The sequence below is a fragment of the Micromonospora arida genome (assembly GCF_003857035.1).
GTDB classification, from domain to species: domain Bacteria; phylum Actinomycetota; class Actinomycetes; order Mycobacteriales; family Micromonosporaceae; genus Micromonospora; species Micromonospora arida.
The window spans coordinates 1-57,671 of sequence record NZ_QGSY01000177.1 but is presented as its reverse complement, the minus strand read 5'-3'; the positions used below and the strand labels follow the sequence as shown (position 1 = coordinate 57,671).

Genomic DNA, 57,671 nt, shown 5'->3' with positions numbered 1-57,671 from the left:
TGCGGAAACCGTGGCCGGACGCGGCCGGGTCCTCGGCGTTCAGGCCGCTGACGGCCATGGTCTGCGAGCGGGTCGTGGCGACGGCCTCCGCGCCGGACCCGGTCAGGTCGAACACGCCGACGTCGCCGGCCTGCAGGTACGTGGCGGCCATGACGTCCTCCGCCGTGGCCCAGTCGGCGGTCAGCCGGAACGCGTGGTTGTAGACCGAACGCGCGTACGTGTCGAACAGGTCGGCGAACGCGCCGGGGTCACCAGCTCGCACCCGAGCACGCAGAGTCGACTCCATGACCATCTTCTGTCCGTCGGACGGTGCTGGTTCCGACGGACCGGCCCGTTGATCAGTTACGGCCCGACGATAGTCACCGGCGGGTACGTCCCGCCAACGACGGGATGAACAGACGTCGTCACGCCTCGCGGTCGTCGATTGACGATAAATCGACGTACTGGTATCTGTTAATACAGTTTCCTGATGCTCGCGGTGCCCGCCGGGGCCGAACCGTCGCGCCGGGCCACCGACCGGCCGGCGGCACGCCGCCCCTTCCCCGAGGAACACCCATGGTTCACAAGAGAACAGCCGCCTACGTCGTGGGCACCCTGCTGGTGGGCGTCGCCGCCGTCGGCTACGGCCTGCCGTCGGCGAGCGCCGCGACCGCCGGTCCGATCACCGGCCTCGGTGGTAAGTGCATCGACGTGGCCGGCGCCAGCTCGGCCAACGGGACGCCCGTCCAGCTCTACGACTGCAACGGCAGCGCGGCCCAGACGTGGACCGTCGGCAACACCGACAACTCGATCCGGGCACTCGGCAAGTGCCTCGACGTCACCGCCGCGTCGACCGCCAACGGCGCCAAGGTGCAGCTGTACGACTGCAACGACACCGGCGCGCAGAAGTGGACCGCCAGCAACGGTGCGCTCGTCAACTCCGGCTCCGGCAAGTGCCTCGACGTCACCGATCGGAGCACTGCGAACGGCGCCCGGCTGCAGATCTGGACCTGCGGCGGCACCACGAACCAGCGGTGGACCCTGCCGGGTGGCGGCAGCACCCCCACGCCCACGCCCACCACCCCAAGCGGGACCAACCTCGACGACCCGGCGAAGAAGAACGTCGCCATGCAGCTCGTCTCGGCCGCTGAGAACTCCTCGCTCGACTGGCGCGCGCAGTTCTCCTACATCGAGGACATCGGCGACGGGCGCGGCTACACCGCCGGCATCATCGGCTTCTGCTCCGGGACCGGCGACATGCTCGAACTGGTCGAGGCGTACACCCGCACCAAGCCGGGCAACGTGCTCGCCGGCTACCTGCCGGCGCTGCGCAACGTCAACGGCACCCCGTCGCACGCCGGCCTCGACCCCAACTTCCCCCGCGACTGGCGGACCGCGGCCACCGACTCGGTGTTCCAGGCCGCCCAGGAGGCCGAACGCGACCGGGTCTACTTCAACCCATCGGTACGCGACGGCAAGAACGACCAGGTCCGGGCACTCGGCCAGTTCGCCTACTACGACGCGGCGGTCATGCACGGGTACGAGGGCATGCGCCAGATCCGCAACCGCGCCCTGAACCGGGCCAAGCCGCCAGCCCAGGGCGGTGACGAGCGGACCTGGCTCAACGCGTTCCTCGACGAGCGGGTCATCGAGATGAAGAAGGAAGAGGCCCACTCGGACACCTCCCGCGTCGACACCGCCCAGCGGGTGTTCCTCAACAACGGCAACTTCAACCTGAACACGCCACTGGTGTTCGCCGTGTACGGGGAGCAGTTCCGCATCGGCTAAGTCCAGTCCCGCGGGTACGTCACCTCCCGCAGCCACGTTCCTGCTGGTGAGAGCTTGAGCGGGACGGCGACATCAAGTGCCACCTGTCGCCGTCCCCTGCTCGGCTGCCTGCGCGGCTCTCGCGGCTTTCGCGGCGCTGCGAACGGCTTCGATCTGCGGCAACACCGCACACCACCGGGAAGCTTCATCCCGCAGGCTCACGCCCTTGTCGGCCCGCCCTGGCGCGTCCGGACTCTGGTGAGCCCGCCCCGGCGCGCCCTCAGGCGGCGCCTCGACTAGGCGAACTGCCACCTCCCGACACATCTGGACCAGTGCCGCCCGGGTGCCGTCCATCCAGCTCCGCGCGGCGGCCACCCTCCGCATGTCGCCGCCCGCGCCGGCCCGGAACCGGTCGTAATCCGCCAGCCTACCGGCGAGAGTTGATCGGTAACGCTCGAAGTAGACGTCCGGCGAACCATCCAGCGCTGCGGCGAGATGGCGGAACACCAACTCCGGGTCGCGCACCGGGTCCCCGGCGCGTTCGCCGAAGTAGTGAATGGCCGCGACACAGGCAATCATCCGCCGGTGGATGGTCTCGCCGACCCCGAGCGCTCGGACAGCGCCAGTGTCCAAGGACTCCACCAGCACCGACGCCCACTCCTCGGCATCCGCTCGACCAGACTCCGCGCCCAGGACCATAGCCGCTGATCTCTCGCGCGGTCATTGCCGGCGGACCGATGCGGCAGAATCCTCCGGGTGGATCGGCCCCTGCTCCTGCTCGACGTCGACGGTGTCCTCAACCCTTACGGAACCCCTCAACCGCCCTCCGGCTACAGCGAACACCACCTGTTCCCCGGTGAGGAACCCGTCCGTATCAACCCCGATCACGGTGCCTGGATCATCGAAGCGAGCACCATTCTGGACGTCACATGGGCCACGAGCTGGAACGACGAAGCCAACCAGCTCCTCGCGCCGCTTCTGCACATCGCTTCTCTGCCCGTGATCACCATGCCACCCACGCCGTTCCACCCCAGCGACAAGGTTCCGCTCGTCGCCGCCTACGCCCAGCGACGGCCTGCGGCGTGGGTAGACGACCTCCACACGCCTCAAGCCCGCACGTGGGCCGCAGGACGCAGCAGCCCCACACTGTTGATCACCACCAACCCGACGATCGGCCTCACCCGGGATTCCATCGATCACGTCATCGCCTGGGCCAAGGCCCTCCAACGCCCGTGGACAACCCAGAGCGACACCCCAAGCCCTCCGTAAAGCCGGTCTCACCAATCGATCATGTTGACTAGAAGTGTCGTACGCCTGTTCTAGTCTCGCGTCATGGTCGAGGAGTTGTCGCAGGCAGATGACGCGGTCGCCGCCTGCGCCGACGCCGCCGCCTGGGCCCTCCCGGAGCACGGCCTGATCGCCGCGCTCGACGCCGCGCACCGCCTTCAGCAACGCCTCGCCGCCGTCACCCTGGCACTGGTTCGCGAGATCGACGGCCGCGGCACGGCCCGCACGCAGGGCGCCTCCTGCACCGCAGTGTGGCTTCGCGAACGACTCCAGCTGACCGTTCCCGCCGCCCGGCGACTTGTCGACCTCGCCACCACCCTCGACACCGGCAACCCCGGCATCCGACAAGCGCTAGCTGACGGAGCCATCAGCCTGGACCAGGCCCGGGTCATCACCGACACCGTCGACACCGTGCAGGCCGCCGCCGGCCCCGAGGCCGCCGACAAGGCCGTCAGCCTGCTCACCGGCTGGGCCGCCCAGTTCGACCCCACCCACCTGCGCAAACTCGGCACCCGAATCCTCGACCACGTCGCCCCCGACATCGCCGACGCCGCCGCCCGCGCCGCCCTCGAAGCCGAAGCACGACGCGCCAGCCGCGACCGACACCTCACCCTCTCCGAGCAGACCGACGGCCGACTCCGACTCACCGGCACCCTCGACACCGAAACCGCCGGCCTCCTCCGCGCCGCCATCGACCCACTGACCGCACCAACCGGCCCCGACGACCAGCGCTCCCCCGGCCAACGCCGCCACGACGCCCTCGCCGACCTCTGCCGACTCAGCTTGCGCACCGGTGAGTTGCCCGACAGCGGTGGTGACGCCGCTCAGATCGTCGTCACCACCGGTTACGACGTATTGACCCGGCAGTTGGGCACCGGCACCCTCGACATCGGCCAGCAGCTCACCGCCGAGACCGTGCGCCGGCTCGCCTGCGACGCCACCATCCTGCCCGCCGTCCTCGGTGGAGCTGGCCAGGTCCTTGACGTCGGTCGACAACGCCGCCTCATCTCCGGGCCGCTGCGCCGCGCCCTCGTGCTCCGCGACCGCGGCTGTGCCTTCCCCGGCTGCGACCGCCCACCCCGCTGGTGCCACGCCCACCACATCCACCACTGGGCCGACGGCGGCACGACCAACCTGACCAACGCGGTCCTACTCTGCGGCCACCACCACCGACACCTGCACCACAGCGACTGGACCGTCCAACTCGGCCGCGACGGCCATCCCGAATTCGCTCCACCGGCCTGGCTCGACCCCGAACAACTCCCCCGCCGCAACCATTACCACCGACGAACGTAGGAACAGCCAGCAGAAATAGCACCCTTTCGGTCGGTGAGCCGATCCATCGGAGCCAACCCCGCTGCGCAGCGGGGCTATCGCGAATCCGGGAGATCGCGGTAAGACCGGCTGAAGATCTGGCGACGCTATTGCCTCAGGAAGGCGGCCACCGCCCGACGAAAGTCGTGCGGATTCTCGACCCACGGAAGGTGGCCGGACCCGACAAGGCTCACGCGCTGACTGTTGGCCAACGCGCGGTGCAGCGAGTCGACGGCCCAGCGGGGCCGGATGTCCTCGGTGCCGTCGATGATCAGCACGGGCAGGTCGAGCGCTCGGCACTGCACGGCCATGCCGGGGTTGCGGAGCTCTTGCTTGACCTCGGCGTTGACAGCCTGGCTGCAGTCGTAGTTGATGCCCAGCCACGGCGTGGCCATGCGATCGGCGTGGCGCAGTGCCACACCGCGGTCGGCGAAGTCGGCCGACCATTGCAGCACCGCCCATTCACGTTCCTCTGCGGGCGTGCGGTCGCGCGCGCTGAGGGCCTCCCATCGGTCCAGGTGAGGCCCGAGCCGCAGCCGCAGATTCCGCTTGTAGTGCGGATGCCAGCCGCGATCGGGATCAATGCCGGTCCCGGACACGTAGATCAGATGGCTGACCCGTTCGGGGTGTTCAATGGCGTACCGCAACGCCAGGTGTGCACCCCACGAATGGCCCAACAGGGCCGTCCGCGGACCGGCCATCTGGTCGCGTACCGCGTCGAGATCGGCCACGAAGCGGGCGATGCCATACGGTCCGCGCCGCTGCGAGCGCCCACAGCCGCGCTGATCCCACCGGATGGTGCGGGCATGCTCTTCGAGCAGCCGGGCTACCGGGGCAAGATAATCCCACAGACCCGGACCCCCGTGACAGAGCACCAGAGGCGGCCCGGCGCCGGCCTGTTCCGCCCACAGAGGGCAGCCGTCGTCGCCGCGCACGCCCGGGTCCATATCGCCAGTATCGCGTGGCGACTTGACCTCAAGCTCGGGTGAGGTCCTAGCCTCCTGTATCGGAGGTAATGCATGAGCATGGAATTTGCCGCGTGGACGTCGCTGCACCACGCGATGAACGCGCAGGACGAGCGACCGCTGTCCCGCGCGACATTGAAGCGGATCGCGCAGTTCGCACGGCCACACCGGGCCCTGATCGTCAGGTTCCTGTTGTTGAGTGTGGTGACGGCGGTCCTCACTGTGGCGGCGCCTGTTCTCGCCGGTCGGGTGGTCGACGCGATCGTGGACGGCGCCGACAGCAGCGTGGTGATCCGGTTGGCCGTACTGATCGCCGTGATCGCTCTCGCCGAGGCCGGGCTGGGTCTGGTGACGCGATTTCTCTCCGCCAGCATCGGTGAGGGGCTGATCGTCCAACTGCGGACGGCTGTCTTCGACCACGTTCAGCGCATGCCGGTGGCGTTCTTCACGCGAACCCGCACGGGTGCGCTGGTCAGCCGCCTGAACAACGACGTGATCGGCGCGCAGCGGGCCTTCAGCGACACCCTGTCGAGTGTGGTCGGCAACGCCGTCACGCTGATGCTGACGTTGGCCGTGATGCTCACCTTCTCCTGGCAGATCACGCTGCTGGCGCTCGTCCTGCTGCCCATTTTCGTTCTCCCGGCTCGCCGGATGGGTTCGAGGCTCGCTCAGTTGCAGCGTGAAGCGGCCGAGCACAACGCCGCCATGAGCACCAGGATGACGGAACGTTTCTCCGCACCCGGTGCCACGCTGGTCAAGCTGTACGGCCGGCCAGCCGAGGAGTCGGCCGAGTTCGCGGCGCGGGCACGTCGGGTCCGCGACATCGGCATCCGCGCCGCGATGCTCCAGTGGGTCTTCATCACCGCGCTCACCGTCGTCGGCTCGTTGGCACTGGCCCTGGTCTACGGGCTGGGTGGTCTCTACGCCCTACGGGGCAGCCTCGACGCCGGGACGGTGGTCGCCCTCGCGCTGCTCCTGTCGCGGCTCTACGCACCGTTGACCTCGCTGGCCAGTGCTCGGGTCGAGGTGATGAGCGCGCTGGTGAGCTTCGAGCGGGTGTTCGAGGTCCTCGACCTCAAGCCGCTGATCCTCGACAGGTCCGACGCCCGGCCCCTTCCCGAAGGGCCGGTCGCGGTCGAGTTCGACGGGGTCCGGTTCGGCTACCCCTCAGCGGACAAGGTGTCGCTCGCGTCCCTGGAGGACGTGGCGAAGCTCGACACCCGCGGAGGTGAGGAGGTGCTGCACGGGGTGTCGTTCCGCGCCGAGGCGGGGCAGATGGTGGCGCTCGTCGGCTCCTCCGGGGCGGGCAAGTCGACAATCGCGCAGCTCGTGCCGCGCCTGTACGACGTCGAGGACGGCGCGGTGAAGCTGGCCGACGTCGACGTACGCGAGCTGTCGGCTGAGTCGATCCGGACGGCGTTGGGCGTGGTGACCCAGGACGGGCACCTCTTCCACGAGAGCATCCGCGCCAATCTGGCGTTCGCCCAGCCGGACGCGACCGAGGACGAGATGTGGGAGGTGCTCCGGCGGGCCCGCCTCGACGACCTGATCCGCTCACTTCCCGATGGGCTGGACACCGTCGTCGGCGAGCGTGGATACCGTCTGTCGGGCGGCGAACGGCAACGACTCACCATCGCGCGACTGCTGCTGGCTCGTCCGCGCGTGGTCATCCTCGACGAAGCCACCGCGCATCTCGACTCCACCTCGGAGGCTGCGGTTCAGGACGCCCTCGCCGAGGCGCTGACCGGCAGGACGAGTGTGGTTATCGCGCACCGGCTCTCCACCATCAGGGCGGCCGACCAGATCCTCGTCGTGGAGGCGGGACGCATCGTCGAACGCGGGCGGCACAGTGACCTGCTCGCGGCTGGTGGCCGCTACCACGAGTTGTACCGCACCCAGTTCGCCCAGGACCAGCCGACGGTCCAGGAGCAACGCGTCGCCATATGACGCACGCGGTGGTCGGTCCGCCCACGAGGGACAGTCCGACCACCGCGTCACAGCGCGCCGCCGCTCACCCCCATGAAAGCTCCGGGGGTGAGCGGCGACCGCGGTCAGTCGTCGTCGTTGTTGTCGTCGTCGTCAGCGTCGTCGCTGTCGTCGTCGTCGTCGTTGTCGTCGTCGTCGTCGACCGGCTCCTGCTCGGACTTGACCACCGAGCCGTTGTCCCGGTCGACGTCCACCTCGTGCTCGGTGTCGCCAGCGACGATCTCGACGCTCCACACCGGTCGGCCGTTCTCCTGCTCGGCCTCGACCTCGACGATCTGACCACCACCGGCCTTGGCAAGCGCGATCTCACCGGCGCGCTTCTCGTCGACGGCGCTGCCCGCGGGCGCGCTGCCGGTCGACGGCGTACCGGACGGCGTCCCGCTCGACGGCGTACCCGATGGGGTGCCGGCCGACGGCGAACCCGTGACTACCGGCGCGTCGGTGGCCGTCGGCGCGACGGTTGCCGCGGCGAGTGCCGTGCCGCCGGTCCGCGAGTCGTTCGCGGCGCTGACGCCGAGCGCGACCCCGGCCACCGCCAGCACCGCCGACCCGCCGACCGACGCCAGAAGCAGATTGGTGCGCTTCATCGTGGTGTCCACCTTTCCTCGGTTGTTGACTCCGAGGATCGGCCAGATGTGGATAGCACCGCGCTGTCCGGACCCTAAGGGCGGGTTAACACTGCAACGGGGTTGTGGAGCTGGGGTCTTACGCGAGGCCGAGGCCGCGGCGGCCGGTTTCGTTGAGGTCTTCGGGCTGAAAGCGGTTGGGCCAGGCGCGTTCGTAGTCTTCGGCGGGGAAGTCCGACGGGCTCGAGCCGCTGAGGAACGCCTCGCGGACGCTGGCGGCGTATCGCTCGTTGCGGGGACACCAGGGCGCGGCGGGGATGTACATGACGTTGCCCCAGCCCTTCTGGGCCTCGACGGGGGCAACGCTGTGGATCATGTCGGCGTGCCACCAGACGGAGTCGCCGGCCTGAACGTCAGGGATGCCAACCAGTGCCTCCATCAGCGGGGTGTGCCACTTGTGGCCGGCCGGGAAGACCTGGTTGACGGTGACGCCGCACATGTCGTCGTCGGGGACGTCGGACAGCAGCGGGCGAAGCATGAGGTAGGCCATGGCCTCGGGGATCGGCACGGTGTGCAGGACCCCCTGGTCGTGGGCCATGTCGGAGAGTGCGGTCCAGCCCTGGAAGGTGCGGAACGCGGAGCACATGGTGGAGCCGGGGTACTGCGGGCCGTCGGTGCGGTGGGCGGCGTCCCACGGGTCGTACTGCTCGACGCTGCCGTCGAACAGGCGCCGGAACGCCTTCTGGTAGGCCTGGGTCATCCACAGGTCGAGGGTGCCGGGGTCGAGGTGGGTGCCCAGGCCGGCCGAGTCGGCGCCCTCGGGGCGGCGGCGAATCCGGTCGGGGTAGAGCGAGTCGCGGTTGGGGTCGAACCACTGCACGCCGTCGGACTCGTGCTTCCACTGGCTGTTGAGGAAGGCTTGGACGTTCGCCATCCGGTCGCTCTGGCGGGCCTGCATCTGTGCGGGTGACCAGTAGATCGGGTAGATCTCAGGCTTGGAGCCGACGCTGCCGAAGAAGTCGTCGGCGGGACCGCGGTAGTTCTCGAAGAAGTGGTTGCCCTCGACGTAGTCGACGATGTCCTGATCCCACCGCAGGGCCTGGTCACGGTCGAAGTGCCCGCGCACGATCAGGCAGCCGCGGCGGCGCAGCAAGTCCACCTGCTCGGCGGTGACGGTGCCGTTGGCGATGTCGGCGTAGTCGATGACCGGCCACACGCTCTCGCCACGACGGCGGGCGGCGTTGATGTCGTCGACCGCGGCTTGGACGCGCTGCTCGACGACGGCGAAAACCTCATCGACCGTACGCCCGGAGGCTTCGATCTGGGCGCGCAGCGCGGCTTTGATCTCGCGGGTGGCGCCTTTGAGATCAGTCGGGGTTTCTTCCCAGTGCGGCAGGGCAGTGGCGGTCGACACGGCAACTCCTTCTAGTCAGCTCTCGTTACTGGAAGAACCTACCGGGCTGAAACCTATCTAGGCAACAGCCCTGACTAGAATGTCGGCATGGATCCCGCCATGCCGTCTCAGGAGCTCATCCGGTCGCTCACCGACGAGCACGTGCTCCGCGCGTTGATGCAGCACCGCCGGCTGACCCGGGCCGAGCTGGCCACCGAGATCGGCATCTCCAAGCCGACCGCGGGTGAGAGCGTGCGCCGCCTCGCCGAGCGCGGCCTGGTCACCGACACCGGGGAACGCACCCCGGGTGGCCGCGGGCGCGGCAGGGTCGGCTCGTACTACGCGCTGGCTCCCGACGTCGGTGTGGCCCTGGCCGTCGTCATCGCCCCCGAGGGCGTCGTGGCGGAACGCCTGGACATTTACGGCAACACCGTGGCGCACGCGGTCCGGCCGATCGACCGTCCCACCCGCCCGAGCCAGGCCGCCGAGGCGTTGCAGGCCGCGGCCGGCGAAGTCCTGGCTGCCTGCGGACAGCCGGTCCGCTTGGCCGTGGTCAGCGCAGCCGACCCGGTGGATCGCGCCACCGGCCGGCTGGTGCAGCTGCCCGACTCGCCGTTCCTGGTGGGCGACCTCGACCCCGTCGCCATCCTCGCGCCGCACGTCGCCGGGACCGTCGTCGTGGACAACGACGTCAACTGGGCAGCGCGGGCGGAAAGCGGAACCGGCGACGACTTCTGCTACCTGTTCCTGGGTGAGGGGCTCGGCTGCGCGATCGTCAGCGACGGCGAAGTCCGCCGCGGGCACACCGGCCTGGTCGGCGAGATCGCCCACCTGCTCACCGCGGGACCGGGCGGCCGCGCCATACCGTTCATCGAGGTCTTCACTGAACTGAGTCTGCGCCGCCCCGACTCCACGGCGATCAACGTCGAGCGACTCCTCACCAGTGATGCCGGCACCCGGGCAGCTGTCGGCGAGGCGGTCGGCGGTGTGGTCGCCGCCGTGATCGCGCTCGCCGACCCGCAAGAGATCGTCGTCGGCGGCGCCTGGGGGCCGGCCCTGGTCGACGACATCCGGGCGCAGACGGCCCGCATGCCGCGTTCGGTTCCCGTACGGGCCGCCGACCTGACCGGCGAGCCGGTCCTGTCCGGTGTGCGCGCCGAGGCACTCAGCCGTCTACGGTCAGTCATCACCGCGAACAGCTGACGGTCGCCCTGGAATCCCTGCACTTCTACCAGGAGTCTGAACCTGCCACTGCCGACAACACGGCTACCCCGGACCAACTGCCGTTGCAGTAGTAAGGCGGTCGAGGGGCGGGTCAGCCGCGCCGGTTGAGTTCCGCTTCCAGCCGCTGGACGAGCGTCTTGCGGTCCTTGCTGGCGCGCTCGTTACGCAGCGCGGTCTTGAGCTGTCGGGTGTCGAGGCCACGGACCAGCTTGGCCGCCTCCGCGACCGACATCTCCGTCATCCGTCCGGCCGTGGTGGCGTCCCGACGCGCCCGTTTGGCCGGCCCGGTGTTGGCGACGTACTGCTTGCCGGATCGGGACGCTTCCCGCTTTTTCGTGTCGGTCGCGCGCTTCTGGTTCTCCGACATCTCCTCCCAGGCCTTCTTGGGCAGGTAGCGACTCGTCGTGGCGCCCTTGCGCGCACGGGTGTCGCCCTCCTTCGTCTGCCATTTCTCGTTGCCCCAGCGCTGGAGAGACTTCTGCCGCTCGTCCTTTTCGCCCAGGAATCCGCCGCCGCGCTTCTTGTACTCCTGAGTGACCAGTTGCGACTTGCGCGCCGACCACTGCCCCGGCCGGCCGCCCTTGTCCGAAGCCTTGACCTCTTCCTTGATCTGCTCTCTGAGCTCGGGTTTCGTATACCGCGCCATGACTGGCAGCTACCCGGCACCGCAGCGGCTATGCGTTCGGCGACCTCGGAGGCCCGAGCCGGAGCAGCACCTGCGCACCGCCTTGCGGGCCGGCCCGCAACTCCAGTCGACCGCCGGCGGCCTGCGCGGCGCGCCGGGCGATGTCCAGGCCAAGACCGGTGGACCCGGCCGCGCTGGCGCCCCGCCGGATCGCCCCGGCGGGCATGCCCGGGCCCTCGTCGGCGACCGTGAGGACCACCTCACCCGCCTCGCCCGCCGCACGGGCGAGCCGGACGGCGAACGGCGTCCCGTCGGGGGTGTGCGCGAAGACGTTGCCGAGCAGGGCGTCCACGGCCGCCGTCAGGTTGTCGGCGGCCACACCGACGGGAAGAGGGCCGGGCGTCAGGTCGAGGGTGACGGCCCGACCGGTGTCCTCGGCCAGCACCGACCAGAACGCGACCCGGTCGGCGACAATCGCCGCCGCGTCCGAGGCGGCCGGTTGCGCCGGTGCGTGCCGCCACCGGGCCTGCCGGATGAGCCCGGTGACCGCGCGTTCGAGCCCATCGGCGGCGGCGGTGATCCGGGCGGCGTCGTCCGGGTCACGCAACGACTCCGCCTCCAGCCGCAACGCGGTCAGCGGCGTCCGCAGCTGGTGGGACAGGTCGGCGACCTGTTCGCGCTCCTGAACCAGGAGCACCTGGATCCGGGTGGCGAGATGGTTGAGCGCGCCGGCCACCTCGCGCAGCTCGGGAGGGCCGGCCGGCGTGACCCGGGCGTCCAGCTCGGCGTTGGCCAGCCGGTGTGAGACGGCCGAGAGGTCGCTGATCGGCCGGACCAGGGTGCGCGCCAGCCGGTCGGCGACCAGCAGCCCGATCAGCACGAGGATCACGCCGAGCAGCGCCAGCACCAGCCAGGCCCGGGTGACCCCGGCGGTCAGCTCGTGCTGCGGCACCGCGATCCGGATCACCCCGGTGCCGTCCGCCCGGCCCTGCACGGCGATGACGACCTCCCGACCGGCCGCCGACTCCCCGGTGAGGCTCTGTCCGCGCGCGGCGAGGGCCACCGCGGGGGTACGCGGTGTCTGGGCGCCGAGCACCGTGCCGTCGGGCAGGAAGACGCTCACCGGTCGACCGGACTCCGCCGCGAGTTGCTCGACGGTGAGGCGGATGGTCGCCGCGTCGGCGGTGCCGACCACCGGCACCAGGCTCTGCGCGTCGGCGGTGGCCCGAACGGTGGCCCGGTCCTCGGCGACGGTGCGGACCAGCAGCGCCAACGGCACCAGGAACGCGATGAGGGTGAGGACGCTGACCGCGGCGACCAGCAGCGCGAGACGCGCCCTCACGGCTGCGCCGCCGGGGCTTCGAGACGCACCCCGACACCACGCACGGTGTGCAGGTAGCGAGGCTGTTGGGCGTTCTCCCCCAACTTGCGACGCAACCAGGACAGGTGCACGTCGACAGTCTTGTCGGCACCGCCGTACGGGATCTGCCACACCTCCGTGAGCAGCTCACGTTTGGTGACCACCTGGCCCGGTCGGCCGGCGAGGTGATGCAGCAGGTCGAACTCACGGGGCGTCAGCTCGACCGCGACACCGTCCAGGGTCACCTGCCGCGCCCGGGGGTCGACGCGGAGCCCACCGACAACCAGCGCCGGGACCTGCCCGTCGGCGCCGGAGGGGCCCCGCCGCAGCACCGCCCGGACGCGGGCGTCGAGCTGCGCCGCGGTGAAAGGTTTGACCACGTAGTCGTCGGCGCCCGCGTCGAGCACCTGGACGATCTCGGTCTCGTCGTCACGCGCGGTGGCCACGATGACGGGCACCGCGCTGACCGCGCGCAGCATCCGCAGCAGCTCGCGGCCGTCCAGGTCGGGCAGGCCCAGGTCGAGCACGACGAGGTCGGGTCGGTCCTCCAGCGCGTCGCGGAGCCCGGCCATCGCGGTCGAGGCCGCCGCCACCGCGTGGCCGCGTTCGCGCAGGGCCCGGATCAGCGGGGTACGGATCGTCAGGTCGTCCTCGATGAGCAACAGGCGGGCCACAGCAGGCAGGCTAGCGGCTGCGGCCGGCAGCGCACGTTAACCACGCCTTAGCGTTCGGATGTGCAAACGACAAGGACGGATCGGGGATAGTCAGGGGATGGGCCGTCGTTCGATCCTCGTCGCCACCGGTTGGGTGGTCACCGCCGCCATCGCCACAGTGATCGGCCTGGGCGCGATCCGGTTGGTGGGTGAGAGCCTCACCGGCACTCCGGGCGGGGTGCGCAGCGAGGCCGAGATCGAACGGGCGCTCGCCGCTCCGGAGCCGACGCCCACCACGAGCACCGCCTCGGCCGTGCCGGGCACCACAGGCACCGCCTCGGCCGCGCCGGGCTCTGCACCGAGCGCCAACTCCGGGGCTCGCCGGGGGTTCGCCACGGACGGCGGCACGGCCGTCGCCGAGTGCGGCGTCGGCGGCGTACGCCTGGTCTCCTGGGCGCCCGCGCAGGGTTACCGGGTGCGCGACGTGGACCGGGGCCCGGACGACGACGTCGAGGTCACGTTCCAGGGGGCGGCCCGGGAGTACGAGTTGAAGGTGCGCTGCATCGGCTCGGAGCCGGTGGCCGTCGCCGACGACTGACGACCGGGGAGCAATCGAGGCGGGTGTCGCGGTGGGCTCACCGGCGTTGCAGGGCGTCCACCAACCTGCGGAGGGTCGCGCGAGCAGCCTCAAGATCGCTGAGGCTCAGGCCGGCTCGGTCCACGGCCTCCCCGCGGTCAGCGTCCGAGCGTTCCAGTAGGCCGGTGAGCGTGTTTCGGCCCGCGTCCGTGAGTGTCACGAGTGGCGCGCGGCGGTGATCGGGGTTGTCGTGCAACTCCACCATTCCGGCACGGGCCAGGTCGTCGACCACTCGCTGCACGCTCTGTCGAGCCAGGCCAAGTCTGCGCGCCGCGCTCGCGACGGTGCGGGAGCCGTCGGAGAGCACGCTCATCACGTGCCACCGCGCGGCAGTTTGCCCCTGTTCGCGGGCGAGCTCCTCGCTTGAGCGCCGAGACTCGCCCGCCAGTTCGTACACGTCCGCCATCAACAGCCGGTACGCGTCGACCCGGTCCCGCTTCCGTTCCGTCATCGACAGCACCGTACCAAAAGTTGACAGCCTACTACTCCAATGACAGCATGCTGTCATGATTCTTCGACTGTGGAGCGGATGGACCGAGCCCGCTCACACCGACGCCTACGAGCGGTTGTTGACACAGGACATCGCGCCCTCGATCCTCGCCCGGGGCGTGGACGGGCTTCGGGAACTTCGGGTACTACGTCGCTCTTCGCAGGAGTTGGACCCCGCCGAGGGCAGCGAATTCCTCACCGCCATGACTTTTACGGACTTCGCGGCGGTGTCGGCGTTCACCGGCGGCGATCCGTCGACCTCCGTCGTCCCGCCTGCCGCCCGTGATCTGCTCGGGCGCTTCGATCGGCGGTCCCGGCACTATCTCAGTCGTGCGGTGTTCCGCGACGGTGACGGGAGGACCACTGTCGGGTGAGCGGTCGACCGCCTCACTGACCCATCGGCTGCTCGCGGTCGGCGTTTCGGCCGAGGGCGACCATGCGCAGGGCCTCCTCCCGACGTCGCACGAGCAACGCCCCGGCCAGGAAGGTCACCGGCGCGACCAGCACCAGCATCGCCCACTGCGCCGGCACCAGGGGGATGGCGTGTCCCATGTTCATCGTCGAGGTGACCCAACCGGCCAGGGCCCTGTCGACCACCAGGGCGAGGGTCGCCACGGGCAGGAGCAGGACGACGATCCGCCGGCGTACCTCCGGGGTGAGCGTGGCCACCGCGATCACCATGGCCGACGCGGCGGCCGCCAGGCCCGCGACGTAGAGCCAGAGAACCACCTCACTGCTCGCCTCGAGGCCGTAGAAGACCTGGTAGGACACCCCATCGACGAAACTGAACGTGGGGCTGCCCACCCGGTTCATCACCAACAGCGCGACCATCGCGGCCGGCGCGAGCACCAGTGCCAGCAGTCGGCGTACGCCCAGCAGCGCGATCGCCCGGCGACGCTGCGCCGGCACGGTGAGCGCGGCGGCACCCACCACGGCGAGGGCGAGCTGCGGCAGCATGTCCACCACGTACGTCGGGTTGCCACTGGTCTGCGGGGCGACGAGCGCACCCCAGCCGAGCACGCCGGCCCAGGCCAGACCGGCGGCTAGCCAACGCCACCCGACCAGCACCGCGGCACAGACGCCCGCCCAGCCTGCGACGCGCAACCAGTCGACGAGATCCGGACCTCTCGGCGCGAACCCGGGCGGCAGGCCCGGCGCACGGACGAGCTGATCGAGCAGCGTCTTGCTGGCGAACGCCAGCAAGACGACTCCGACCAGCAGGCCGGTCACCGTCGCCGCGTCGGCCCAGCTCGGCTCGGTGAACCCCCGTGCGCCCACCCGTAGCCGCGCCCGCAGCCCGGCACCGACCAGGTTCCGCACGTCGGCGGCGGCGGGTCGCCGCTGGCCCGGCCGTGCGCCGGCGAGGAGGACGGCCAGCATCTCGTCCTCGTACACCCGACGGTGTTCCCACGGATAGACGGCCAGCAGCCGTCGGTAGCGGCGCTCCAGATCGTCGCTGTTCACGCTGCACCCCCGTCGGCCAGGAGGCCGCTGCGGCGCAGCCGCGCCCGGGCGGCGTCCGCGTTGTGTCGAAGGCGGGAAGCCTCCTCGGCGAGCCGCCGCGCGCCCAGCGCGGTGAGGCGGTAGTAGCGGCGCAGTCGCGACTGCACCACCTCTTCGCGCTCGACCTCGATGAGACCGTCGGCGCGGAGCCGGTCGAGGACGGCGTAGAGGGTGCCGGCGCGCAGTCGCACCCTCCCGTCGGAGATGCGCAGCACGTCCTCGATGACGGCGTACCCGTGCATGGGCACCTCCGCCAGCGCGGTGAGCACCAGGAACGTCGGTTCCCGTAGTGGAGGTTCAACCATGCCAGGAAGCATATACCGATAGACGGTATATACAAGACCGCGAACGGACGTGGCCGGCACGGATCACCGCGCCGGCCACGTCATCGGTGGTGGTTCAGCTGGCGTACGCCTCCACCTCCCAGAGCGAGTGGCCATATCCGGTGCCCCGCGCCGTGCCATTGATCCGCAGGTAGCGGCCGTTGGCCCCGAGGGCGGTGTGCTCGTCCACGCCGCCGTCGGCCCCGGTCACCGTCTTCACTGTGGTCCAGGTGGTGCCGTCATTCGAGGTCTGGATCTGGTACGCGCTGCTGTACGCCGCCTCCCAGCTCAGCTTGACCCGACCGATCGCGGTGGGGCTGCCGAGGTCCACCCGGATCCACTGCGGATCGGAGAACGTGCTCGACCAGCGGGTGGTGAGGCTGCCGTCCACCGCCTGGGCGCCGGACACGTCGGCCCCCTCGTTGCTGGACGTCGACGTGGGCTTGTTCAGCAGCAGGTTGCCACCGGGCGGACCGGTTCCACCGCTGCCGCCGTACACCTCGAACTCGAACAGCGAGTAGCCCCAGGCGGTCCCCCGCATGGTGCCGAGCAGCCGGACGTACCGGCCGGACCCGCTGAGCCCGGTCAGGTCGTCCACCCCGCCGTCACCACCGGTCACCGTACGGATCGTGGTGAAGTTGACCCCGTCCGGCGAGGTCTGTATCTGGTATCCGCTGCCGTACGCCGCCTCCCAGGTGAGCTTGACCCGGTTGATGGCGTACGTGGCGCCGAGGTCCACGTCGATCCACTGTGGGTCGCCGAAGGCGCTGCCCCACCGGGTACCGGCCACGCCGTCGAACGCGTTGGCCGCGGTGAACGCGCCCTCGAAGCTGGACGCGCGCGCCGGCTTGCCCCGGGCCAGGTTGGCACCCGGCTCGGGATCCGGATCCGGGTCAGGTCCGGGACCGCCCGGGCTGGTGGAGAGGGTGAACTCGTCGATGTCGAAGTACGGGCCGGTGCCCTTGAAGACCAGGAACAGGGTCCGGGTGCCGGTCGGGGCGGTGACCCCACCGGTGACCGTGGCGAAGGTGGCGTACCCACCGGTGGGCACGACGGTGGCCGAACCGACCAGCGGCCCGGTGGGCGAGTCGACCCGCAACTCCAACGTGCCGCCACCGCCGGCCGGTGCACCGACCCGGGCGCTGAACGACTGGACGCCGGTCAGGTTGTACGGACGGAACGAGATCCAGTCGTTGTTGTCGACGTAGCCGACCGCCGCGCCGCCGTGCCCCGCCGCCCCGGCGACGATCTGGACGCCGGACGAGTCACCGAAGTGCTCGGCCTGGCGTACCCGAGGTTGCAGCACCGCCTGGGTGTGCGTGGTCAGCGCCGGCTGGCCGCCTCCACCCAGGTCGGTGTACTCGGCGTCGATGATGCCGAAGATGTTCGCCGCCGTGTCGTGCTCGCCGTCGGCCGAGGTCTGGATGACCCCGGTGCAGCCCTGCACGCTGCCGAGCTGGTGGCCGTGCGAGTCGTGGCCGAGGACGTAGTTCACCTTGACCCGGGCACAGTTGATCGCGCCGTCCTGGGCGTCGGTGACGGTGACGGAGAACGGCACCGCGTCCCCGAAACTGAAGGTCTGCCCGTTCAACGGGGTGTTGACGGTGACCACCGGGGCGCTGTTGCCGATCGTGACGACCACGCTCGCGGTGGCCGTCTTGCCAGTGGTGTCCCGGACCGTCAGCGTCGGGCTGCGGGTCCCGTTGGTGGTGTACGTGAAGCTCGGGTTCGCGGCGGTCGAGTCGGTGGTGCCGTTGTTGTCGAAGTCCCAGGCGTAGGTGAACGGGTCGCCGTCCGGGTCGAGGGTGCCGGCCGAGGAGAAGGCAACGGTCAGCGGCGCGGTGCCACTGGTTGGGGTGGCGGACACCTTGGCGACGGGCGCTCGGCCCTCGCGGGCGTACTCGATGCGGTAGAGCGCCGAGTTGGCGTCGCCGTTGAACCAGCCGGTGCCGTAGTCGAGTACGTAGAGCGCGCCGTCCGGGCCGAACTCCATGTCCATGACCTGGGTGCCGGTCCACGGAAACGGGTTGATCTTCAGCGGTTGGCCGGACCCGTCGAGTTTGATGTTCTTGATCCAGCGGCGACCGAACTCGCCGGCGAAGTAGGTCCCGTCGTAGTACTCGGGGAACGCCACGGGCGAGGTGTTGTTCGGGTCGTACCGGTAGACCGGCCCGCCCATCGGCGACAGGCCACCGCCGGTGAACTCCGGCGGCGAGCCGGAGCCGCCGTACGGCAACCAGGCCGAGACGGCCGGCGGCAGCTGGGTGATGCCGGTGTTGTTCGGCGAGTTGTTCACCGGCCCACCGGCGCAGTTGAACTTCGCGCCGGACGGCCCGGACGGGAAGGTGTAGTCGTTGTAGGCGTCGTTGCGGGCGGTGCAGTACGGCCAGCCGTAGAAGCCGGGCCTGTCGATCCGGGCGAACTCGACGTTGCCCGCCGGCCCCCGGTTCGGGTCGGCGGTGCCCGCGTCGGGACCGTAGTCACCGAGGTAGACGATGCCGGTGGCCTTGTCCACGCTCATCCGGAACGGGTTGCGGAAGCCCATCGCGTAGACCTCCGGGCGGGTCCGCGCGGTGCCCGGGGCGAACATGTTGCCGGCCGGGATGGTGTAGCCGCCGGCCGCGCTCGGCTTGATCCGCAGGACCTTGCCGCGCAGGTCGTTGCTGTTCGCCGAGGTGCGCTGCGCGTCGAAGGCCGGGTTACGCCCGGCCCGCTCGTCGATCGGGGTGAAGCCGGCGGAGTCGAACGGGTTGGTGTCGTCACCGGTGGACAGGTAGAGGTTGCCGGCCGCGTCGAAGTCCATGTCACCGCCGACGTGGCAGCACATGCCCCGGCTGGTCGGCACGTTCAGGATCAACGTCTCGCTGGCCAGGTTGATGGTGTTGTCCGCGTTGACGGTGAACCGGGCCAGCCGGTTGACGCCCTCCCAGACGGCGAAGTCGGCCGGGGTGCCGGTGGCCGGCGCACCGCCACCGGGGGTGCTCAGTGGTGGGGCGAAGTACGCGTACACCCAGCGGTTGGTGGCGAAGTTCGGGTCGGCCTTGATGCCCTGCAAACCCTCCTCGTCGCCGGTGTAGACCGGCAGGGTTGCGGCGATCTTGGTGTTGCCGGCGGCGTCGGTGTGCCGGATCACGCCGTTGCGGGAGGTGTGCAGCACGCCCCGGTCCGGCAGGACGGTGAGGCTCATCGGCTCACCGGTCTCGGCCGCGCCCTTGGCCAGCTCCACCTGCTGGAAGCTGCTGGTGACGGTGGGGCCACAGTCGGCGTCGACCGCGCCGGCGGCCGTCCGGATGCCGCCGAGCAGGTGCTGACGGAAGTTCGCCTCGGTGTACGACGCGTCGGTGTGCCCCAGGCCCGTGTACCAGGCTCGGCCGCCGGAGTAGTTCTGGCACCAGGAGATCGGGTGGTCGGCGCCCATGCTCCCGCCCGTGTAGGTGCTCTCGTCCAGGGTGGCCAGCACGTGCGCGTTGCCGCGAGGGTTGGTGCGGTAGTTGTACAACTCGTCGAACCGGTTCCACCGCTGCGGCAGCGTCGCGGTGGACGGGTGCACCTGGTCGGCGACCTTCACTGTGACGTTCTGCTCGGCCGGGTGCGAGGCGAAGTACGCCCCGACCAGTCCCCCGTACCAGGGCCAGTCGTACTCGGTGTCGGAGGCGGAGTGCACGCCCACGTACCCGCCGCCGCCGGTGATGTAGCGCTCGAAGGCGGCCTGCTGGGCGGCGTTGAGCACGTCGCCGGTGGTGGAGAGCCAGATCACCGCGGCGAACCGGTCCAGGTTGGCGTCGGTGAACTGGGCGGCGTCCTCGGTGGCCTCGACGGTGAAGCCGTTGGCCGCACCGAGTTGCTGGATCGCGGCGATGCCCGGGGTGATGGATCCGTGCCGGAATCCGGCGGTCTTGCTGAAGACCAGCACGGTGAACGGTGCGGCGCTGGCCGTGGGTGGCGAGGCGACGATGCCGCCCGCCACGAGGATCGTGCTCAGCGCGAGGCCGAGCCACGATCTCAGGGATCTGCGCACAGTGGGGTCCTTTCGCGGTGCGAGGGACGGCGTGCGCCGATCACGCCTGGCGGTGGTGGGACGAGACATGCGAATGCATCGTTGCGTCCGGATCGCGGGCGCGTCAAGCACTCTCCCACCATCCGTGAGAGCGTTATCTCCGCAGGTCAACGGCGACCGTGCGGAGTGAGATCGAATAACGGTTTTCGGGCCGCGATCCACACTCGGACGCTCAGCGCCCGCCCGCGGCCAGCTCGGCGATCATCCCCTCGCAACTGCGGACCACGACCTGAGCGCCGCGCCGCTGCGCCAGCGGGAGCAGAGGATCCTCCGCCCGGTCCCGCCACCGCCACTGCGCCTCGGCGGCGACCTCCCAGAGCTGCCGCACGTCGGCCTCATGCTCGACACCGAGCCGAGCCGCGAGGCCCACCCCGTCGCCGCCGACCAGCCGCTGCGCCTCGGCGGCCAACTCCGCGTCGAACCCCAGCCGGGTGTTCCGCAACGCCACCAGCAGGCGCAGCTCCCGGAACTCGTGCGCACCGGCGAGGATCTGCTCCACCGCGCCGACCAGCTCGGTGGACCCCCGGGTGGGCTCGGCCCGCAGCAGCGCCTCCACCGCAGCCAGCGCGGAACGCGCCTTCAGGGCGTCGCGGCGATCGATGAAACAACGCGTCACCGACTCGCGCAGCTCGGTGAGACCGCTCCGCCGAATCAACTCCGCGGAGAGCTTCACCCGGCTGTCGAACCCGCTACGCACCAGCGTGGCCGCCAGCCGGACACCGAAGACCCCGAACCGGCCCAGCAGCGCGGCGCGCACCGCGGTGTCCAGCCGTACCGGCAGCTCACCGCGGAGGAAGCGGTCGGCGGAGATGAGGTGCGCGTCCAGCTCCGCCCGGGGCACCTGAGCCAGGGTCGCGAGTGCGGCGAAATCCGATTCACCGAGCATCCGGCCGGCCAGGCCGATCATGCCGCTGCACGCCACGACGTTGACGCTGAGCGCGTTCACCCTCGGGTCGCGGTAGTGCCGGCGGGCGAGCTGGCGGGCCGTGAGTAGACCGTCGATCCGGCCGCCGCCGGTCTCGTCGGCGCGGGACAACACCATGATCACGTTGACCGGGGCGGACTGCCCGACCGCACTGTCCCGTGCGGACTCCAGCACCCGCAGGTCACTGTCGCGACCGTCGCGGGTCAGGTACAACACCGCGTCCGAGTCGCGCAGCACCCGCTCCAACACCGGCGCCCGGCCCTCCTCGGCGCCGCCGGCGACCGCCGGGGTGTCGATCAGCGTGATCTGCCGCAGCGCCCGCGTCGGCCACCGCACCACGATGTCCCGCACCTCCCCCGCACCCCAGCCCAGATCCACCCGCAGCCCGGTCGCCGACTTCACCACTGCCAACTCCTGCGGCGGCTGCCCGACCGGGTAGGCGGTGGCACGCGGCGCGGCCCCGTCCTCGTACCAGGTGAAGGCCCCGTCCGCCCGCTCGACCGGCGCGACCTCCTCGCCCATCACCGCGTTGAGCACAGTCGACTTACCCGATCGCCATGGGCCGGCGATGGCGATGCGCAGCGGCTGCTCCAACCGGGCCACCTGTTGCCGAAGCTCAGCGACGGCCCGGGGATTGTCCTGGTAAAGCTCGATGGCCTGGTGCAGCAACCCCCACGCCGCCTCGTCCAGGCGCACTCCCACCGTCATGCCTGCGGCTCCAGCAGCAGCGGGGCGGAACGGGCACCGGTCAACTGCTGAGCCTGCTCGTACACCGCCGCCAACCGGGTCATCTTCAACCGGATCTCGCGCTGCCGCTGCTCGCGCAGGGAGGCGTCGGTGTCGGCCTCCTGCTTCGCGCTGCGGAACGACTGCACGATGGCCTCCTGGAGTTCCTCGGTCAGTCCCGTGAAGTGGTCCCGCAGCATCCGCTGCACCTGCCGGGCGGCGTCGCGACAGTCTCGGATGATCCGGACGAAGAAGTCGTCGACATGCCGCTGGATGGCCGTCTTGACCGTCGCCTGCCGACGACGGAGCAACTGCTTGCTCTCGTCACGGATGCTCTTGCCGCCGAAGAGCGCCCCGATGCCGACCGAGACCGGATTGATCATCGGCATGCCGGCCAGGGTGGTCGCCAGACCGAACATCAGCATGCCGCCGTACGAGCCCTTCATGCCGGTGAACAGCTTCTGGCCGGTGGTGAACCGGTCGATCGTCGGCCGTTGCAGCTCGGGCAGTCGCTCGCCGATGTCGTCCGGCATCGTCATCGACCAGGGCGGCAGCACGTCGTAGCCGTACCGGTCGAAGTTGGCGGCCACCCGCCGGGCGATCCAGTCACAGCGTTGGATCAGCCACTCGTGGTTCGCCTCCGCCGCCTCCACCAGGCTCCGCTCCAGCCAGTCCTGGAAGGTGTCCCAGGCGACCAACGGGTCGGCGGTGTCGAACGCCTCGTCCACCGCGCGCAGGATCTGTCGGGTCCGGTCACGCAGGTCGTACTCAAGGTCGGCGAGCAGGTCGGTGATCTCGTCGGTCAACGTGTTCTGCCACCGGGTGGAGCACCGGCGCAGCTCGTCGACCTCGCGCTGCGCGGCGTGCAGCCGGGAGATCGGCCCGGACTGCTCCTCGGCCTCCTGGGTCGCCAACTCGGCGCGCAGCGGCGCGGCCAACTGCTCCACCACCGTCCGGGCCACCGTCTGCACCGCCGCCCGGGCCAGGTGGTCGGCCTTGCCGGCCAGGTCTCGTTGCAGGCGGGCGATCAGCGCGGGGAAACCCGACTCGGCGTTGAGCCCACGGTCGTCGGCCGCGGCGGCGCGCAGTCGCAGCGCCGCCGAGACCGGGATCAGCGTTGCCGGAACGCCCGCCTCGGCCAGGTGCTGCCGGTTGCGCTCGGCGACCGTACGCCAGTCCGCCACCAGATCGGTCTTGCTCTGCACCACCACCACGTTCGGATGTGAACGCATGATGTGCAGCAGCATGTTCAGCTCGGCGACCGACAACTCCCGAGTGGAGTCGGAGACCAGCAGCACGGTGTCCGCGCGGGCCGGCGCGGCGACCGAAGCGGCGGCGCCGATGCTGGTGACCTCGTCGGTGCCGGGAGTGTCCACCAGCACCAGCCCGGCACCGAGCAGGGCACGGGGCAGTCCGATCTCGACGTACGCCGGGCCGCCGCCCGGCCGACGTCCGACCAGGCCGGCCACGCCCGCCGCGACCTGGTTGAGCGCCACCGGGGTCCGCTCGACGGCCACCGCGTCGACGGTGCCGGTGGGGTGCCCCGGCGCTGGTGGTGGCGCCTGCGCCACCGCCGCGGTGGGGGCCTCGGCGTGCCGCACCACGGTCGGCAGCACGGTCGTCCGGCCGTCGCCGACCGGGCAGGCCGGAGCGTTGATGATCGCGTTGATCAGCTGACTCTTGCCCTGGTTCGGCTCACCGATGACCAGGACACGCAGCGTCGGGTCCAGCAGTTGCGCGCGCTTCTGTCGCACCGTCTGAAGTAGGTCACCGCGACCGTGTGCAGTGCACGTGCGAGCGATCTCGTCCAGCACGTCCAACCAGATCCCGGCCATCACCGCACCAAGTGTGCGGATTTCGGCTCAATTATCAAGAGGGACCGGATGTGGAACCGGGAAGGGCCGGATCGCCCGAGACGATCCGGCCCTCCGCTCCGCCCGGAGATCCGGATCAGAGCAGACCGCCGGTGATACCCAGCAGCCCGTGATCGGACGAGGCGTGCGAGTCGCCGCCGAGCACACCATCGGTGACCCCACCGGTCACGTCACCGACCGTGTCGGTGACACCGGGGAGGAGGCTGTCCACCTGGTGCGTCACGCCGCCCACCGTCGACGGCACGTCGAGCGGCGGGACCCCGCCGACGATGCCGTCTCCGTGCCCGAGGCCCAGCCCGTTGAGGGTGTCGTCGACACCGAGGGAGCTGACGACCCCGCCGATCTGACCGTGGGTGCCGGAGAGGGCACCGCCGGTCAGGTCGCCGCCGATCAGGTTCGAGTCAGTGACGCCGAGCAGACCGCTCGGGTCGCCGACGGTGCCGGTGACGTCCCCGAGCACCGGGTCCGCGATCGCGTCCACCGGCTGCACCACGTCGGCGTCGAGGGTGTGCGCCACGTCGGAGACACCGGCCAGGTCGCTGTCGAGGCCGTACGGACCGACACCCAGACCGATGCCCGGCAGCACGGTGACCCCGGCTGCGGCGGTCGACGGGTCGACCGCGATGGCGCCGAGCACGCCGGCCTTGACGTCCACGCCACTGGGCGAGCTGGTGACGCTGATCTGCTGCGCCACGCTCTGCAACTGACCCACCACGTCGGTGGTGTCGGTGAGCAGCGGGTCAAGCCCGAGCTGCCCGACCGGCGAGGCCAACGGCGCGAGGCCCGCACCCGGCGCGTAGTCGACGACCAGCGGTACGACGTCCTGCACGTCCGCAGCGGTGATGTCGGTGAGCCCGGCGCCCCGCAACGCACCCTCGGGGTCGAGGTCGAAGGCCGACCGCGCGTCCGGGTTCGTGAGTAGGTCGAGCACGAAGTCGTGGAGCGTCTGCTGCGAGTCCATGTGCCGGTTCTCCTCGGATGTGGCATTGGCGGGTGTCGTACGTCGACAGTGACGACGCTATTGCGGGCGCCCACCCCCGGGCATCGGGGCTGAGCCCGCATCCGGGCCGGTTGAACTAGGGGCTCCGCCACCTCGTACGTTAGGGGGACAGGGGGAAACCGTCCCGCCGAGATTAGGGTCCCGACCAGGGACTGATCTCTGGTACGAACGTAGGAGCCCGCGGGGTTCGCCGGGGGTGGGTCGTCGGGCAGCCGACGCCATCGCCACCGACCGGCCGACTCACGGGGAGAGACAGAGACGATGCCGTACGTCCTGGGGATAGACATCGGAAGCAGCAACACGGCCGCCGCCGTCGCACGGCGACGTGGCGCGACCTGGACCCGTCCCGAGGCCGTCCCGCTGAGCGCCGGCTCACCTCTCATGCCGTCGGTGTTGTGCCTGGCCGAGGACGGTTCGCTGCGCGTCGGCGAGCCGGTGACCGACGACGGCAGCCGCACCACCCGGGACTTCGTCCACCGGATCGGCGACGACGTGCCGGTGCTGCTCGGCGGCGAGCCGTGCGCGCCGCAGACGCTGACCGCCGAGCTGGCGGCGTGGGTGGTGGAGCGGGTCCACGCCCTGGAGGGTGGGGCGGCCGAGGCGATCGTGCTCAGCCACCCGGCGGGGTGGCGGCCCTACCGGCGGGAGGTGCTGCACCGGGCCCTGTCGGACCTCGGCCTACGACACGTGACGTTGCTGCCCCGCACGGTCACCGTCGCCGAGAGCCACGCCGCTCGCGGGTTCGCGGGCAGCACGGCCGTCGTCTACGCCCTGGGGGGCAACAGTTTCGAGGCGGCTCTGGTGCGCCGCACCCCGCGCGGCACGTACGAGACGTTCGGCACCCCGCAGGGTCTCGACTCGATCGGAGGCGCCGACTTCGACGAGGCGCTCGCCGAGCATGCGCGTACCGTGCTGGCCCGGGAGTTGGCCGCGACCGGACGTCGCGGGGCCCAGGCCGCGCTGCGCGGGCTGCGCGCGGAGTGTGACCGGGTCAAGCGGGTGCTGACGGTGGACCTCACGGCTGACGTGGTGCTGACGCTGCCGAGCGGCCCGGCGCGGGTGCCGGTGACCCGGGCGCAGTTCGAGGCCATGATCCGCCCGACGGTGCAGGCCACCGTCGACCTCCTGCTCCGGGCCGTGCGCAGCGCCGACCTGACTTCGGCGCAGCTCGACGGCGTCCTGCTGGCCGGCGGCTCCACCCGGGTCCCGCTCGTGACCGAGTTGATCGGCGCGGCCCTCCCGGTGCCCGTCGAGGTGGAGCCGGACGCACAGTTGACCGCCGCCACCGGGGCGGCGATGGCCGCCTGTCAGGTGGTGTCACCACGCCCTCGCCAGCCGCCGCCGGCCCGCGTCCCGGCCCCGGTCAGCGGTGCCGGGCGGGCGACCCTCCCGGCACCACGCCGAGCCCATCACACCGTTCCGGGCGAACCGCCACCGCGGCCCCCGGTCCGGGTCCTCCCACTGGAACTGCCGAAGCCGTCCCGCCTGGCGCTGGCCCGCGGTCGTGGACGCGAAGGATGACCCCGATGATCATGAATGACCTCGCCGCACCAGGGTTGACCCTGGACAAGGGGTTGCAGGCACTACTGGACACGGTCGCGCAGGACCCGACCGGCCCGCTCGCCGTCGGCGTCGCCGGCCCGGCCGGTCACGGAAAGACCGCGCTCCTCGCCGAGCTGGAGCGCATTCACCAGCGCGCCGGGATCGCCGTCCGCACGGCCGCCCCGGAGCCGGACGAGCCGGTCGACCCCGACACCGTGGTGCTGGTCGACGACGCGCACCTGCTCGACGACGCGCGGACCGAAGCGCTGCTGCGTCTGGTCGCCGGCCGGCGACACCGGTTGGTGGTGGCCCACCGCCCGTGGCCCCGCTCAGCGGCGTTCAGTGAGCTGGTCGACGCCCTGCGACGCGACGGGCAGGCCGTGCTGCTCACGCCGTTCACCCGGGAGCAGACCGCCGCCCATCTCGCCGCCACACCCGAGCTGGGCCGCCCCGCCGACCTGGTCGACTTCGTCCACACGCAGACCGCCGGCGTACCCCGGGACGTGGAACGGCTGGCCCGCGGGCTGGCCGGCGCGGAGACCCGGACCGGCGCGGTGGACCCACCCCGGTCCGTCATCCTCGAATTCGGGCCGGACCTGGACGTCCAGCCCGCCGCGGTACGTCGACTGCTGCTCGCTGTCGCGGCCGGCGGGGCGCTGCCGGTGAGCATGCTCGGCGCGCTGCTGGGCCGGGACCCCGCCGGAGTCGACGAACTGATCGCCACGACCAGGGCGGCCGGGCTGCTCGGCGCGGACGGCCGGCTCGCACCGATCGTCCGGCGGGCCGTCGCGACACTCAGCCCCACCACCGAGCGGACAGCGGTCTGGCGGCGGCTCACCGAGTTGCAGCTCGCTCGGGGTGGCGCGGTGCTGCCGCTGGTCCGCTCCCTGCTCGCGGTCGGCGCGCTCGGCGACTGCCCGGCCGCGACCCTGGCCGCCGCGGCGGACGAGGCGCTGGCCGAGGAGCCGGCGTTCGCCGCCGAGCTGTTCGCGGCGGCCACGGCGGCCGGGCGCCCACCCAACGCGCGGCAGGCGCTCGCCGCCGCGCTCGCCGGTGACCTCGACGACGCGCTTCGCCTGGCGGACCGACTCCTGGCCACGGCCGCTCCCCCGGAGCGCTCCGAGGCGGCCGTGGTCGCCGCCACCGCCCTGGCCCACCGTGGTCACGTCGGTCGCAGCGTCGAGCTGTTCCGGTGGTCGGGCACCGCCTCGGCGGCGGCGTTCGCCATCGTCGGCGGGCTGGCCGCCGGTGACCCGGCCGCCAGCACCGAGTCGCCAGCGGGTGACCCGGCGGGCGAACCCCCGACCCTGCACGCCAGCGCCGCCCGACTGATGGCCAACGGTGTACGGGAGAGCGTGACCGGCCCGCCGACCGCCGCGCTCTCCGCGCTCGTGCAGGCCGCCGCGCTGCTGGAGCCGGACGGCCGGGCGGCGCTGCTGCCGGACAGCCCGGCGGCCCTCGCCGCGTTGACGGCGGTGCACTGCGGTGAGCTGGAAATCGCCGAGCGGGTGCTGCACCGCGCCCTGGGCGCCGGTGTCGGCGGCCCGCTGATGGCCCGCCGCCACCGGCTGTTGCAGGCCTGGATCCTGATGGTCCGTGGCGAGATCCACGCCGCCGGCGAGCGGCTCGCCACGGTGACGCTCGACGGGCGACCACTGGAGTCACGCGACCACCTCTTCGCCGCCGCGATCCGGATGGGCATCGGCCGGCGCAACAGTGACCTCGGGGCGCTCAAGCGGGGTTGGGGGCAGGCGCTGGAGGCCGTGGTGCGGCACCCCGTCGACCTGTTCACCCTGCTGCCGTTGGGTGAGCTGGCCATCGCGGGCGCGCGGCTGGGTGACCTGGCCCGGCTGGAGCCGTACCTGCACCAGGGGCGTGCGCTGCTCGACCGCCTCGACAACCCGCCACTGTGGAGTGTGCCGCTGCACTGGAGCGGGTTGCACGCCGCCATCCTGACCGGCGAGCCGACGATCGCCGACGAACACGTCGCGGCGTTGCTCGCCGCCGCTGGTCACAGCCGGTACGCGGCCGTGGTCGCCGCGGCCGCGGAGAGCTGGGTGGAGGTGCTCCGGGGGGTCGTAGACCCGACCCGGGTGGAGGCCGCCGCCCGAGGGCTGCACGACACCGGGTTGTGCTGGGACGGCGCCCGCCTCGCCGGGCAGGCCGCCATCCGCACCGCGGACCGACGGGCGATGACCACCCTGCTGGAGTGCGCCCGAGCGTTGCAGGGGCGGCCCTCCGGTGGGCAGAGCGGGCAGACACCGACGGCCGGTGCGAGCACGGCACGGGTCGCCGGCCCCACGCAGCACGGTCTCAGCGACCGCGAGTACGAGGTCGCCGAGCTGGTGCTGGCCGGATTGACCTACCGGGAGATCGGCGATCGGCTCTTCATCTCGGCCAAGACCGTCGAACACCACGTGGCACGGATGCGCAACCGGCTCAACTGCGCCAACCGCACCGAACTGCTGGCGCTGCTGCGCACCCTCGTCGCCGACCGGGCCAGCGACACGGCGGGGCAACCGTGGCCGCAGCGGGCGACCCGATGACCCGTAACGACGTTCGGCTGATCCGGACCAGGCTGGCCGTGCTGGCCGCCGTGCTGATCACGCTCTGGTCGTACGCGGCCTACGTGTCCAGCCAGGACGCCGTCGACCTGCTGCGCGTCCGGGCGCTGGCGGACACACTGGGCCAGCCCATCGACCGCCTGATTCTGAGCCTCCAGACGGAACGCCGGATCACCGCCGAGACGATCGCCGGGGCGGGGCAGACGACCCCCGCGCTGGTCGGGGCCCGCGAAGGCACCGACCGCGCCGCCGCCGAGATCCGCGAGTTCACCAAGGGCCGCGACCTCCGGTTGCTCAGCGCCGGCACCGTCCGCGACCGGGCCGGCGAGCTGGTCCGACGGCTCGACGGCCTGGGCACCTCCCGGTCCCAGGTGGACACCGGCCGGCTCGACCAGGGCGCGGCAGTCGACGGGTACGACGAGATCGTCGACGTCGCCTTCCGGGTGTACGGCCCGGAGTGGGGCGCGTACGAGAGCGGGTTGGCCGCCGACACCCGCGCGGTGATCGCGCTGGCCCGCGCCCGGGAGTTGCTCGCCCGGGAGGACACAGTGCTCAGCGCGGCCCTGACCGGCGCACGGCTCGGCACCGACGAGCGGCGCCGGCTGACCGCGCTGGTCAGCATCCAGCGGTACGCGCGCACCGAGGCAGCGGCCGGGCTTCCGCCCGACGGCCAGGACGAGCATCAGCGCCTCGCGGCCGGCCCCGAGTTCGCGGCTCTGCTCGCCCTGGAGGACCGGCTGCTGCTCCAGCCCGGCACCGCCAACGCCCTTGCCGGTCTCACCGTCCAGGGCTGGCGGGTCGCGGCGGACGCCGCCCTAGGCGCGCTGCAGACGCTGGTGACGGACACCGCCCGCAGCAGCGTCGAGCGGGCCACCCCCGGTGCCGCCGTGCTCATCGCGCGTACCGGGGCCGTCGTGGGGCTCGGCCTCATCGTCGTGCTCGTGCTCCTGCTGAGCTGGGTGGGCACCGTCCGACGCCTGACCGACGAGCTGACCAGGACCGACGCCGACCTTCCGGCTCCGGTGCCGGACACGCCGGCCCCAGCCCAGGAACCCGCGACGCCAGGGGGTGACGCCGAGCGGGAGCTGTTCCTGGGGCTGACCCGACGCAACCAGGTCCTGCTGCGCGATCAGCTCAGCCTGCTGGACGGGATGCAACGTCGGGAACGGTCCACCGAGGAGACCGGCGAGCTGTTCCAACTCGACCACCTCACCACCCGGGTCCGACGCAACGTGGAGAAACTGATCGCCCTGGCTGGCGCGACACCCGCCCGCCGCTGGCGACGCCCGGTGCCGCTGCTCGACGTGGCGCGCGGCGCGGTCGCCGAAGTGCCGGACTACCACCGGGTCCTGATCGCGCCACACTGGCCGTGGTCGCTCGCGGGGTCGGCAGTCACGGACGTCATCCACCTGCTGGCGGAGCTGATCGAGAACGCCCTGGCCTTCTCCGGGGCGGAGACCACCGTCCGGATCAGCGGCGAACAGCGACCGCAGGGGTGTGCCGTCCTCGTTGTCGACGACGGACCCGGCCTGGACGCCGCCGCGCTCGCCGAGGCGAACCACCTGCTCGGCAATCCCCCACCGGACGGCCCGCCGGCGAGCCTCGCCGGCTGGTACGCCGCCGCCGTACTGGCCGGCCGCTGCGGCGCCCACGTCTCGCTAAGCCCCAGCCGGCGCGGCGGGACGGCCGCCATCGTGCTCCTACCCTCCCGGCTGATCACGGTCACCGACACCGGCCGCGCACCGGCCGACGCACCACCCGACAGCCCGTACCCACCGGCCCGCACCGGCGCCGACCTGACCGACCCCAACGGCAACGGCACGCTGCCGACGCGGGTCCGCCAACCCGGGCCGAACGGCCCGGAACACGGCAGGACCAGCCTCGACACGGTTGAGTTGCCAGTCGCCAGAACAGCAAGGAGACAACGATGACGTCTGCAGTGGTCACCGAGGACGGCCTGACCGACGCCCTGAACAACCTGGTCGACCGGGTACACGGCGCGGAGTTCGCAGTGGTGCTCTCACCGGACGGGCTGCCGCTCGGCGGCTCACGGCGGGTGGGAGCGAAGCTGGCCGAGCAGATCTCCGGCGTGGTCGCCGGACTGATCGCGTTGGGGCTGGCGGCCACCCGGACCTGTGACGCGGGTCGGCTGCGCCAGGTCGTGGTGCAGATGTCGCGAGCGTTCCTGTTCATCGCCACCATCCCGAACGGGACCATCCTCACCGTGCGGATCGCCGGTGACGACGTCGAGGTCGGTGACATGGCGTACGAGGTGGCGCTCTTCGTGGGGCAGGCCGAGCAGCACCTGCCGATCACGCTGGGCCCGGCCTCCTCGGTGACGATCGGGGACACTGGTGCACACCAGCGGCACCACTGACGAGGCGTGGTACGACGACGACGCGGGCCCGGTCGCCCGGCCCTACACGATGACCGGGGGGCGCACCGCGCCCGCACGCGGCCAGTTCGACCTGATCTCGCTGGTCGTCGCCCGGAGGGGGGTCACGCCTCCCGCACCGCTCTTCCCCGAGCAGGCGCGGATCGTCGAGCTGTGTCACCATCCAGTGTCGGTGGCCGAGGTGGGTGCCGAGCTGGATCTTCCGCTGGGGACGGTCCGGGTGCTGCTCGGTGACCTTCTCGCGGCCGGGCTGATCGAGACGCACGAACCGCCGATGCTGTCGGAGCTGCCGACCGAGGATCTGCTCGAGGCGATACTCGTCGGGCTTCGCGGGTTGTGACCGGGCAGGCGCCACCCGCGACCGGGACGGATCGTGGGCGCGCACCCGGCGACGAACTGAAGGAGAGACTGGCAGTGCCGGCAACACCACCTCAGCCACGCCGTACCGTGGCGATCATCCTGCTGGATCGGGTCGTGGCCCTCGTCACGGCCGCACGGCGGGTGCTCACCGGTCGGGAGGACGTCTCGCGGGCCACCTGGGTGGCCGTCGTCGCGGCGCTCGGGGTGCTGATCGCGACGGCCGTGTCCGTCGTCGGTGTGCTGCGTACGCCGGAGAAGCTGACGCCGGTGACCCTCGACCCGCCGCCGTCGGTCGAGCAGGTGGGCGCGTCGCCGTCCGGTACCCCCCGCGCGCAGGCGCGACCGGCGGCCACCAGCCCCGCGGTGCCCGCTTCCCCGCCCGCCTCGGCCTCCTCGGCCCCACCGGCCGTCACGTCGTCGACCAGGCCCACGCCGACCGGTGCGACCACCGAACCCACCCCGGCGGCCCTGGGCGCGGACTTCGCCATCACGGACAACGCCCTGCTCAGCTACGGCGCGACAGTGACGATCAACAATCCCGGCTCGGTCCCGGCCCCGGGGTGGACGCTGGTCGTCACCCTGCCCCGAGAGTCGCTGGGGATCAGCGGGGTCGAGGGGGCGCAGGCCAGCCGGGACGGTGCGGTGTGGACGTTCGGGCCGGACCCGAACACCGCTCAGGTGCCCGGCAGCGCCTCGGTCCGGGTGACGTTCCGGGTCAACGGCTCGTTGACCGGTGCCGCCCCGAAGGCGTGCACGATCGACGGGGTCGCCTGCTCCGGCCTGCCGAACTGACCAGTCCGGGACGCCCGATCGAGCGCGGTACACCCGGCGTTCCGGCGGCAGCCATGCTTGATTGATCATCAGTTCGGGCGCGCTTCGTACCGTCGCGACCATGACTGTCCTACCCGCATCACCGTCGCCTCGCCGCGCCGGGTCACGCCTCGGCGCCCTGGGTACCCGAACCGCCGCCTCCGTCGCCGCTCTCGCCGTCACCGGCGCTGCCGTCGCGGTCGCCGTCGCGACCTCCTCACCAGCCACCGCCGAGCCGGGCAGCGTCGTCGTCTCGGAGAACTTCTCGGCCGGGTCGCTGCCCGCCGGTTGGCACGCGGTCGACGGCACCTGGAAGGTCGAGAACGGCCGACTGTACGGAACCTCCGCCAGCTCCAGCGAGAACAACAAAATCACCTTCGGTCGGCACCTGAACGACTTCCGCCTCGAGGCGACCATGCGCTTCGAGGCGGTCTCGGCCGCCACCCGCTGGGCCTCGCTGGGCATCGACGTCCCTGCCAGCGGCGCGACCCCCTGGTGGATCGCCACCATGCGCAGCGGCACCACCGCCGCCAACGGGCTCGAATTCGCCCAGCGGACCACTGCCAACGCATGGGTCGTGACGAACACCGCCTCCGCCCCGTCCGCCGCAGGCACCGGTCGGGACGTGCGCGTCGCCGTCGAGGTGCACGGCAACCAGGCCCGCTGGATCTTCGACGGGCGGGAGGCGATGCGGACCAGCAGCCTCCAGCGTTCCGCCGACGGCGTCCAGGGGCTCTTCGTCAACGGCGCGACCGTGTCCTACGACGACGTCACCGTCACCGAGCTGGCGCCGAACGGCTACCTCCGCCCCGAGGGCAGCCCGTTCACCGTGATCGCCCATCGGGGCGCGTCCGCCGCCGCACCGGAGAACACCCTCGTCGCCCAGGAGATCGCCCGTAAGGGCGGCGCCGACTGGATCGAGAACGACGTCCAGCCGAGCAAGGACGGCATCCCGTTCATCCTGCACGACGGCACCGTCGACCGGACCACCGACGGCACCGGCAACATCCGGGACCTGACCGCCGCGCAGATCAAGGCACTCGACGCCGGCTCCTGGTTCGGCCCGCAGTACGTCGGCGAGCGGGTGCCCACCCTCGCGGAGCAGCTCGCCGACCTGCGGACGCGGGGTGGCAACCTGCTCGTGGAGATCAAGGGCAGGCACACCCGCGACGAGGTCGCCACGATCATTCAGGTGATCCGGGACGAGCAGATGATGGGCCGGGTCTTCATCCAGAGTTTCGAGGTCGACGCCCTGAAGTACACCCACGAGATCGCCCCCGAGCTGCCGCTCGGCCTGCTCCGCAGCACCTTGGACGCCGACCCGGTGGCGATCGCCAAGGAGCTGCACCTGACCGCGTACAACCCGGACGGCAACGCGCTGTTGGCCAAGCCGGAGGTCGTCGCCCCGCTGCACGCCGCCGGGGTCGCGGTGATGGCCTGGACGATGGACTCCGCCGGCCTGTGGCAGCGGCTGGAGCGGATCGGCGCCGACGCGATCATCACCAACCGCGCGGCGGAGCTGGTCGGCTGGAACTCGGCGTTCGTCCAGCGGGCCTCCGCCGACCCGACCGTGCAGATCACCTCGCCGGCCAACGGGGCTCGGCTGGACCGGGCACAGTCCCCGGTGATCGCGGTCGCCGCGACCAACGCGGACACCGTCACCGTGACGCTGGACGGTAAGAAGTCGGCCGCCGGGCGCAAGCTCGACCTGGCCAGGCTGACCGCCGGCCGGCACACCATCACCACCGAGGCGACCGGGCCCGAGGGCACCGCCACCGCGACCACCACCTTCACCGTGACGGTGAGCCAGGCGGGCCTCGGCTACCTGATCCTCACCTCGGGCGCGGACCCGGCCGCCGTCACCGCGATGACCACCAAGCTGGCCCACGCCCAGTACGCCGAGCTGGCCACCTACGCCGACCGGCAGGCCGGCAAGCTGGTGCCGGCGGAGATCGCCAGCGTCATCGCCGCCGACGCCCGGACCCTCGCTCTGAAGTAGCGGTTCGAAGGGTGGCGCCGGTCCGACGGACCGGCGCCACCCTGCGTCCTCACTGGACGGCCACGGGCGACTTTGCGCGCTCGCCCTGCTGTCGCACCAGCGGCAGCGCCGGGGCCAACGCCAGCGCCATGCACAGGCCGCCGATGGGAAGCAGGTCGAGGGTGACCGCCGGCAGGACGATGCCGACGAGGAGCAGCGGCACACTCCACCACGGCAGCCGCCGTCGGGCGGCGAGCATGCCCGTGAGGACGAGCAGGCCGAGGAAGAAAAACTGGGGTACGACGTCGTAGAAGGCCACCTCCACGCCGGGGATGTCCTTGAATTCCGCGCCGAGCCTCGACATCTCCGCCCGGTCCTCGGCCAGCAGCCCCTCGACGATGTCCGCGCCGAACTGCACCATCGTCGCGGCGAGGCCGACCAACGTGCCGGCCACCACCCCGGTGCGCCACGGACTGCGGGGCAGCAGGCGGGACAGCGCGAGCACACCCGGGACGAAGCACACCATGCCGGCGAGGGCGAGCAGGTGGGCGGCCTGCCAGTCGAGCCCGGGGCCGTACACCCCGTCGGACTTTCCCCACAGCCGGACCAGGCCGTAGGCCACGATGCCGACCGGTCCGGCGATCACGTAGAGCGCAGCGCGTTTCATGCCAGCCAGCATGTGGCCGCCGACCCCCGGTCGACCTCCGGGGGGTTCCCTCGGGTCGCCCTGGCTTTCGTCTCAGGTCTTCCACCGAGCAACCCCGAGACCCGCCCGACCGCAACGCGCCGGCGGTCAGGGGCGAAATGGGTACGCCGCAGCAGTGCCCACATCTGATCCCACTGTGAAGGTGCGTAGCGCGGTGGCCGTGGCGATGTTCCCCACTGAGGGACCGGGGCGAACCGACCGGGTGGCGAGCATGTTTCATGCTGGAGTGGTGATTCGTTTCGTACTGAATGTGCTGTGGCTCGTCTTCGGCGGTGGCCTCGTGCTGGCGGTCGGCTACGGCATCGCCGCGCTGATCTGCTTCGTCCTGGTCATCACCATCCCGTTCGGCGTCGCGTCGCTGCGCCTCGCGGTCTACTCGCTGTGGCCCTTCGGCCGCACCCTGGTGCCCAAGCCGGGCGCGGGCGTCGGCTCCGGCCTGGCGAACATCCTCTGGGTGGTGCTGGCCGGATGGTGGCTGGCGCTCTCCCACATCCTCGCGGGCATCGCCCTCTGCGTCACGATCATCGGGATCCCGTTCGGCATCGCCAACTTCAAGCTCGTTCCGGCAGCGTTCTGGCCGCTCGGCCGCGAGGTCGTCGACGCGCCCTGACCAGCACTCCGGGTCGATAGGCAACGGAAGACGGGAGACACCTGATCTCCCGCCACTTCTAACTTATACCGCACTGGGGGGCTTGCGGCAAGACCCCGTTTATGACGCAGAATCGTCGGCCGAGGCCAAATTCTGCCGAAATGGAAGTCATGAATTGGATTCCTTGCCCACCTCCGTGTTCGAACTTCCCGATCACCTCGCCCCCAAGGCCGACCCGGCGCTCATCGCCCACGACGAGCGGCACTTCGCAGCCATGGCGCAGGGCCTCGCGCAGCTGAGCGCCGAGCTGTCCGACCGTCTGGACACCGCGCGCCGGGCACCCGGCGGCAAGGGCCGGCAGGCCGTCGACCGGGACGAGGAGGTCCGCCGGCTGACCACCCGCCTGCGCTCGCTGAGCCGCTACGGGCTGGACCTGTGCCTCGGCCACGTGGTCGAGGCGGACAACCCCGAGCCGGTGTACGTCGGACGTCGCGGTCTCACCGACAGCACGGGCCGACGGCTGCTGCTCGACTGGCGCTCACCCGCCGCCGAGCCGTTCTTCGGCGCGACCCACGCCAACCCGATGGGCCTGGCGAGCCGCCGCCGGTACCGCTGGACCCGCGGCCGGATCAGTGACTACTGGGACGAGGTGTTCACCCCGGACGGGTTCGTGGGGCACGCCGTCGCGCTCGACGACCAGTCCGCCTTCATCGCCAGTCTGGGCAGCGCCCGGTCGGCCCGGATGCGCGACGTGCTCAGCACGATCCAGGCGGACCAGGACGCCATCATCCGGGCAGGGTCGGCCGGCGCCCTCGTGGTCGACGGCGGTCCGGGCACCGGTAAGACCGTCGTCGCCCTGCACCGCACCGCGTACCTGCTCTACTCCGACCCGCGCCTCGGTCAGCGCCGGGGCGGGGTGCTCTTCGTGGGACCGCACCAGCCCTACCTGGCCTACGTCGCCGACGTCCTGCCCAGCCTCGGAGAGGAGGACGTGCAGACCTGCACCCTGCGCGACCTCGTCCCCGAGGGGGCCACCGCAGCCGCCGACACCGACCCGGAGGTGGCCCGGCTGAAGTCCTCGGCCGAGGTGGTCCGGGCGATCGACGCGGCCGTCCGGTTCTACGAGGACCCACCGGCCGCCCCGATGACGGTCACGGTCGGCGACGCCGACGTCCGCCTGAGCGCCGACGACTGGGCCGACGCGTTCCAGGCACCGGGTCCGGGCACCCCGCACAACGAGGCGCGCGAGGAGATCTGGGAGGAGTTGCTCACCATCCTCATCGACCGGTACGACGGCGATGAGCCGGACGACGTGCTCCGCGACTCGCTGCTGCGTAACCGGGAGCTGCGGGCGACTGTCAACCGTGCCTGGCCGTTGCTCGACGCGGCCGATCTCGTGGGTGACCTGTGGTCGGTGCCCGCGTACCTGCGCAGGTGCGCGCCGTGGCTCAGTGCCGAGGAGGTCCGCAAGCTGCAACGCGACGAGCCCCGGGCCTGGACCGTGTCGGATCTGCCGCTGCTCGACGCGGCGCGGCAGCGACTCGGCGACGCGGAGAGGTCGGGGCGCACCCGTCGGCGTGACCCGGCCGCCGCTGTCGAACGCGAGCACATGGCCCGGGTCGTCGACGAGCTGCTCGCGGCCGACACCTACGACGACGGCGAGGGCCTGCTGGCGATGCTGCGCCAACCCGACCTGCGCGACGTCCTGGTCGACGAGTCCGCGCTGCCGGACGCCGACCCGGACCTGCTGGCCGGCCCGTTCGCGCACATCGTCGTGGACGAGGCGCAGGAGCTGACCGACGCCCAGTGGCAGATGCTGCTGGCGCGCTGCCCGTCGCGCAGCTTCACCATCGTGGGAGACCGCGCCCAGGCCCGGCACGGGTTCACCGAGTCGTGGCAGGAACGCCTCAAGCGGATCGGGCTCGACCGGGTCACAGTGGCCTCGTTGAACATCAACTACCGGACCCCGGCCGAGGTCATGGCGGAGGCCGAACCGGTCATCCGGGCCGTGCTCCCCGACGCCAACGTGCCCACCTCCATCCGTGGCAACGGACTTCCCGTCGTCCACGGATCGGTCGCCGACCTGGGGTCGATCCTCGACACCTGGCTCGCCGACCACGCCGAAGGAATCGCCTGCGTGATCGGCGACCCGGCCTTCCCGCCCACGGCCCGGGTCCGGTCACTGAGCCCGGAGCAGGCCAAGGGCCTCGAATTCGACCTGGTCGTCCTCGTCGACCCGCAAGCGTTCGGCAGCGGCGTCTCGGGGGCTGTCGACCGCTACGTCGCGATGACCCGGGCCACCCAGCAACTCGTGCTCCTGACCAGCGGCTGAGGGCGTGCCGCACCGAATCAGGATGCTCGGCATCGCCAGCGATCAGCCGAGCGTGACATGCAGGATCCTCTCGTTGCTGTTGTTCGGGGTGCTGTCCTTGTCACCGACGTTGGTGGTGGTCAGCCACAGCCCGCCGTCGGGAGCCGGCTCCACCGTCCGCAACCGACCGTAGGTGCCACTGAAGTACGTCTGCACGTTCGTCAGGCCGCTGCCGCTGATCACCGCGCGGTACATCCGAGCGCCCCGGGCGCAGGCCACGTAGAGCGCGTCGCGCACGATCGTGATGCCGGAGCAGGACCCTTCGGCGGTCGGATAGGTACGCGCCGGCGCGATGAACCCGGCCGTACCGCAGGCGCCACTGGTGCCCTCGCATGCCGGCCAGCCGTAGTTTCCACCCTTGGTGATCAGATTGGTCTCGTCCATGACCGAGTTGCCGAACTCCTGCTCCCACAGCCGGCCCTGCGAGTCGAACGCCAGCCCCTGCGGGTTGCGGTGGCCGTAGCTCCACACGTAGTTGCCGAACGGGTTGTCCGAGGGGACGGTGCCGTCCGGATTGAGTCGCAGGATCTTGCCTTCGAGGCTGGACCGGTCCTGGGCGTAGTTGCCGTTCTGGGCGTCGCCGGTGCTGGCATACAGCTTGCCGTCCGGCCCGAACCGCAGGCGACCACCGTCGTGGTACTTGTTACGCCGGATGCCGCTGAGCAGCACCTGCTCGCTGGCGGTGTTGAGTCGCCCGTTCTCCAGCCTGATCCGGACGATGCGGTTGTCGCTCGGCGAGGTGTGCATGATGTACAGCCAGCGGTCGCTGGAGTAGCTGGCCGAGATGGCGAGCCCCAACAGACCACCCTCACCGTCGGTGCTCTGCACGTTCGGCACGGTGCCCAGGTTGGTCTTGGCCCCGGTGGTCGGGTTGAGCTGGATGATGTCGTGCGCGTCGCGGCGGTTGTAGAGCACGCTGCCGTCGGGCAACGTCACCAGACCCCACGGGATGTCGGTGTCGGTGGTGACCTGCCGCACCCCGCACACCGGGTTGGCGCACGCCGCGCCGGTGGTCACCGTCGCGGTGCCGCTGCGCGACGAGGCGTTGTCCTGCGCGTCCCGAGCCACCACGTAGTACTGGTAGGAGGTGTTCGCCGCCAGACCGCTGTCGGTGAACGTGGTCGCCGGCGGCGCGCCGGTGACCGTGCCCACCTTCGCGCCGGCGCGGTAGATGTCGTACGCGCGCACCCCGATGTTGTCGGTCGACGCGGTCCAGCGCAGCGTCACCGTGGTGCCCGACGCGGTGCCGGTGAGCTGTTGCGGCGCCGTCGGTGGCTGGCTGTCGGCCTGACAGGGCGGCGGAGTGATCGACACGGTGGCGCTCGCCTGCGACACGTTGCCGGCGGCGTCGCGGGCGTTGACGTACAGGCCCCAGGTCGCCCCGGGCACCACGGTCAGGTTGGTGGAGAGCGTCGTGCCGCTCACCGACGTCATCAGCTGACCGTCGTGGTAGATGTCGTAGAAGGCAACCGCGACGTTGTCCGTCGAGGCGTTCCACGCGAACGTCACCGAGTTGCAGGTCAGGCCGCTGACCCGGGGGCTGCCCGGCGCGGTCGGAGGCTGGCTGTCGGCGCTGCCGAAGGACGTCGTCCACCGCTGGTTGGACTGCCCGTTGCAGGTCCAGAGGCCGACGGTGGTGCTGTTGGCGGTGCCCGCGCCGGTCACGTCCAGGCACAGGCCGGACTGGACCCCGACGATGGTCCCGGAGCTGGTGATCCGCCAGCGTTGGTTGGCGCCGCCGGTGCAGCCGTTGATCTGTATCGCGGCCGGCGCGGTGGTGTCCTGGCCGACGACGTCCAGGCACATCGTGTCGTCGTACACCCGCAGTTCACCACCTGAGGTGAAGGTCCACGCCTGGTTGGCCTGGCCGTTGCAGTCGTAGATGTTGATGCCGGCACCGGCGGTCCTGACGTTGCCGACCACGTCCAGGCAACGACCGCTGGCCACCCCGACGACGGTCGACGGCGCCGCGGCGGCCGCCGGCACACCGACGGCCAGGCTCAGCAGCGTCACCACCGCCATCGCCGCCGGCAACAGCCGCCGTCGTGGGCGGGCTGGGTTTCTCCGCGCGATGACTCGCATCCGTCCTCCAGGCTCAGGGCATCGACCGGCCCACCCAGACGACCAAGCGCCCGACCACGCCGAACAGACACATCGACTATCAAAGATGCGCTCGTCATACATGTCAAACGATGTCCCCCGATCGGTGGGCAAAACCGCAGATCGCGTACGAGGCGGCAGCGGAGGCACTTTTCGGCGTACCCGCTTCCTCCTCAGGTCGTAGACGTAGTGCCGTCCTGCGCCAGATGGCGGGGGGCGATCGCTCGAACAGGCTTGTCACCAAGGCATCGGGTGACGCCGCACGGACCTGCTCCGGACACCCGTTCGCCAGGAAAGGCACTGGCAGACGATGCGCTCTCTTCCGCTTCACGCACCCGGTTCACCCCGAACCGCCCGGCCTCTCGTCCGACTCGGCGCGGTGCTGGCGACAGCGGTCCTCGCCGTGAGCGCCGCCGGCTGCGGCGCGCCGCAGCACAACCCCGCACCGCCCATCGACGCCCCGGCGGCACCCGCGAGCGGGGCGGGTTCCGCCCTGACGGGAGCCGACGTCAACGCCTGGCTCGACGGCCTGCTCCCGGCGGCGCTCGACCGTACCGACATCGCCGGCGCGACGGTCGCCGTCGTGAACAAGGGCAAGATCCTCACCACCCGGGGGTACGGGTACGCCGACACCGGCGCCGGCGGGAACGCGGCCGTGCCGGTCGACCCGGACCGGCATCTGTTCCGGATGGGATCGGTGTCGAAGCTCGTCACCGCCACCGCGGTGCTGCAACTCGTACAGAACGGGAAGCTCGACCTCGACGCCGACGTCAAGACGTACCTTGACTTCGAACTGCCCCTCCGCCACGAGCGGGCCGTCACCCTGCGGCACCTGCTCACGCACACCGCCGGCTTCGAGGAGCGGATCGCCGGCCTCATCGGCACCGACGGCAGCGACCTCAACCTGCGCAAGGCCCTGATGACCGAACCGCCGGAGCAGATCTACCGGCCCGGCACTGTCCCCGCCTACTCCAACTACAGCAACGCGCTCGCCGGCTACATCGTCGAACGCGTCAGCGGGACGCGCTTCGAGGAATACGTCCAACGCAACGTCCTGGACCGCGCTGGCATGCCGTCGTCGACCTTCGAGCAACCCCTCCCGGCGGCGCTGCGCGACCGGATGTCCAACGGGTACGACACCTCCGCCGGGCCTGCCGCGCCGTTCGAGATCGTCGGCACACCCCCGCCCGGTGCGCTCAGCGCCCCGGCGACGGACATGGCACGATTCATGCTCGCCCAGCTCGGCGAGCCGGTGGGATTCGCGCCCCTGCTGGACCAACCGACCCGTGAGCTGATGCAGCGGCCGGCACTCGACGCGACGTCGTTGGGCACGCTGGCCGACGGGCCCCGGATGACCCTCGGATTCTTCGCCGAGGACCGCAACGGCCACCGGATCCTCGGCCACGGCGGCGACACCAAGTACTTCCACTCCCACCTGCAGATCTACCCCGACGACCGGGCCGGCATCTTCCTGTCCCTCAACAGCAACGGCTCCGGCGCCCTCGACAGCCAGGAGCTTCGCGAGTCGATCGTGAACGGCTTCGCCGACCGCTACTTCCCGGCCCGCGACGACCAGGCCACCACCGGCGTGGACCCGGCGACCACCGCCAAGCACGCCGCGCTGGCCGCCGGCACGTACGAGTCCTCGCGAGCGATCCAGAGCAACTTCCTGACGGCGATCGGTCTGGTCGGTCGGACCACGGTCAGCGTCGCCGACAGTGACCGGTTGCTGGTGGAGCCGGGCCCGCTGTCGGACTCCCCCGCCCTCTACGAGGAGGTGGCGCCCTGGGTCTGGCGCGAGGTCGGCGGGCAGCGCACGATCGCCATGCGGGCAACCGACGACCGGGTGGAGGCGATCAGTTTCGACTCCGCGTTCGCGTTGCTGCCCGTCGAGCCCGCCCGCGCCTGGGTGGTGGCCGTTCCGGTGCTGGCCCTGTCCACCGTCGTGCTGCTGCTCACCGTCCTGTCCTGGCCGGTCGGCGCGATCGTCCGCCGTCGGCTGGGCCGCGCTCCCCGGGAGCGGGCCGGGCGCACCGCGCGGATCCTGAGCCGCCTCGCCGTCGCCGGCACGCTGCTCGCGTTCGCCGGCTGGGTGCTGAGCATCGGCAGCATCATGAGCCTGCAGGACGTTCCCGGGCCCGTCCTGCGCACCATTCAGGTGCTGCAACTGGTCGGCCTGCTCGGAGTGCTGCCCGCCGCGGTCCGGCTCGTCGACGACGTGCGACGCCACCTCGGCTGGCGGCGGATCACCGCCAGCGGCCTGATCCTGTTCGCTCTCGCCGGGGCGGGCTGGTTCGCCGTGGAGTTCCACCTGCTCGCGCCTAGCATCTCCTACTGACCCTCCGACCCGGGACGATCCGGAGCAAGGATGCGCACCCCATGAGGGACCACGCCGACACCGAACCCGGCACACCACGACTGACGAAGTGGATCGACGGACGGCTCACCCGGCTCGGGGTGACCGGAGTGTTCCCACGGGACTGCCTGCTGGCCGCGGTGCTGACCGTCCTGACGTTCGTACTGCTCACCGCGCTGTTCTGGTTCGTGGCACCGGAGGACGGGGTGTCGTTCGACCCGGCGCGGGCCTGGCTGCTCGTCGCCATCTGCTGTGCGCAGGCGATGCTGCTGTGCCTGCGTCGGGTCCGGCCACTACTCTGCCTCGCACTCGTCGTCGGCCTCCAACTGCCCATCATCGGCTTCTCGCTGCCCGAGGCGACCATCAGGGGCCTCGCACCGTTCGTCGTGGCGTACACCGTCGGGTCGTTGCTGCCGGTTCGGCGTGCACTGCTGGCCGTCAGCGCGGCCGTGGTGGTGGAGTCGATCGGGGCGGCCGTCGTGGTGACCCCGGACCTGCTGACGGCCGTCGCGTACGTCTCGGCGAGCGCCCTGACCTACGCCGGCGCGACCTTCGTCGGCGGCTACGCGGCCACCTACCGGCGCTACGTCGAGTTGGTCCGGGTGCGAGCGGACGAAGCGATCCGGGAGCAGCGCACGAAGGTCCAGGCGGCGATCGGCGCGGAGCGCTCCCGGATGGCCCGGGAGTTGCACGACGTGGCCGCGCACCACCTCTCCGGCATGGTCGTGCAGGCGGCGGCGGTCGAACGGCTGATCGACCGGGACCCGACGGCCGCGAAGGCCGGTGTGGCCTGGATCCGCAGTCAGGGCAAGGAGACCCTGGACAACCTGCGGCTGGTCGTCGGTGTGCTGCGCGGCAGGCCCGGGCACGAGGGCGGCGACGGTGCCGCCCCGGTTCCGGGGCTGAGCATGCTCGACGATCTCGTCCACACCGCGGGCAACCTCGCCGGTCCGGTGGAGTTCGTCCTGGAGGGCGAGCAGCGCGAGGTGTCGCCGATCGCCGACGTGGCGCTCTACCGGATCGCGCAGGAGTCGCTCAGCAACGCCCGCCAGCACGCCCCGGGCGCTGCGGCGCGGGTGGTGCTGCGCTTCGAGCCCCGCTCGGTGTCGCTGGAGGTGGTGAACGAACCCGCCGCGCCACGACGCGTACCGGCGGCACGGACCGGTGGCGTGGGCCTGGTGGGCATGCGCGAGCGCGCCCAGCTGATCGGGGCGACCTTCACCGCCGGTCCGACGGCGGCCGGTGGCTGGTCGGTCGCCGCGACACTCCCGACGAACGGTTCCGCCGCAACCCGGTCGAAGGAAGAGGCCTCAACATGATCAGAGTGATGCTCGTCGACGACCAGGCGGTCGTCCGCGCCGGCTTCCGCGTCATCCTGGAGCAGGCCGGCGAGATCGAGGTCGTGGCCGAGGCGTCGAACGGGTCCGCCGCCGTCGAGCTGGCCCGCCGGCTGCAACCGGACGTCATCTGCATGGACGTCCGGATGCCGCACGGCGACGGGCTCACCGCGACCCGCCAGATCGTCGCCGAGGCGACCGGTACGCCACCGGCGGTGCTGGTCGTGACGACCTTCGACCTCGACGAGTACGTCTTCGGCGCGTTGGAGTCCGGCGCCAGCGGGTTCATCCTCAAGGACTGTGAGCCCGAGGAGCTGATCGAGGCGATCCGTCGCCTCGCCAGCGGGTACGGGCTCGTCGACCAGGCCGTCACCCGTCGGGTGATCTCGGAGTTCGCCAGGCGTACGCCCGCTCCCCGCTCGGACGCGGCGGCAGCGCACCAGCTGACCGCGCGGGAGACCGAGATCGTGGAGTTGCTCGCACAGGGCCTGTCGAACGTCGAGATCGCCGAGCAGCTCTTCATCGAGACCAGCACTGTCAAGTCGCACCTCGGGCGCGCCATGGCCAAGATCGGCGCGCGGGATCGGCTACAGACCGTCGTCTGGGCGTACCAGAACGGGGTGGTCCAGCGGTGACAGCGACCCTGGTCCCCTGCCCGGCGGCAGTGGGTCCTCCCTGGGTCGAGAGTGGACGTTGCCGGAGTACGATCCCGGGCGTACCGCTGTGGTGACCTCCAGCTGACGACCCCTCGATAGGAGCCAGGCATGGCCGGTCCGGACCCCGAACTCGCCGCGAAGCTTCAGCCCGACGTGCCGCACGCGGCACGGATCTGGAACTACTGGATGGGCGGCAAGGACAACTTCCAGTCCGACCGGGCGGCCGGCGACGCTGTCGCCGAGGTCTACCCGGAGATCGTCCTCATGGCACAGCAGTCCCGTGTGTTCCTGGTGCGGGCGGTGCGTTACCTCGCGGCCGAGGCGGGCATCCGGCAGTTCCTGGACATCGGCACCGGCCTACCCAGCATGCAGAACACGCACGCGGTCGCCCAGGGCATCGCGCCCGACTCCCGCATCGTCTACGTGGACAACGACCCGATGGTGCTGGTGCACGCTCGGGCGCTGCTGGCCAGCACGACGTCGGAGGGTGTCACCACCTACGTCCCGGCCGACTACCACGACCCCGAGAAGATCCTCGCCGAGGCGGCGCAGACGCTCGACTTCAGCCAGCCCATCGCCGTGATGTACATGGGCGTCATGGGCTACGAGCCCGACCTGGACGTGGTGCGCTCGATCGTCGGGCGCACCATGGACGCGGCGCCGTCCGGCTCCCACCTGGTGCTCTGGGACGGCACCAACACCAGCCCGGCGGTGGTCTCGGGTGCCGAGCGGCTGGCGCAGAGCGGCGGAGTTCCGTACATCCTGCGCAGCCCGGAGGACCTCGCGAGCTGCTTCGACGGGCTGGTGATGGTGGAGCCGGGCCTGGTGCCGATCCCGCTGTGGCGACCGGACGAGGCTGACGCCGTCGGGATCGACGCCTACGGCGCGGTGGCCCGCAAGCCCTGACCGACACGACGTCCGCCCCGCTCCCGCCGTCGCGCCGGAAGCGGGGCGGACGTCGTTCACCGGGCGCAGCTCATGGTCAGCCCGTCGGGAACCGCACTGGCCGTCACGAGCATCCCGAACGTCGTCGCCCCGTCCAGCGCCAGCGTCCCGTTGTAGGACGCGTTGCGGACCGACACGTCGACGCCGGTGGTCTCGACCACTCCACCCCAGACGGTCTGGACCCGCTCGTCACCGGACCACCGCCAGGAGACGTGCCAGCGGTCCAAGGGTTGCGTCCCGGTGTTGCGGACCGTGACCGTGGCGACGAAACCGTTGCCCCAGCGGGCGTCGATCGTGGCCGTCGCCCGGCACGAGGCCAGCGGGGCGGTCCGCGCCGACCCGATCATGTACGGGTCGCGCTTGCCGTCAGGGTCGCTGAACCGGTACCAGTACTCCGTGTCGGGCGTCAGACCCCCGATGGTCACCGTGCCGAAGCGCTCCGGCCCGGAAACGGCCTCGGCCACCGGCGTCCGCCACTGTTGGGCGTCCTCGCGGCTGGCGAAGAGGCTGACGGTCATCGGCGGGTCGTAGCCGCAGGGCGGCCGGAAAAAGATCGAGTAGGAGATCGTCACGCTCGTGGTGGTGACCCCGGCGACGCTCCCGGTGATCGGCAGAGCCGGCGGGCAGGCAATGGTCGGCGACGGCGACGGCGTGGCCGACAGGGCGGGGGTGGGCGTCGCGTCGGTGCCGCTGGTCGTCCCGGTCCAGGCGCCCAGCGCCATGGTGGTGACTGCGAGGAACATGCGAAGCATCGGAACCTCCGTGGTCAGCGGGCACCGATGACCACGGTGGTAGCCGGTGCGCGCTCGGGATTCCGGTCATCGACGAGGCTGCCCGGCACGGGTGACATGGTCACCTCGCGCGCCCCGTGGACCGGAGGAGATCTGGTGCGCGCTGGCTCCCCGAGCACGACCGAACCACAGCATGGCAGTCGACAGGAATCGATACAAGGCGATCCCGAAGCCGTCGAGCATCGTCTGCTTTCTCGTCGCCGAAGGGACATCCGCCGGGCGCTCGCCCCGAGAATGATCCATCATGATCTATTCATTCGGACACGGGAGCACACCATGCTCGACGCAAGCAGCACGAACCGGCGACCCCGGGGAGTGAGGTTCCTGATCGCGGTGATGCTGACGGCCGCCGCGCTGGCCGCGCCCAGCCCCGCCGACGCCGCCGTCAGCCGGGCCGAACTTGCCCTCCGCTGGGCGCCCATCCACTACCAGGACGTCGACGCCACCGGCAGCCACGCCCTCAGCGGGCAGTCGGACTACGTCACCCGGGTCGATTTCGACGGCGACCTGGACGGGCGCAACAACTGGGACCGGGCCGGCCAGGCAGGCGCCGCACTCGCCGCGCACGTGTACTACTCCGTCGTGGAGACGAGCACCCACTGGTACATCACGTACTTTTTCTTCCACCCCCGCGACTGGACCGACCACCCGTTCTTCGAGACCGAGCACGAGAACGACGGCGAGGGCGCGCTGTTCGCGATCGAACGCGACGGCTCCACGTACGGCGTTCTCCGTTCGGCTGTCACCGTCGCGCACAGTGACTTCTTCTCCTACACGCCGACCGGCAGCACCTGGACAAGCGGCGGGGAGAGCATCGACGGCACCCTGAGGTTCCAGGCGTCACCACACGACACGTTCCAGCACCCGGTGACGGCACAGGAGGCGCAGGGCCACGGCCTCAAGGCGCACCCGCAGTACGACATCAACGGCGACGGCCTGGTCTATTACCCGTCGACCAGCGCCGAGACGCCGAGCAACGGCAACGACCGCGACGTGCGGTATCAACTGATCGACATCTTCGCCACCGGCGGCCTGTGGGCGCAGCGGTCCAACGCGAGCCTCTTCGCCAGCCTCGGCACGTTCGCCGGTGACACGTCCGGCGACTGCGGCGTCGGCACCTGGAGTTGTTCGGCCAACTCGGCCAACGCGCCCTGGGGCTGGGACGACGGCAACGACGCCCCCGCGCGTGGCGAGATCGCCAGCGACCCGGCGAAGCTGGCGGCCGCGTACTTCACGGTGCCGAGCGGCCTGGCACGCGCCTACAGCTACAACCCGTACGCCGGCGCGGCGGCAGCGCTCGCCGAGGCAGCGAGGACGGCTCCGCCGACCGTCGACTGACGCCGTCGTCTCCCCGGGGTCGGACCGTCCTGGTCCGTCACCGGGGAGACGGATCGACCCGCACCCGATCACTCTCCCGGTCGGAGAGGAAGGACGCCAATTCCTGCCCCTGCTCGGCCACGGCATCCCGCTCCGTCCGGGAGAGGCCGCCGAGCGGTCTCACGACAACCGTCCCCGAATCGACGGTCCAGGTCGCCGCGACCCGGCCGTCGACGAGCACCACGCGCTCACCGGCCACCGAGAGGTTACGGTGCGCGTCGTCGATGATCCGGCTGCGGTCGTCGTAGCCGAGGATCGCGTTGTCGAACGCCGGCAGGAACCGCACCGGGGCGGGGGTGTCAGGGTCGGGGCGCGGCGCGTCGGGAAGGTCTATGAGCTTCCGGCCACGCTCGTCGCGAAAGGTCACCAACTCGTCCCGCATGGCCGTCACCACTGCCGGCAGCCCGGCGAGACCGCACCAGGCGCGCAGGTCGGCCGTGGCCGCCGGGCCGAACGCGGCCAGGTAACGGCGTACGAGCAGCCGGCCGACCTCATCGACCCCGGTCGCGGTCGGCGGGTCGATCTCCCGGCCGAGCCAGGCGGAGAGCAGGACGTATCGCGCGCCTCCCTTCGCCCGCCACACCCCGCGCGGCGGGACCTGCGTCATCGGTAGCAGCGCGACAGCGATCTCGCCCAGCACGCGCAGCCCCGGCGTCGGCCACCGCTCGACGAGCGCCCGCCCGATGTCGGGCATCGAGCGGGGCTCACCGTCGGCCACCACGGCAAGCGCGGCAGCGGCGAGGTCGTCGAGGTCCACCCCGTCGAGTTCGCCGCGGTAGACCCCGAGCACGCGTTGCCGCAGCATGGCGTCGTGACGGGTGCGCCAGGCCACGACGTCGCCGGCGACGAGCAGGTGGACGGTGCGGCGCATGAGGTGGGTACGCACCACGTGTCGCTGGGTCAGCAGGTCGGAGAGCACGGTCGGGTCGAACGCGCGCAGCCGTGACCACAGCCCGATGAACGGCTCCTGCGGCTCCTGGGCCTGCAGGCCGCCGAGGTGGGCGACGGCGTCGAGCGCCGGCAGGTCGGCGCGGTCGAGCAGCAGCTGCCGGGCGAGCGTCGCACGGTTGAGCGCCCGCGTGTCGAGAACGGTCATCAGATCCCTTCGGCCGGGCTCATTATCCGACCCACGGCCGACAGTCCGGGTGCCCGACCGTCTCGGGTACGCGGGTTCGCCCCGCCCGGCGAGGCCGGACGGGGCGAATTCGAGCGGTGGACCGATCAGTGCTTGCCGACGAAGATCCCGATGCCGTTGGCGACCATTCGCTCCGTACCGTCGGACGGGCTGTTGCGGGCGGTGGCCGCGGCCTGGCCCGGCTCGCGGACGGCGACCGTGCTCGACCCGCCGCCGTCGAGGTTGACTGCGGCGTCCGCGCCGAGTGAACGCATCAGGTCGGCCAGTTCGGCGATCGTGAACCCGGCGCTGGCCGGGGCGCGGCCGGCCAAAGCGACCAGGTACACGGTCCGGCCGTCGGGACTGACACCGGCCGAGCTGCGTACCGCGGCGGTCCTGGTGTCCAGGCCGGCGAGCGGCGCGCCGTCGCGCAGGATCGGCGCGCCACCGACCGCGAAGGTCAGCTTCGGCTTGCCGGCGGAGACGAGCTTCTCGCGCACCTGCACCCGGTCACCGACGGCGAGGTCGTCGAGCGCGTCCGCGCCGCCCTCCCGGCCGACCAGCACCTGGGTGTCGGTCGGGATCGCTCCCGCGCCGGGCGTCGGGCCGACTGCGGTCACCACGCCGTCGCGCACGGTCACCTCGTAGGTGTGGGTGCTGCACGGGTCGCTGCGGCTCGTGTCGGTGCCGCAGGTGGACCGGACCCGGGAGGCGGTCCCCCAGTCGGCGGTGAACAGGCCGACCCCGTCTACCGGGAGCGCGTACTGATTGAGGCCGCCCAGCGCGATCGCGCCCTTCCTGCTGCGCACCTCGCCGTCCAGGCTCAGGGTGTCGACGCGCGCCTTGCCGTTCACGCCGACGCCGAACACGTCCCGGGTCGAGGTGCCGGGGGCCAGGCCGGGGCCGAAGCGCTGCGCGGTCGGCACCGCGAACTTCAATTCCTCACCGCCGGCGATCTCCGGACCGGACGACGAGTAGGTGGGAGTGACGCCGGCGTGCGTCTCACTGTTGTTGAAGAAGTCGCCATTGACACCGGCGACGGCACCCTGCTCGTTCGCCATCGCCGAGACGACGGTGCGCTGCGCCACCGCGTCGGGGTGCAGCAGGTCCAGGGAGACCTTGTTCTTCTGGAGGTCGGCGGTGAGCAGGTAACCGACGGTGACACCCCGGGGCGTTGTCACCTCGAACGAGCCGTACGTGACGCCCGGGGCGAGCTGCTCGGTCGAGGTGATGGTGATCGGGATGCCGGTCGCGGGTACCGTGGCGGTCGCGGCGTGGGCGACGCCTGCCGGCGTGCCGAGCGCGGTGAGTCCCGCCGCGAGCAGCAGCGCCAGACGTGGGCGTACGAGGTGCGGTGACCTCATTGCCGCTCCTTTCCTGGTGCGTTCCTGGCCTGGGCCGGGCTGGTCGGGCCGGGCCAGTTGTCGACCGGACCGGCGATGATCTTCCTGGTCAGCCGATCACCCGGGGGTGAACGCGGGAGGCTGCGGACGTGAACCGTCCGCACCGTCTTGATCAACTGCCGGAGCGGTCGGATCCGATCGGCGCAGCCCTCCGGGGTGCCAAAAAGTTTTGTGGACTTCCTACAACTGAGGGACGGTGGGTTCGGTGGTTGCGCCATAGCGCTGGCCGCCGCCACGCGGAAAGGTGGATCACTGCTGGGAGCCGTCGTCTCCCGGCGCGCAGGTCGAGGTCTAGCTAAGGGGTTCTTCGGGTGTTCAACCGTGTCGCCATCGTCAACCGTGGTGAAGCCGCCATGCGGCTCATCCACGCGGTCCGCGAGCTGGCCGCGGAGACCGGCATCCAGCTCGAAACCGTGGCTCTCTACACCGATGTCGACCGCAACGCCACGTTCGTCCGCGAAGCGGACATCGCCTACGATCTCGGCCCGGCCTCCGCCCGCCCGTACCTCAACCTGGCGGTGCTGGAGCGCGCCCTGACCGAGACCGGGGCCGACGCCGCGTGGGTCGGCTGGGGCTTCGTCGCCGAGGATCCGGCGTTCGCCGAGCTGTGCGAGAAGATCGGCGTCACCTTCGTCGGGCCGAGCGCGGACGCCATGCGCCAACTCGGCGACAAGATCGGCTCGAAGCTGATCGCCGAGAAGGTCGGCGTGCCGGTCGCGCCGTGGAGCCGCGGCGCCGTCGAGACCCTCGCCGCCGCCCAGGCCTCGGCGGCCGAGGTCGGCTACCCGCTGATGCTGAAGGCGACCGCCGGCGGCGGCGGGCGCGGCATCCGCGTGATCAGGAACGAGGCCGAACTGGTCGACGCGTACGAGCGCACCAGCCAGGAGGCGGCACGGGCGTTCGGCAGCGGCATCGTGTTCCTGGAGCGCCTGGTCACCGGGGCTCGGCACGTCGAGGTCCAGGTGATCGCCGACGGGCAGGGCACCGCGTGGGCGCTCGGCGTCCGCGACTGCTCGGTGCAACGACGCAACCAGAAGGTCATCGAGGAGTCGGCGTCGCCGGTGCTCGACCCCGCGCAGGCCGCCGAGCTGAAGACGTCGGCCGAGCGGCTGGCAGTGGCTGTCGGTTACCGAGGCGCGGCGACCGTCGAGTTCCTCTACCACCCCGGGGATCGGTTGTTCGCGTTCCTCGAGGTCAACACCCGTCTCCAGGTCGAGCACCCGATCACCGAGCTGACCACCGGGTTCGACCTGGTCAAGGCGCAGCTGCACGTCGCCTCAGGCGGGCGACTCGAAGGTGCGCCGCCGGCCGAGCGCGGGCACGCCATCGAGGCGCGGCTCAACGCCGAGGACCCCGACCGCGACTTCGCCCCGTCCCCCGGTCGCATCGCCCGGCTGGACCTGCCCAGCGGCCCCGGCATCCGGGTGGACACCGGCGTCAGCGAGGGTGACACCATCCCGGCCGACTTCGACTCGATGATCGCGAAGATCATCGCGTACGGCCGTGACCGCGACGAGGCCCTCGGCAGGCTGCGCCGGGCGATGGCGAACACCACGGTGATCATCGAAGGTGGGGCCACGAACAAGAGCTTCGTGCTCGACCTGCTCGACCAGCCCGAGGTGATCGACGCGAGCGCGGACACCGGCTGGATCGACCGCGTCCGCGGTGAGGGCCGCCTCGTCACGCACCGCCACTCCGCCGTCGCCCTGGCCGCCGCCGCCATCGAGGCGTACGAGGAGGAGGAGCGCGTCGAGCGTCAACGGCTGCTGTCGACGGCGGCCGGCGGGCGCCCGCAGGTGCAGCACGCCAGCGGCCGACCGTTGGACCTCAAGCTGCGCGGCGTCGGCTACCGCACCCGCGTGGCGCGGGTCGGCGCGCACCGGTTCCGGGTCGGCATCGAGACCGGCCCCGTCGTGCGCACCGCCGACGTCGAGCTCGACCGCTTCGACCGGCACACCGGTCAGATCGTCGTCAACGGCATCCGCTACCGCCTGCTCACCGGCACGTACGGGCCGACCCACCTGGTCGAGGTGGACGGCGTGACGCACCGGGTCAGCCGGGACGAGGGTGGCGTCCTGCGCTCCCCGATGCCCGCGCTGGTCGTCGCCACGCCGCTGGAGGTCGGCGCGGAGGTCGAGGCTGGCGCGCCGGTGCTGGTGCTGGAAGCGATGAAGATGGAGACGGTGCTGCGGGCGCCGTTCAAGGCGCGGCTCAAGGAGTGCGCCGTGTCGGTGGGCAGCCAGGTGGAGGCCGGTGCGCCGCTGCTGCGCCTGGAGCCGCTCGCGGACGACGCCGAGGAGACCGCTGACGACCCGAGCACCGAGACCGTCGAACTGGACCTGCCCACCTCCGCCGCGGACATCCCGGCGTACGAGCGCAGCAGGCGCGGCCAGGAGGACCTGAGAGGTCTGCTGCTCGGCTTCGACGTCGACCCGCACGACGACCGCCGGGTGCTCGACGATTACCTCACCGCGCGGCGGGCGGCCACCGAAGCAGGTCAGCGGCCCCTGGCCGCCGAACTCGACCTCATCGAGGTGTTCGCCGATCTCGCCGAACTGAGCCGCAACCGGCCGACGGGCGAGGACGGCGGTGCCGCGCACGTGCACAGCGCCCGGGAGTACTTCCACACCTACCTGCAGAGCCTCGACGTCGAGCGGGCCGGGCTGCCGGACGCCTTCCAGACCAGGCTCGGCAAGGCGCTCGGCCGGTACGGCGTCACCGACCTGGACCGCACCCCCGCCCTCGAAGCCGCTGTCTTCCGGATCTTCCTCGCCCAGCAGCGCGCCTCCGCGGACGCGCAGGTCATCACGGCGCTGCTGCGCGCGTGGCTGCGGGAGACCCCGCCGGACGAGACGCTGCGCGAACCGGCCGGCCTCGCGCTGGAGCGGCTGATCGCCGCGACGCAGGTCCGCTTCCCCGTGGTCGCGGACCTCGCCCGCGGCGTGGTGTTCGCCTGGTTCGCCCAGCCGCTGCTGCGCCGCAACCGCGCCCGCGTCTACGCCGAGGTCCGTGGGCACCTGCGGCACCTCGACGCGCACCCGGACGCGCCGGACCGCGCCGAGCGCATCGCCGAGATGGTGCGCAGCACCGAGCCGCTGGTCCGGCTGCTCGGCCAGCGGCTCGTCCGCGACCACCTCGACAACGCGGTCATGTTGGAGGTGCTGACCCGGCGGTACTACGGCAACCGGTCGCTCACCAGCGTGCTCACCCGCGAGGTCGCGGGCTGCACGTTCGTGGTCGCCGAGCGCGCCGACTCGAGCGTGGTCTCCGCCGCGGTCAGCTTCGACGCGCTGGGCAGCGCCCTGCGTGGGCTGGCCGAGCTGGCCACCGGCGAGGACGCCGTGGACGCCGACATCTACCTCGGCTGGGAGAACCAGCCGGAGGACTTCGACGCGATGGCGGCCGCGCTGGCCGAGGTCATCGCCGCGCACCCGCTGCCGCCCCAGGTCCGTCGGGTCACCACCACCGTCGCGGGTCGCGGCGGGGCGGTGATGCACCACCACTTCACCTTCCGCCCGTCGGGCGCCCAGTTGACCGAGGACCGGCTGATCCGTGGGCTGCACCCGTACATCGCCCAGCGGATGCAGCTGGAGCGGCTGCACAAGTTCGACCTGACCCGGCTGCCGTCGTCGGACGAGGAGGTCTACCTCTTCCAGTGCGTGGCCCGGGAGAACCGCGCCGACGAGCGCCTCGTCGCGTTCGCGCAGGTGCGTGACCTGACCGAGCTTCGCGAGCAGGACGGCCGCCTGGTCGCGCTGCCGACGACCGAGGACGCCATCGCCGCCTGCCTCGACTCGATCCGCCGCGCCCAGTCGCGGCGGCCGTCGAAGACGCGCTTCAACATCAACCGCATCGTGGTCTACGTGTGGCCGCCGAGCGAGCTGACCCGCGAGGAGATGGAGATGATCGCCGGGCGGGTCCGCCCGACGACCGCGGGCGCCGGCCTGGAGGAGATCCTGTTCATCGCGCGCCAGCGCGACCGCCGGACCGGCGAGCTGACGAAGATCGCCGTACGGATCTCGTTCGACGCCGCGGGCGGTGCCGAACTGGCCGTCGGGGAGCCGCCGGTCGAGCCGATCGAGCCACTCGACGAGTACCGGCTCAAGGTGCTGCGGGCCAGCAGCCGCAACACCGTGTACCCGTACGAGCTGACCGGCCGGCTCGGCGACTTCGTCGAGCACGACCTCGACGAGGACCACGTGTTGGTGCCGGTGGACCGGCCGAAGGGGCGCAACAGCGCCGCCATCGTCGCCGGAGTGGTCACCACGCCGACCGAGCGCTACCCCCAGGGCGTCACCCGGGTGGTGCTGCTCGGCGACCCGACGAAGTCGCTGGGCGCCCTGTCCGAGCCGGAGTGCCGCCGCGTGATCGCCGCACTGGACCTGGCCGAGCGGATGCAGGTGCCGCTGGAGTGGTGGGCGCTGTCCGCCGGGGCCCGGATCTCGATGACCTCCGGTACGGAGAACATGGACTGGGTGGCCGCCGCGCTCAAGCGGATCGTCGAGTTCACCCAGGCCGGCGGTGAGATCAACATCGTGGTCGCGGGCATCAACGTCGGCGCGCAGCCGTACTGGAACGCCGAGGCGACGATGCTCATGCACACCAAGGGCATCCTGGTGATGACGCCCGACTCGGCGATGGTGCTCACCGGCAAGCAGTCGCTCGACTTCTCCGGGGGTGTGTCTGCCGAGGACAACTTCGGCATCGGTGGCTACGACCGGGTGATGGGGCCGAACGGACAGGCGCAGTACTGGGCGCCGAACCTGACGGCCGCACGGGACGTGGTGATGGCGCACTACGACCACACGTACGTCGCGCCCGGCGAGGACGCGCCCCGGCGGGCGGTCACCACCGACCCGGCCGACCGCGACATCTCCGACTTCCCGCACGACGTGGCGGGCAGCGCCTTCGCCACCGTCGGGGAGATCTTCTCCGTCGAGTCCAACCCGGACCGCAAGAAGCCGTTCGACATCCGTACGGTGATGCGGGCCCTCTCCGACCAGGACCACCCGGTGCTGGAGCGCTGGGCCGGCATGGCGGACGCGGACACCGCTGTGGTGCAGGACGTCCACCTCGGTGGCATCCCGGTCTGCCTGCTCGGCATCGAGTCCCGGTCGGTGCCCCGGCACGGCTTCCCGCCCACCGACGGTCCGGACACCTACACGGCGGGCACGCTGTTCCCCCGCTCGTCGAAGAAGGCCGCGCGGGCGATCAACTCGGCCAGCGGCAACCGGCCGCTCGTCGTGCTGGCGAACCTGTCCGGCTTCGACGGCTCCCCGGAGTCGATGCGCAAGCTGCAACTGGAGTACGGCGCCGAGATCGGCCGGGCGATCGTGAACTTCCGGGGGCCCATCGTCTTCTGCGTGATCTCGCGCTACCACGGTGGTGCGTTCGTGGTGTTCTCGAAGGCGCTGAACCCGAACATGACGGTGCTGGCGCTGGAGGGCTCGTTCGCCTCGGTGCTCGGTGGCGCACCCGCCGCAGCGGTGGTGTTCTCCGCCGACGTCAACGCCCGTACGGCGGCCGACCCGCGGGTGCGGGACCTGGAGGCCCGCACCGCCGCCTCGGCCGGCACCGAACGCGCCGCGCTGACCGCCGAACTCGACGAGCTGCGCTCGTCGGTGCGCGCGGAGAAACTCAGCGAGGTGGCCGCGGAGTTCGACCGGGTACACAACATCCACCGGGCCGTCGAGGTCGGCTCGGTGGACGCCGTCGTCCGCGCCGCCGAGCTGCGTCCGCGCATCATCGAGACCATCGAGGCCCGCCTGGGGTAGAACGGCCGGAACCCCCATACGGTCAGCACCACCGGTCGTCGACCGGTGGTGCTGACCGTATGGGGGTGAGGTGCTTGGCGGCCTAGCTGAGCGCCGCGTTCAGCGCGACGGCGACGGCGAGCCAGACGATGACCGTGCCGATACCGACGCCGACCATGGCGAGCGCCTTGACGGCGGTTGTCATCCGGGTGTGGGCGAGCGTCAGGTTCGCCCAGACGCCCAACGCACCGACCAGCGCGCCCAGGATGCCGCCGACGGTGAACAGCAGGATCGGCAGCAGAACCAGGATGCGCAGAAAGATCGGCATGGGAGGCCCGGTCCGGTGCTGCACACCGTTGACCTCCACGGTCGGGTAAGGGTCGGCGAGAACGTTGCGTACCGTGGCCTGGACGACACCACCGTCCACTGCCGGCAACGCGTAGCGTCTGCCCGTCCTGGGGGCCGGCACTCCGCCGACGGTGACGGCAGGGTGGCCGAAGAATGCCTTGGTGGCGATGACGATCGGGCCAGCTACGCCGGCGACGTTGAGCGGTTCGGTGTTCACCGGCGTGATCTTAGGAAGCGCGGCCCCCCTCGTCCATCCCGTTGATCATGCGGGGCCGGCCCCCACGTCAGGTGGCGTCGCCCAGCAGTCGGTGGAGGACGTGACGGCGTCGTCCGGGGTGAGTTCCACGGCGTTCTCACCGACGCTGTCAGGATCGCCGCACGGCGACCGTGGGATCCACCCTCAGCCGGTCCGTCGCCCGTGGCTCGGGTCGGTGTCGGCCTGCCAGGCGGCGACGAGATCCTCGCGCGCCCGGGCGACCCGGGAACGGATCGTGCCGACGGGGCACTGGCAGACGTCCGCCGCCTCGACGTAGGACAGGCCGAGCACCTGGGTGGCGACGAACGCCTCGCGGCGCTCCGGGGTCAGTCCGGCGATCAACTGGTGCAGGGTCACGCCCTCGTCGGCACCGGCGGTGATCGCACCGGCGGCCTCGGCCGCCGCCTGCCAGTCCGGCACCGACGCCATCCTCGGCCGGGCCACCGCCGTCCGGACGTGGTCCACGGCAACGCGCCGGGCGATGGTGAACACCCAGGTACGGGCCGACGAGCGACCGGCGAAGCCGGGCAGGTTGCGAATCGCCCGTAGGAACGTCTCCTGGGTCAGGTCGTCGGCCTCTCCCGGCCCGGCCAGGTGCGACAGGAACCGCCAGACCTGGTCCTGTAGGGCCCGGATGAACGCCGTGGCGGCCTGCCGGTCACCCTGGCCCGCCTCCCGTGCCCACCGGGTCACCTGGTCGTCGTCAGCGACGCCGTTCCGCACAGACCACCGTCCTGTGTGCCACGGGCGCTCCTCCATGCCGAGAGGCCGTCGTCGGAACGCCGCCGGTCGGCCGCGCACTCTGGTGGTCGCCGGCCGGTCCGGAAAAGTTCCCGAGGTTCCCACGTTCGACTGATCTCGCGGATGTCCGAGGTGACGGGAACCGGGGCCGCTCAGCTCCAGGCGGGCTGGTCCGCGCTCTCGCGTTCTCTCGGGACCACGGGGTCGGGCATGCTCCACGAGCGCCACAGCTGGCTGTACCCGCCCTTGGCCCTGAGCAGTTCGGCGTGCGTGCCGTGCTCGGCGACGCGCCCCTGGTCGAGGACGACGATGCGGTCCGCGGTGGCCGCCTGGCTGAGTCGGTGGGCGACGATCAGCGTGGTACGGCCCTCGGTGGCCGCCACGGCGGCGCGGTCGAGGTCGCGCGCGCCCGCGCTGCCCGCCTCGGCGGTGGCCTCGTCGAGGATCGCGACGGCCGGATCGGCGAGGATGAGGCGGGCCAGCGCGAGCTGCTGGGCCTGGGCCGAGGTGAGCTGCCGCCCACCCT

The 57,671-nt window shown here is 71.4% G+C and carries 44 protein-coding genes and 1 pseudogene (1 of these 45 running past the window's edge); 22 read left to right on the top strand and 23 right to left on the bottom strand.

What is annotated here, in order from left to right:
• Positions 1-286, bottom strand: partial view of an RNA polymerase sigma factor gene (locus tag DLJ58_RS34255; protein ID WP_208741141.1) — the 5' portion only. 44 nt of this gene lie to the left of the window's left edge; 286 of the gene's 330 nt are visible here — the first part of the coding sequence; the start codon lies at positions 284-286; its stop codon lies beyond the left edge, outside the window.
• A 269-nt stretch (positions 287-555) separates the two neighbouring features.
• Between DLJ58_RS34255 and DLJ58_RS16070 the strand changes: the two genes are divergently transcribed.
• Entirely contained in the window at positions 556-1,767 is a 1,212-nt protein-coding gene (locus DLJ58_RS16070) for a chitosanase (protein ID WP_208741139.1), read from the top strand.
• Between the two features lie 72 nt (positions 1,768-1,839).
• On the opposite strand, the gene DLJ58_RS16065 is transcribed toward DLJ58_RS16070, so the two are convergent.
• Positions 1,840-2,394 carry a hypothetical protein gene (locus DLJ58_RS16065; protein ID WP_124857243.1) on the bottom strand — a complete coding sequence of 185 codons (555 nt, stop codon included), beginning with the start codon at positions 2,392-2,394 and terminating at the stop codon, positions 1,840-1,842.
• Positions 2,395-2,502: 108 nt separating this feature from the next.
• Here DLJ58_RS16065 and DLJ58_RS16060 point away from each other — a divergent pair, with 108 nt between their 5' ends.
• Positions 2,503-3,015 (top strand): HAD domain-containing protein, encoded by a 513-nt coding sequence (locus DLJ58_RS16060; protein ID WP_124857241.1) that lies wholly within the window; start codon positions 2,503-2,505, stop codon positions 3,013-3,015.
• Between the two features lie 63 nt (positions 3,016-3,078).
• Positions 3,079-4,329: an HNH endonuclease signature motif containing protein gene (locus tag DLJ58_RS16055; protein ID WP_124857239.1), complete on the top strand. Its 1,251-nt coding sequence runs from the start codon at positions 3,079-3,081 to the stop codon at positions 4,327-4,329.
• 125 nt (positions 4,330-4,454) lie between these two features.
• On the opposite strand, the gene DLJ58_RS16050 is transcribed toward DLJ58_RS16055, so the two are convergent.
• Positions 4,455-5,282 carry an alpha/beta fold hydrolase gene (locus DLJ58_RS16050; RefSeq protein ID WP_244218961.1) on the bottom strand — a complete coding sequence of 276 codons (828 nt, stop codon included), beginning with the start codon at positions 5,280-5,282 and terminating at the stop codon, positions 4,455-4,457.
• 84 nt (positions 5,283-5,366) lie between these two features.
• On the opposite strand from DLJ58_RS16050, the gene DLJ58_RS16045 reads away from it, so the two are divergent.
• Positions 5,367-7,259 carry an ABC transporter ATP-binding protein gene (locus DLJ58_RS16045; RefSeq protein ID WP_124857235.1) on the top strand — a complete coding sequence of 631 codons (1,893 nt, stop codon included), beginning with the start codon at positions 5,367-5,369 and terminating at the stop codon, positions 7,257-7,259.
• A gap of 104 nt (positions 7,260-7,363) precedes the next feature.
• On the opposite strand, the gene DLJ58_RS16040 is transcribed toward DLJ58_RS16045, so the two are convergent.
• Together DLJ58_RS16040 and DLJ58_RS16035 are read right to left on the bottom strand one after the other, a co-directional pair.
• On the bottom strand, positions 7,364-7,885 hold the full coding sequence (locus DLJ58_RS16040; RefSeq protein ID WP_124857233.1) for a PepSY domain-containing protein: 522 nt from the start codon (positions 7,883-7,885) through the stop codon (positions 7,364-7,366).
• Positions 7,886-8,003: 118 nt separating this feature from the next.
• Positions 8,004-9,278, bottom strand: coding sequence for a DUF1479 domain-containing protein (locus DLJ58_RS16035; RefSeq protein WP_124857231.1), 1,275 nt, complete (start codon positions 9,276-9,278; stop codon positions 8,004-8,006).
• A gap of 87 nt (positions 9,279-9,365) precedes the next feature.
• Here DLJ58_RS16035 and DLJ58_RS16030 point away from each other — a divergent pair, with 87 nt between their 5' ends.
• On the top strand, positions 9,366-10,460 hold the full coding sequence (locus tag DLJ58_RS16030; protein ID WP_124857229.1) for an ROK family transcriptional regulator: 1,095 nt from the start codon (positions 9,366-9,368) through the stop codon (positions 10,458-10,460).
• A gap of 112 nt (positions 10,461-10,572) precedes the next feature.
• On the opposite strand, the gene DLJ58_RS16025 is transcribed toward DLJ58_RS16030, so the two are convergent.
• From DLJ58_RS16025 to DLJ58_RS16015, 3 genes are read right to left on the bottom strand one after another with little or no spacing between them, the layout of a single operon-like run.
• Positions 10,573-11,127 (bottom strand): DUF5872 domain-containing protein, encoded by a 555-nt coding sequence (locus DLJ58_RS16025; RefSeq protein WP_091399566.1) that lies wholly within the window; start codon positions 11,125-11,127, stop codon positions 10,573-10,575.
• Between the two features lie 28 nt (positions 11,128-11,155).
• Complete coding sequence (locus DLJ58_RS16020) at positions 11,156-12,448, bottom strand: sensor histidine kinase (RefSeq protein ID WP_124857227.1); 1,293 nt, start codon at positions 12,446-12,448, stop codon at positions 11,156-11,158.
• Positions 12,445-13,140, bottom strand: coding sequence for a response regulator transcription factor (locus DLJ58_RS16015; protein ID WP_124857225.1), 696 nt, complete (start codon positions 13,138-13,140; stop codon positions 12,445-12,447). Before DLJ58_RS16015 ends, DLJ58_RS16020 begins: the two co-directional genes overlap by 4 nt.
• 97 nt (positions 13,141-13,237) lie before the next feature.
• Here DLJ58_RS16015 and DLJ58_RS16010 point away from each other — a divergent pair, with 97 nt between their 5' ends.
• A complete protein-coding gene (locus tag DLJ58_RS16010) occupies positions 13,238-13,717 on the top strand; it encodes a septum formation initiator (RefSeq protein WP_124857223.1) in 480 nt (159 codons plus the stop codon).
• Positions 13,718-13,754: 37 nt separating this feature from the next.
• On the opposite strand, the gene DLJ58_RS16005 is transcribed toward DLJ58_RS16010, so the two are convergent.
• Positions 13,755-14,207: a MarR family winged helix-turn-helix transcriptional regulator gene (locus DLJ58_RS16005; RefSeq protein ID WP_124857221.1), complete on the bottom strand. Its 453-nt coding sequence runs from the start codon at positions 14,205-14,207 to the stop codon at positions 13,755-13,757.
• Between the two features lie 55 nt (positions 14,208-14,262).
• Between DLJ58_RS16005 and DLJ58_RS16000 the strand changes: the two genes are divergently transcribed.
• Positions 14,263-14,619, top strand: coding sequence for an antibiotic biosynthesis monooxygenase (locus DLJ58_RS16000; protein ID WP_124857219.1), 357 nt, complete (start codon positions 14,263-14,265; stop codon positions 14,617-14,619).
• Between the two features lie 13 nt (positions 14,620-14,632).
• Here DLJ58_RS16000 and DLJ58_RS15995 read toward each other — a convergent pair whose 3' ends face one another.
• From DLJ58_RS15995 to DLJ58_RS15970, 6 genes are all read right to left on the bottom strand, one after another.
• Positions 14,633-15,709 (bottom strand): hypothetical protein, encoded by a 1,077-nt coding sequence (locus tag DLJ58_RS15995; RefSeq protein ID WP_124857217.1) that lies wholly within the window; start codon positions 15,707-15,709, stop codon positions 14,633-14,635.
• Positions 15,706-16,053, bottom strand: a complete 348-nt coding sequence (locus tag DLJ58_RS15990) for a PadR family transcriptional regulator (RefSeq protein ID WP_124857215.1) — start codon at positions 16,051-16,053, stop codon at positions 15,706-15,708. The genes DLJ58_RS15995 and DLJ58_RS15990 overlap by 4 nt, the downstream gene beginning before the upstream one ends.
• Before the next feature lie 94 nt (positions 16,054-16,147).
• Positions 16,148-20,089, bottom strand: coding sequence for a ThuA domain-containing protein (locus tag DLJ58_RS15985; protein WP_208741137.1), 3,942 nt, complete (start codon positions 20,087-20,089; stop codon positions 16,148-16,150).
• Between the two features lie 211 nt (positions 20,090-20,300).
• Positions 20,301-21,761 (bottom strand): P-loop NTPase family protein, encoded by a 1,461-nt coding sequence (locus DLJ58_RS15980; protein WP_124857213.1) that lies wholly within the window; start codon positions 21,759-21,761, stop codon positions 20,301-20,303.
• Entirely contained in the window at positions 21,758-23,614 is a 1,857-nt protein-coding gene (locus DLJ58_RS15975; RefSeq protein WP_124857287.1) for a dynamin family protein, read from the bottom strand. The genes DLJ58_RS15980 and DLJ58_RS15975 overlap by 4 nt, the downstream gene beginning before the upstream one ends.
• Before the next feature lie 115 nt (positions 23,615-23,729).
• Complete coding sequence (locus DLJ58_RS15970; protein WP_124857211.1) at positions 23,730-24,614, bottom strand: IniB N-terminal domain-containing protein; 885 nt, start codon at positions 24,612-24,614, stop codon at positions 23,730-23,732.
• 300 nt (positions 24,615-24,914) lie between these two features.
• On the opposite strand from DLJ58_RS15970, the gene DLJ58_RS15965 reads away from it, so the two are divergent.
• The 7 genes from DLJ58_RS15965 (at position 24,915) to DLJ58_RS15935 (ending at position 34,323) form a co-directional block, all read left to right on the top strand.
• Positions 24,915-26,174, top strand: a complete 1,260-nt coding sequence (locus DLJ58_RS15965) for an Hsp70 family protein (protein WP_124857209.1) — start codon at positions 24,915-24,917, stop codon at positions 26,172-26,174.
• Positions 26,175-26,179: 5 nt separating this feature from the next.
• Complete coding sequence (locus DLJ58_RS15960) at positions 26,180-28,741, top strand: LuxR C-terminal-related transcriptional regulator (protein WP_208741135.1); 2,562 nt, start codon at positions 26,180-26,182, stop codon at positions 28,739-28,741.
• On the top strand, positions 28,738-30,690 hold the full coding sequence (locus DLJ58_RS15955) for a sensor histidine kinase (RefSeq protein ID WP_124857207.1): 1,953 nt from the start codon (positions 28,738-28,740) through the stop codon (positions 30,688-30,690). The genes DLJ58_RS15960 and DLJ58_RS15955 overlap by 4 nt, the downstream gene beginning before the upstream one ends.
• Positions 30,687-31,136: a roadblock/LC7 domain-containing protein gene (locus DLJ58_RS15950; protein ID WP_091399587.1), complete on the top strand. Its 450-nt coding sequence runs from the start codon at positions 30,687-30,689 to the stop codon at positions 31,134-31,136. The genes DLJ58_RS15955 and DLJ58_RS15950 overlap by 4 nt, the downstream gene beginning before the upstream one ends.
• Entirely contained in the window at positions 31,114-31,494 is a 381-nt protein-coding gene (locus DLJ58_RS15945) for a DUF742 domain-containing protein (protein ID WP_124857205.1), read from the top strand. The genes DLJ58_RS15950 and DLJ58_RS15945 overlap by 23 nt, the downstream gene beginning before the upstream one ends.
• A gap of 74 nt (positions 31,495-31,568) precedes the next feature.
• On the top strand, positions 31,569-32,306 hold the full coding sequence (locus tag DLJ58_RS15940; protein ID WP_124857203.1) for a cellulose binding domain-containing protein: 738 nt from the start codon (positions 31,569-31,571) through the stop codon (positions 32,304-32,306).
• A gap of 100 nt (positions 32,307-32,406) precedes the next feature.
• Positions 32,407-34,323, top strand: coding sequence for a glycerophosphodiester phosphodiesterase (locus DLJ58_RS15935; protein WP_124857201.1), 1,917 nt, complete (start codon positions 32,407-32,409; stop codon positions 34,321-34,323).
• A gap of 49 nt (positions 34,324-34,372) precedes the next feature.
• Here DLJ58_RS15935 and DLJ58_RS15930 read toward each other — a convergent pair whose 3' ends face one another.
• A complete protein-coding gene (locus DLJ58_RS15930) occupies positions 34,373-34,969 on the bottom strand; it encodes a hypothetical protein (RefSeq protein ID WP_124857199.1) in 597 nt (198 codons plus the stop codon).
• Positions 34,970-35,237: 268 nt separating this feature from the next.
• Between DLJ58_RS15930 and DLJ58_RS15925 the strand changes: the two genes are divergently transcribed.
• Together DLJ58_RS15925 and helR are read left to right on the top strand one after the other, a co-directional pair.
• Positions 35,238-35,618, top strand: a complete 381-nt coding sequence (locus tag DLJ58_RS15925; protein WP_208741144.1) for a YccF domain-containing protein — start codon at positions 35,238-35,240, stop codon at positions 35,616-35,618.
• 163 nt (positions 35,619-35,781) lie between these two features.
• Positions 35,782-37,929, top strand: coding sequence for an RNA polymerase recycling motor ATPase HelR (gene helR, locus DLJ58_RS15920; protein ID WP_208741133.1), 2,148 nt, complete (start codon positions 35,782-35,784; stop codon positions 37,927-37,929).
• A 42-nt stretch (positions 37,930-37,971) separates the two neighbouring features.
• Here the strand turns inward: helR and DLJ58_RS15915 are convergent, their stop codons facing one another.
• Entirely contained in the window at positions 37,972-40,050 is a 2,079-nt protein-coding gene (locus DLJ58_RS15915; RefSeq protein ID WP_167493708.1) for a PQQ-dependent sugar dehydrogenase, read from the bottom strand.
• 397 nt (positions 40,051-40,447) lie between these two features.
• On the opposite strand from DLJ58_RS15915, the gene DLJ58_RS15910 reads away from it, so the two are divergent.
• The 4 genes from DLJ58_RS15910 (at position 40,448) to DLJ58_RS15895 (ending at position 45,323) form a co-directional block, all read left to right on the top strand.
• A complete protein-coding gene (locus DLJ58_RS15910; protein ID WP_208741131.1) occupies positions 40,448-42,406 on the top strand; it encodes a serine hydrolase domain-containing protein in 1,959 nt (652 codons plus the stop codon).
• A gap of 41 nt (positions 42,407-42,447) precedes the next feature.
• A complete protein-coding gene (locus DLJ58_RS15905; RefSeq protein ID WP_124857193.1) occupies positions 42,448-43,743 on the top strand; it encodes a sensor histidine kinase in 1,296 nt (431 codons plus the stop codon).
• The gene (locus DLJ58_RS15900; RefSeq protein ID WP_124857191.1) at positions 43,740-44,396 is read left to right on the top strand and encodes a response regulator; all 657 of its coding nucleotides are present in this window, start codon (positions 43,740-43,742) and stop codon (positions 44,394-44,396) included. Before DLJ58_RS15905 ends, DLJ58_RS15900 begins: the two co-directional genes overlap by 4 nt.
• A 129-nt stretch (positions 44,397-44,525) precedes the next feature.
• Positions 44,526-45,323 (top strand): SAM-dependent methyltransferase, encoded by a 798-nt coding sequence (locus DLJ58_RS15895; protein WP_124857189.1) that lies wholly within the window; start codon positions 44,526-44,528, stop codon positions 45,321-45,323.
• 56 nt (positions 45,324-45,379) lie between these two features.
• Here DLJ58_RS15895 and DLJ58_RS15890 read toward each other — a convergent pair whose 3' ends face one another.
• Positions 45,380-46,114 carry a cellulose binding domain-containing protein gene (locus tag DLJ58_RS15890; protein WP_124857187.1) on the bottom strand — a complete coding sequence of 245 codons (735 nt, stop codon included), beginning with the start codon at positions 46,112-46,114 and terminating at the stop codon, positions 45,380-45,382.
• 315 nt (positions 46,115-46,429) lie between these two features.
• Here DLJ58_RS15890 and DLJ58_RS15885 point away from each other — a divergent pair, with 315 nt between their 5' ends.
• Positions 46,430-47,491, top strand: coding sequence for a hypothetical protein (locus DLJ58_RS15885; RefSeq protein WP_124857186.1), 1,062 nt, complete (start codon positions 46,430-46,432; stop codon positions 47,489-47,491).
• Between the two features lie 37 nt (positions 47,492-47,528).
• On the opposite strand, the gene DLJ58_RS15880 is transcribed toward DLJ58_RS15885, so the two are convergent.
• Both DLJ58_RS15880 and DLJ58_RS15875 read right to left on the bottom strand, forming a co-directional pair.
• Positions 47,529-48,626: a winged helix DNA-binding domain-containing protein gene (locus DLJ58_RS15880; RefSeq protein ID WP_124857184.1), complete on the bottom strand. Its 1,098-nt coding sequence runs from the start codon at positions 48,624-48,626 to the stop codon at positions 47,529-47,531.
• Positions 48,627-48,751: 125 nt separating this feature from the next.
• Positions 48,752-50,008 (bottom strand): phosphodiester glycosidase family protein, encoded by a 1,257-nt coding sequence (locus tag DLJ58_RS15875; protein ID WP_124857182.1) that lies wholly within the window; start codon positions 50,006-50,008, stop codon positions 48,752-48,754.
• A 350-nt stretch (positions 50,009-50,358) separates the two neighbouring features.
• Here DLJ58_RS15875 and DLJ58_RS15870 point away from each other — a divergent pair, with 350 nt between their 5' ends.
• Positions 50,359-55,821, top strand: coding sequence for an ATP-binding protein (locus tag DLJ58_RS15870; RefSeq protein WP_124857180.1), 5,463 nt, complete (start codon positions 50,359-50,361; stop codon positions 55,819-55,821).
• A gap of 82 nt (positions 55,822-55,903) precedes the next feature.
• Here DLJ58_RS15870 and DLJ58_RS15865 read toward each other — a convergent pair whose 3' ends face one another.
• The 3 genes and pseudogenes from DLJ58_RS15865 to DLJ58_RS15855 all read right to left on the bottom strand — a co-directional run.
• Positions 55,904-56,365 (bottom strand): hypothetical protein, encoded by a 462-nt coding sequence (locus DLJ58_RS15865; protein WP_124857178.1) that lies wholly within the window; start codon positions 56,363-56,365, stop codon positions 55,904-55,906.
• Between the two features lie 183 nt (positions 56,366-56,548).
• Positions 56,549-57,127, bottom strand: coding sequence for a sigma-70 family RNA polymerase sigma factor (locus DLJ58_RS15860; RefSeq protein WP_244218960.1), 579 nt, complete (start codon positions 57,125-57,127; stop codon positions 56,549-56,551).
• Positions 57,128-57,297: 170 nt separating this feature from the next.
• Positions 57,298-57,671, bottom strand: a pseudogene (locus tag DLJ58_RS15855) (ABC transporter ATP-binding protein); the annotation flags it as partial.

Coding starts and splice junctions, on each gene's coding strand:
- DLJ58_RS15895 (WP_124857189.1), top strand. CDS start 44,526: ATGGCCGGTCCGGACCCCGAACTCGCCGCGAAGCTTCAGCCCGACGTG.
- DLJ58_RS15980 (WP_124857213.1), bottom strand. CDS start 21,761: ATGACGGTGGGAGTGCGCCTGGACGAGGCGGCGTGGGGGTTGCTGCAC.
- DLJ58_RS16005 (WP_124857221.1), bottom strand. CDS start 14,207: ATGACGGAACGGAAGCGGGACCGGGTCGACGCGTACCGGCTGTTGATG.
- DLJ58_RS16055 (WP_124857239.1), top strand. CDS start 3,079: ATGGTCGAGGAGTTGTCGCAGGCAGATGACGCGGTCGCCGCCTGCGCC.
- DLJ58_RS15965 (WP_124857209.1), top strand. CDS start 24,915: ATGCCGTACGTCCTGGGGATAGACATCGGAAGCAGCAACACGGCCGCC.
- DLJ58_RS15900 (WP_124857191.1), top strand. CDS start 43,740: ATGATCAGAGTGATGCTCGTCGACGACCAGGCGGTCGTCCGCGCCGGC.
- DLJ58_RS16010 (WP_124857223.1), top strand. CDS start 13,238: ATGGGCCGTCGTTCGATCCTCGTCGCCACCGGTTGGGTGGTCACCGCC.
- DLJ58_RS15960 (WP_208741135.1), top strand. CDS start 26,180: ATGATCATGAATGACCTCGCCGCACCAGGGTTGACCCTGGACAAGGGG.
- DLJ58_RS15990 (WP_124857215.1), bottom strand. CDS start 16,053: ATGGTTGAACCTCCACTACGGGAACCGACGTTCCTGGTGCTCACCGCG.
- DLJ58_RS16070 (WP_208741139.1), top strand. CDS start 556: ATGGTTCACAAGAGAACAGCCGCCTACGTCGTGGGCACCCTGCTGGTG.
- DLJ58_RS16030 (WP_124857229.1), top strand. CDS start 9,366: ATGGATCCCGCCATGCCGTCTCAGGAGCTCATCCGGTCGCTCACCGAC.
- DLJ58_RS16045 (WP_124857235.1), top strand. CDS start 5,367: ATGAGCATGGAATTTGCCGCGTGGACGTCGCTGCACCACGCGATGAAC.
- DLJ58_RS15955 (WP_124857207.1), top strand. CDS start 28,738: ATGACCCGTAACGACGTTCGGCTGATCCGGACCAGGCTGGCCGTGCTG.
- DLJ58_RS15970 (WP_124857211.1), bottom strand. CDS start 24,614: ATGGACTCGCAGCAGACGCTCCACGACTTCGTGCTCGACCTACTCACG.
- DLJ58_RS15875 (WP_124857182.1), bottom strand. CDS start 50,008: ATGAGGTCACCGCACCTCGTACGCCCACGTCTGGCGCTGCTGCTCGCG.
- DLJ58_RS15935 (WP_124857201.1), top strand. CDS start 32,407: ATGACTGTCCTACCCGCATCACCGTCGCCTCGCCGCGCCGGGTCACGC.
- DLJ58_RS15880 (WP_124857184.1), bottom strand. CDS start 48,626: ATGACCGTTCTCGACACGCGGGCGCTCAACCGTGCGACGCTCGCCCGG.
- DLJ58_RS15890 (WP_124857187.1), bottom strand. CDS start 46,114: ATGCTTCGCATGTTCCTCGCAGTCACCACCATGGCGCTGGGCGCCTGG.
- DLJ58_RS15975 (WP_124857287.1), bottom strand. CDS start 23,614: ATGGCCGGGATCTGGTTGGACGTGCTGGACGAGATCGCTCGCACGTGC.
- DLJ58_RS15885 (WP_124857186.1), top strand. CDS start 46,430: ATGCTCGACGCAAGCAGCACGAACCGGCGACCCCGGGGAGTGAGGTTC.
- DLJ58_RS15930 (WP_124857199.1), bottom strand. CDS start 34,969: ATGAAACGCGCTGCGCTCTACGTGATCGCCGGACCGGTCGGCATCGTG.
- DLJ58_RS16000 (WP_124857219.1), top strand. CDS start 14,263: ATGATTCTTCGACTGTGGAGCGGATGGACCGAGCCCGCTCACACCGAC.
- DLJ58_RS15905 (WP_124857193.1), top strand. CDS start 42,448: ATGAGGGACCACGCCGACACCGAACCCGGCACACCACGACTGACGAAG.
- DLJ58_RS16040 (WP_124857233.1), bottom strand. CDS start 7,885: ATGAAGCGCACCAATCTGCTTCTGGCGTCGGTCGGCGGGTCGGCGGTG.
- DLJ58_RS15950 (WP_091399587.1), top strand. CDS start 30,687: ATGACGTCTGCAGTGGTCACCGAGGACGGCCTGACCGACGCCCTGAAC.
- DLJ58_RS15915 (WP_167493708.1), bottom strand. CDS start 40,050: ATGCGAGTCATCGCGCGGAGAAACCCAGCCCGCCCACGACGGCGGCTG.
- DLJ58_RS16025 (WP_091399566.1), bottom strand. CDS start 11,127: ATGGCGCGGTATACGAAACCCGAGCTCAGAGAGCAGATCAAGGAAGAG.